Source organism: Gilliamella sp. CG16, assembly GCF_046635785.1.
In the GTDB taxonomy this organism is placed as follows: Bacteria; Pseudomonadota; Gammaproteobacteria; order Enterobacterales; family Orbaceae; genus Gilliamella; species Gilliamella apicola_I.
Genome location: NZ_JBIDFL010000001.1, coordinates 1 through 57,671 on the forward strand (window position 1 = coordinate 1; position 57,671 = coordinate 57,671).

At 35.8% G+C, this 57,671-nt stretch carries 49 protein-coding genes, 3 pseudogenes and 2 CRISPR repeat arrays (1 of these 54 running past the window's edge); of the genes and pseudogenes, 38 read left to right on the plus strand and 14 right to left on the minus strand.

The genetic code is table 11. From position 1 onward, the window contains the following. The 8 genes and pseudogenes from ACGH47_RS00005 to ACGH47_RS00040 all read left to right on the plus strand — a co-directional run. A pseudogene (locus ACGH47_RS00005) lies at nt 1-1,548 on the plus strand (hypothetical protein); the annotation flags it as partial. Further along, nucleotides 1,538-1,768 (plus strand): hypothetical protein, encoded by a 231-nt coding sequence (locus ACGH47_RS00010; RefSeq protein ID WP_220680151.1) that lies wholly within the window; start codon nt 1,538-1,540, stop codon nt 1,766-1,768. The pseudogene ACGH47_RS00005 and the gene ACGH47_RS00010, both read left to right, overlap by 11 nt. A gap of 6 nt (nt 1,769-1,774) precedes the next feature. Then, nucleotides 1,775-2,065, plus strand: a complete 291-nt coding sequence (locus ACGH47_RS00015; protein ID WP_267352119.1) for a cyclic-phosphate processing receiver domain-containing protein — start codon at nt 1,775-1,777, stop codon at nt 2,063-2,065. Nucleotides 2,066-2,358: 293 nt separating this feature from the next. Continuing rightward, nucleotides 2,359-2,700: a DUF6717 family protein gene (locus ACGH47_RS00020; protein ID WP_267380196.1), complete on the plus strand. Its 342-nt coding sequence runs from the start codon at nt 2,359-2,361 to the stop codon at nt 2,698-2,700. A gap of 487 nt (nt 2,701-3,187) precedes the next feature. Further along, nucleotides 3,188-3,469, plus strand: coding sequence for a hypothetical protein (locus tag ACGH47_RS00025; protein ID WP_411622292.1), 282 nt, complete (start codon nt 3,188-3,190; stop codon nt 3,467-3,469). Between the two features lie 10 nt (nt 3,470-3,479). After that, complete coding sequence (locus ACGH47_RS00030; RefSeq protein WP_267360336.1) at nt 3,480-3,842, plus strand: hypothetical protein; 363 nt, start codon at nt 3,480-3,482, stop codon at nt 3,840-3,842. A gap of 871 nt (nt 3,843-4,713) precedes the next feature. After that, nucleotides 4,714-4,924: pseudogene (locus ACGH47_RS00035) on the plus strand (type II toxin-antitoxin system RelE family toxin). Continuing rightward, nucleotides 4,908-5,168 (plus strand): helix-turn-helix domain-containing protein, encoded by a 261-nt coding sequence (locus ACGH47_RS00040; protein WP_267379425.1) that lies wholly within the window; start codon nt 4,908-4,910, stop codon nt 5,166-5,168. The pseudogene ACGH47_RS00035 and the gene ACGH47_RS00040 overlap by 17 nt, the downstream one beginning before the upstream one ends. 163 nt (nt 5,169-5,331) lie before the next feature. Here ACGH47_RS00040 and ACGH47_RS00045 read toward each other — a convergent pair whose 3' ends face one another. The 4 genes from ACGH47_RS00045 to murB form a co-directional block, all read right to left on the minus strand. Next, nucleotides 5,332-5,748 carry a hypothetical protein gene (locus tag ACGH47_RS00045; RefSeq protein WP_065557897.1) on the minus strand — a complete coding sequence of 139 codons (417 nt, stop codon included), beginning with the start codon at nt 5,746-5,748 and terminating at the stop codon, nt 5,332-5,334. 111 nt (nt 5,749-5,859) lie between these two features. Further along, nucleotides 5,860-6,561: direct repeats of the CRISPR family, unit length 29 nt; unit sequence CGGTTTATCCCTATGTATATAGGGAACAC. A 596-nt stretch (nt 6,562-7,157) separates the two neighbouring features. Beyond that, nucleotides 7,158-7,613: direct repeats of the CRISPR family, unit length 29 nt. Between the two features lie 416 nt (nt 7,614-8,029). Continuing rightward, on the minus strand, nt 8,030-8,983 hold the full coding sequence (gene birA / locus ACGH47_RS00050) for a bifunctional biotin--[acetyl-CoA-carboxylase] ligase/biotin operon repressor BirA (RefSeq protein ID WP_267351116.1): 954 nt from the start codon (nt 8,981-8,983) through the stop codon (nt 8,030-8,032). Then, entirely contained in the window at nt 8,958-10,100 is a 1,143-nt protein-coding gene (locus ACGH47_RS00055) for an MFS transporter (RefSeq protein ID WP_411622293.1), read from the minus strand. Before ACGH47_RS00055 ends, birA begins: the two co-directional genes overlap by 26 nt. Nucleotides 10,101-10,112: 12 nt before the next feature. After that, nucleotides 10,113-11,123 (minus strand): UDP-N-acetylmuramate dehydrogenase, encoded by a 1,011-nt coding sequence (gene murB, locus ACGH47_RS00060; protein WP_411622615.1) that lies wholly within the window; start codon nt 11,121-11,123, stop codon nt 10,113-10,115. A 596-nt stretch (nt 11,124-11,719) separates the two neighbouring features. Here murB and ACGH47_RS00065 point away from each other — a divergent pair. The 10 genes from ACGH47_RS00065 (at nt 11,720) to ACGH47_RS00110 (ending at nt 24,750) form a co-directional block, all read left to right on the plus strand. After that, nucleotides 11,720-12,949, plus strand: coding sequence for a phosphopentomutase (locus ACGH47_RS00065; RefSeq protein ID WP_267379419.1), 1,230 nt, complete (start codon nt 11,720-11,722; stop codon nt 12,947-12,949). A 41-nt stretch (nt 12,950-12,990) separates the two neighbouring features. Continuing rightward, complete coding sequence (deoD, locus tag ACGH47_RS00070) at nt 12,991-13,707, plus strand: purine-nucleoside phosphorylase (protein WP_294829058.1); 717 nt, start codon at nt 12,991-12,993, stop codon at nt 13,705-13,707. A 199-nt stretch (nt 13,708-13,906) separates the two neighbouring features. After that, nucleotides 13,907-15,172: a nucleoside permease gene (locus tag ACGH47_RS00075; RefSeq protein WP_267379415.1), complete on the plus strand. Its 1,266-nt coding sequence runs from the start codon at nt 13,907-13,909 to the stop codon at nt 15,170-15,172. Nucleotides 15,173-15,511: 339 nt separating this feature from the next. After that, nucleotides 15,512-16,699 carry an adenosine deaminase gene (add, locus tag ACGH47_RS00080; RefSeq protein ID WP_267351105.1) on the plus strand — a complete coding sequence of 396 codons (1,188 nt, stop codon included), beginning with the start codon at nt 15,512-15,514 and terminating at the stop codon, nt 16,697-16,699. Nucleotides 16,700-16,708: 9 nt separating this feature from the next. Continuing rightward, on the plus strand, nt 16,709-18,685 hold the full coding sequence (locus ACGH47_RS00085; RefSeq protein ID WP_411622295.1) for a bifunctional 2',3'-cyclic-nucleotide 2'-phosphodiesterase/3'-nucleotidase: 1,977 nt from the start codon (nt 16,709-16,711) through the stop codon (nt 18,683-18,685). 29 nt (nt 18,686-18,714) lie between these two features. After that, on the plus strand, nt 18,715-19,110 hold the full coding sequence (locus ACGH47_RS00090) for a cytidine deaminase (RefSeq protein ID WP_411622616.1): 396 nt from the start codon (nt 18,715-18,717) through the stop codon (nt 19,108-19,110). Between the two features lie 176 nt (nt 19,111-19,286). Continuing rightward, nucleotides 19,287-20,588, plus strand: a complete 1,302-nt coding sequence (locus ACGH47_RS00095; RefSeq protein WP_267351101.1) for a pyrimidine-nucleoside phosphorylase — start codon at nt 19,287-19,289, stop codon at nt 20,586-20,588. 29 nt (nt 20,589-20,617) lie between these two features. Next, on the plus strand, nt 20,618-22,303 hold the full coding sequence (gene ushA, locus ACGH47_RS00100; RefSeq protein WP_411622297.1) for a bifunctional UDP-sugar hydrolase/5'-nucleotidase UshA: 1,686 nt from the start codon (nt 20,618-20,620) through the stop codon (nt 22,301-22,303). A gap of 55 nt (nt 22,304-22,358) precedes the next feature. Then, nucleotides 22,359-23,906 carry a YjjI family glycine radical enzyme gene (locus ACGH47_RS00105; protein ID WP_411622298.1) on the plus strand — a complete coding sequence of 516 codons (1,548 nt, stop codon included), beginning with the start codon at nt 22,359-22,361 and terminating at the stop codon, nt 23,904-23,906. Continuing rightward, on the plus strand, nt 23,881-24,750 hold the full coding sequence (locus ACGH47_RS00110) for a YjjW family glycine radical enzyme activase (protein WP_411622300.1): 870 nt from the start codon (nt 23,881-23,883) through the stop codon (nt 24,748-24,750). Before ACGH47_RS00105 ends, ACGH47_RS00110 begins: the two co-directional genes overlap by 26 nt. Before the next feature lie 230 nt (nt 24,751-24,980). On the opposite strand, the gene ACGH47_RS00115 is transcribed toward ACGH47_RS00110, so the two are convergent. Together ACGH47_RS00115 and ACGH47_RS00120 are read right to left on the minus strand one after the other, a co-directional pair. After that, complete coding sequence (locus ACGH47_RS00115) at nt 24,981-26,432, minus strand: hypothetical protein (protein ID WP_411622302.1); 1,452 nt, start codon at nt 26,430-26,432, stop codon at nt 24,981-24,983. Between the two features lie 764 nt (nt 26,433-27,196). Beyond that, nucleotides 27,197-29,369: pseudogene (locus ACGH47_RS00120) on the minus strand (Tex family protein); the annotation flags it as partial. 44 nt (nt 29,370-29,413) lie between these two features. Between ACGH47_RS00120 and greB the strand changes: the two are divergent. The 3 genes from greB to ACGH47_RS00135 all read left to right on the plus strand — a co-directional run bounded on the left by greB (nt 29,414) and on the right by ACGH47_RS00135 (nt 31,712). After that, a complete protein-coding gene (greB, locus tag ACGH47_RS00125; RefSeq protein ID WP_411599202.1) occupies nt 29,414-29,896 on the plus strand; it encodes a transcription elongation factor GreB in 483 nt (160 codons plus the stop codon). A gap of 40 nt (nt 29,897-29,936) precedes the next feature. Continuing rightward, nucleotides 29,937-30,509, plus strand: a complete 573-nt coding sequence (locus tag ACGH47_RS00130) for a hypothetical protein (protein WP_220225796.1) — start codon at nt 29,937-29,939, stop codon at nt 30,507-30,509. A gap of 93 nt (nt 30,510-30,602) precedes the next feature. Then, nucleotides 30,603-31,712, plus strand: a complete 1,110-nt coding sequence (locus ACGH47_RS00135) for a YcbX family protein (RefSeq protein WP_411597131.1) — start codon at nt 30,603-30,605, stop codon at nt 31,710-31,712. Between the two features lie 373 nt (nt 31,713-32,085). Here the strand turns inward: ACGH47_RS00135 and ACGH47_RS00140 are convergent, their stop codons facing one another. Both ACGH47_RS00140 and ilvC read right to left on the minus strand, forming a co-directional pair. Then, nucleotides 32,086-32,655: a cell division protein ZapC gene (locus ACGH47_RS00140; RefSeq protein WP_267351085.1), complete on the minus strand. Its 570-nt coding sequence runs from the start codon at nt 32,653-32,655 to the stop codon at nt 32,086-32,088. A 310-nt stretch (nt 32,656-32,965) separates the two neighbouring features. After that, nucleotides 32,966-34,444: a ketol-acid reductoisomerase gene (gene ilvC / locus ACGH47_RS00145; RefSeq protein WP_411622303.1), complete on the minus strand. Its 1,479-nt coding sequence runs from the start codon at nt 34,442-34,444 to the stop codon at nt 32,966-32,968. 177 nt (nt 34,445-34,621) lie between these two features. Here ilvC and ACGH47_RS00150 point away from each other — a divergent pair, with 177 nt between their 5' ends. From ACGH47_RS00150 to ruvC, 7 genes are all read left to right on the plus strand, one after another. Continuing rightward, nucleotides 34,622-34,858, plus strand: coding sequence for a YhdT family protein (locus tag ACGH47_RS00150; protein WP_267351082.1), 237 nt, complete (start codon nt 34,622-34,624; stop codon nt 34,856-34,858). 7 nt (nt 34,859-34,865) lie between these two features. Continuing rightward, complete coding sequence (gene panF, locus ACGH47_RS00155) at nt 34,866-36,317, plus strand: sodium/pantothenate symporter (RefSeq protein WP_411622305.1); 1,452 nt, start codon at nt 34,866-34,868, stop codon at nt 36,315-36,317. Beyond that, entirely contained in the window at nt 36,292-37,158 is an 867-nt protein-coding gene (prmA, locus tag ACGH47_RS00160; protein WP_411590695.1) for a 50S ribosomal protein L11 methyltransferase, read from the plus strand. Before panF ends, prmA begins: the two co-directional genes overlap by 26 nt. A 36-nt stretch (nt 37,159-37,194) precedes the next feature. Next, the gene (gene dusB, locus ACGH47_RS00165) at nt 37,195-38,202 is read left to right on the plus strand and encodes a tRNA dihydrouridine synthase DusB (protein ID WP_267351076.1); all 1,008 of its coding nucleotides are present in this window, start codon (nt 37,195-37,197) and stop codon (nt 38,200-38,202) included. 7 nt (nt 38,203-38,209) lie between these two features. Continuing rightward, entirely contained in the window at nt 38,210-38,506 is a 297-nt protein-coding gene (fis, locus tag ACGH47_RS00170; RefSeq protein ID WP_025315996.1) for a DNA-binding transcriptional regulator Fis, read from the plus strand. Nucleotides 38,507-38,688: 182 nt separating this feature from the next. Next, entirely contained in the window at nt 38,689-39,432 is a 744-nt protein-coding gene (locus tag ACGH47_RS00175) for a YebC/PmpR family DNA-binding transcriptional regulator (protein WP_065557873.1), read from the plus strand. Further along, a complete protein-coding gene (gene ruvC / locus ACGH47_RS00180) occupies nt 39,432-39,920 on the plus strand; it encodes a crossover junction endodeoxyribonuclease RuvC (RefSeq protein ID WP_267351070.1) in 489 nt (162 codons plus the stop codon). Before ACGH47_RS00175 ends, ruvC begins: the two co-directional genes overlap by 1 nt. 288 nt (nt 39,921-40,208) lie before the next feature. On the opposite strand, the gene ACGH47_RS00185 is transcribed toward ruvC, so the two are convergent. After that, on the minus strand, nt 40,209-43,421 hold the full coding sequence (locus ACGH47_RS00185; RefSeq protein ID WP_411622306.1) for an efflux RND transporter permease subunit: 3,213 nt from the start codon (nt 43,419-43,421) through the stop codon (nt 40,209-40,211). A gap of 19 nt (nt 43,422-43,440) precedes the next feature. Next, entirely contained in the window at nt 43,441-44,637 is a 1,197-nt protein-coding gene (locus tag ACGH47_RS00190; RefSeq protein WP_267351066.1) for an efflux RND transporter periplasmic adaptor subunit, read from the minus strand. Between the two features lie 411 nt (nt 44,638-45,048). Between ACGH47_RS00190 and zipA the strand changes: the two genes are divergently transcribed. The 4 genes from zipA to ACGH47_RS00210 all read left to right on the plus strand — a co-directional run bounded on the left by zipA (nt 45,049) and on the right by ACGH47_RS00210 (nt 49,050). Next, entirely contained in the window at nt 45,049-46,008 is a 960-nt protein-coding gene (gene zipA / locus ACGH47_RS00195; RefSeq protein ID WP_267351064.1) for a cell division protein ZipA, read from the plus strand. A gap of 192 nt (nt 46,009-46,200) precedes the next feature. Beyond that, complete coding sequence (gene ligA, locus ACGH47_RS00200; protein ID WP_411622308.1) at nt 46,201-48,273, plus strand: NAD-dependent DNA ligase LigA; 2,073 nt, start codon at nt 46,201-46,203, stop codon at nt 48,271-48,273. 63 nt (nt 48,274-48,336) lie between these two features. After that, a complete protein-coding gene (gene luxS, locus ACGH47_RS00205) occupies nt 48,337-48,852 on the plus strand; it encodes an S-ribosylhomocysteine lyase (RefSeq protein ID WP_267379371.1) in 516 nt (171 codons plus the stop codon). Between the two features lie 9 nt (nt 48,853-48,861). Next, a complete protein-coding gene (locus ACGH47_RS00210; protein WP_267351059.1) occupies nt 48,862-49,050 on the plus strand; it encodes a 2-hydroxymuconate tautomerase in 189 nt (62 codons plus the stop codon). Nucleotides 49,051-49,258: 208 nt separating this feature from the next. Here the strand turns inward: ACGH47_RS00210 and ribA are convergent, their stop codons facing one another. Next, nucleotides 49,259-49,864 (minus strand): GTP cyclohydrolase II, encoded by a 606-nt coding sequence (gene ribA / locus ACGH47_RS00215; RefSeq protein ID WP_267351058.1) that lies wholly within the window; start codon nt 49,862-49,864, stop codon nt 49,259-49,261. A gap of 102 nt (nt 49,865-49,966) precedes the next feature. On the opposite strand from ribA, the gene ACGH47_RS00220 reads away from it, so the two are divergent. From ACGH47_RS00220 to ACGH47_RS00245, 6 genes are all read left to right on the plus strand, one after another. Continuing rightward, a complete protein-coding gene (locus tag ACGH47_RS00220; RefSeq protein WP_411590700.1) occupies nt 49,967-50,692 on the plus strand; it encodes a phosphatase PAP2 family protein in 726 nt (241 codons plus the stop codon). A gap of 127 nt (nt 50,693-50,819) precedes the next feature. Next, on the plus strand, nt 50,820-51,125 hold the full coding sequence (locus ACGH47_RS00225) for a LapA family protein (protein ID WP_267351055.1): 306 nt from the start codon (nt 50,820-50,822) through the stop codon (nt 51,123-51,125). 12 nt (nt 51,126-51,137) lie between these two features. Continuing rightward, complete coding sequence (lapB, locus tag ACGH47_RS00230) at nt 51,138-52,316, plus strand: lipopolysaccharide assembly protein LapB (protein WP_267351054.1); 1,179 nt, start codon at nt 51,138-51,140, stop codon at nt 52,314-52,316. A gap of 12 nt (nt 52,317-52,328) precedes the next feature. Continuing rightward, on the plus strand, nt 52,329-53,111 hold the full coding sequence (locus tag ACGH47_RS00235; RefSeq protein WP_411622310.1) for a YchF/TatD family DNA exonuclease: 783 nt from the start codon (nt 52,329-52,331) through the stop codon (nt 53,109-53,111). Then, entirely contained in the window at nt 53,104-54,213 is a 1,110-nt protein-coding gene (locus ACGH47_RS00240; protein ID WP_267351050.1) for a cupin domain-containing protein, read from the plus strand. Before ACGH47_RS00235 ends, ACGH47_RS00240 begins: the two co-directional genes overlap by 8 nt. Nucleotides 54,214-54,563: 350 nt before the next feature. Next, nucleotides 54,564-55,805, plus strand: a complete 1,242-nt coding sequence (locus ACGH47_RS00245) for an MFS transporter (RefSeq protein ID WP_411622312.1) — start codon at nt 54,564-54,566, stop codon at nt 55,803-55,805. Between the two features lie 97 nt (nt 55,806-55,902). Here ACGH47_RS00245 and ACGH47_RS00250 read toward each other — a convergent pair whose 3' ends face one another. The 3 genes from ACGH47_RS00250 to ACGH47_RS00260 form a co-directional block, all read right to left on the minus strand. Then, nucleotides 55,903-56,301 (minus strand): hypothetical protein, encoded by a 399-nt coding sequence (locus ACGH47_RS00250; RefSeq protein ID WP_411622314.1) that lies wholly within the window; start codon nt 56,299-56,301, stop codon nt 55,903-55,905. A gap of 373 nt (nt 56,302-56,674) precedes the next feature. After that, entirely contained in the window at nt 56,675-57,205 is a 531-nt protein-coding gene (locus ACGH47_RS00255) for a hypothetical protein (protein ID WP_267351045.1), read from the minus strand. A 139-nt stretch (nt 57,206-57,344) separates the two neighbouring features. Then, on the minus strand, nt 57,345-57,671 hold the end of the coding sequence (locus ACGH47_RS00260) for an SDR family oxidoreductase (RefSeq protein WP_411622316.1). Its footprint extends 561 nt past the window's final position; 327 of the gene's 888 nt are visible here — the last part of the coding sequence; the start codon falls outside the window, past its right edge; the stop codon is at nt 57,345-57,347.

The following is a 57,671-nucleotide window of genomic DNA, read 5'->3' on the forward strand; positions in this document are numbered from 1 at the left end:
GAGTTTCCCAAAACACAGTTACAAGCATCCGGTTATAACACCGTTCGTTACGATTACAGCGCAGCACAAGATGAAGCGATTGCTCATTGCGTTCAACATCCTGAACAATGTCAACAGCTTTACCCTACACTGGAAAACTTGGGGTTATATTATGGCAATAATCACTATGGTCATGATAACGCCAAAGTCACGCAAGCCTTAACAGAAGCCCTGACAACCGGTCGGGCGTTGTTAATTGAAAAACCGCTCACACTTGATTGTGGATTATTACCGCCTCAAACTAATTTTTTAAGACTACCGAGCAACAAAGCGCCACGTAAATTAACCCCGGCAGAAATACGGGAACGGGAGTTGTTTTTCTTTGATGATGATAACTGGATAGAATTCAGTGTCGAAAACTTACCGAATCACTCTTTTACGTTATTTAATAACAGTAATCAACGAATGATTTATCAGGGTCAACTTGATAGTCGTGGACATGCTTACGTCAATCTTGAGCCGGATATAAAATTAGTGGATGTCATCTTTGACCGCCAAACACAGCACCGAGCCTGGTACCAAGATGTCCCCTTACAGATATTGGGTGGTTTACGAGATGCGGGGCAAAGTACACTCGATTTATTATGGGATAGCACCTTAATTAATCCGATATCGCCGCTATTTTTTGCTCGAATCCATGCAGAAATTATCAGTGATAAACCGATTGGTCAGGCGCCCAATCCTATACAAATGCCTGAGGTATCACCACCACAGACTATCTCAGGCGGGATAACACATGGTGTCAGTCAATTTATTGTCGGGTTTATACCGGCGGTAAGGGCAACCAAATTTATAAAACCCTTGAAAAATGTAGGCTCGTGGGTAAAAGGGATGATAGCAGGTAGTGTCACAGATTTTACGGTATTTAGCCCTCATGAAGAACGCCTGTCAAACTTAGTACAAGAATTTCCCGAACTGGCTAACCCAATAAGCGAATACTTACAAGCCAAGCCAGACGATAGTTTTGCAGAAGGACGATTAAAAAACAGCTTAGAAGGAATAATAGCCGGCGGCTTAGCCGAACCCTTAACCCGTTCACTACGCTTATTAAAATACGCCCGCATCAAAATAACTGGCACTGAAGTCAGAACCAAGGTACATCATAAAATTGAAACAGTTGAAGTAGAAGGGAATTGGTATAATACTGAAAAAGCAACTGATTTTGTCGTTTCATCATTTAAGGAATTAAGTATTGAAGAAATATCAAACATAAATAAATCATATGGAGGAAGTCATACATTAACAGGTGAAATAGAGACAATACTTGCTAATATGTCATATAGAGAAAATTTTTATGACAAAATTGCTGTAGCTATAAGGGATATTGCAGGGCGACATTTATTTAATGATGGTAACAAACGCACTGCACAAACAGTTGTTGAACAATTAGTAAATAAGAATAATATGAATTTGTCACCTGTACAAATTCGAAAAGTAATAGATGATGTAGCAACCGGAAAATTAAGAGAAATTGAAGATATATCGAGGGCTTTAAAATATGAAAAATAATTTTAAATTAGAGTGTTATTGGAAAAATATTGAAGCGATAGCAAAAGATGGAGCATCCGTTATTATTAAGTTGGATGGTCAACGGAGTAAAGATAATTTCTATTCTGTTGTTTTATCAGGAGGCAAGTTAAAAGATGGTTTTTTCAGAAAAGATGGTGCGGAACTTGATTTATTGCTTGAAGAGTTAATAGCATATTATGATTCTTTATCTAATTATTGAATAATTATGAAAATATTTTTAGATGATATTCGAAAGCCTCCAAATGGATGGATTCAAGTATATTGGCCTGATGAAATGATAAATTTATTAAAAACTGGTTTTGTAGAAGAAATTAGTTTAGATCATGATTTAGGGGATGATAAAAGAGGTACTGGTTATGATGTTCTTTTGTGGATAGAGAATGCTATAGTTATGAAAAATTTTGAACCTCCAAAAATAAAAATTCATTCGGCTAATATTTCAGCTCGAAGAAGAATGGAATTAGCTGTAACGAATATTAATAAATTGCGTAGATAATTTATTAATATTCGTAGGTTTAATAATAAAATGATAAATGAAGATTATAAGTTTTCATTAAATTTATTGAAAACATATATTAGTTATCATAATAATAGTATCTATCAATTAAAATTAGATAGTATAGAGAAGTTAATTGATATTAGGAAAGAAGGTATTTCTGATGATGACTTGAAATACGACTCCAATTTTTTAATTATTGGTCACGAAAAGCTACCAATTTGGACTCCTAACTCCAAAATTCTCTTCGCGCTAATGAATATTTTACGAATGTTTCCATTAAGGGAAAATACATGAACTCAATTAATATTATAAAACCATATAAATATCTTGATATGTGGGTCTTTGATGATGAAAAGGTAGGCTTGTTACAAGAGCCTTTTGTTTCTGGCGCAGATACTTTAATTGATAAAGCCACTGAATCAATCCCAAATGCTGAAAAAGGATTTATTTTAATCTTTTCTAAAGATTACTTCCCTGATACCGATCTTTGTTTAGAATGGCGAAGATCTGATAATGCTGGTAACTGGTATTACTCGAAAGAATTTGATATGGAAGGCTGGCTTTGTCCTGCTTTGTTTAAGTATTTTCCTGAAGCCCCCAAAAACTTGTATATCAAAATTAAATCTATCTAGTTAGAAAATCTAATATTACAAATTATCATGAATGTTAATGTCACTAGTGCTTTATAAATCGGCAGAATATAAAAAACCACACAAAATTGTATGTGATTATCTAAAGGAGTAGTTGTAATGCTCACTATTAATCTACTTTGAAAGTGATCATTGACCATACTAAATTCAACCAAATTTTTAGTGCTTTAATTTAGAAGCATTATTATTAGTTGGTTTAGCCGAATCCTTAACCCGTTCACTACGCTTATTAAAATACGCCCGCATCAAAATAACCGGCACTGAAGTCAGAACGAAAGTACATTATAAAATTGAAGCGTTAGAGATTGAATTAGATGAGATTAATTGGAATAATTTTGTTGAAAAGGGAGAGAGAGGATCTTTAACCGGCAAACCAACTGAAATACCACTTTCAAGTACTTCTGAAAATATACGCTCAATTATAAGAGAAAATGAAAGTGCTCAAATTCTTTCAAAGAATGGTTATCATGTGGAACAGAATCCCATTACATCAGGAATAAAAAACCCAGATTACAAAATTAATGGTGAAATATTTGATAACTATGCTCCAAGTTCAAATAATGTTAGGAATATTTGGGCTGGCGTTGAAGATAAAGTGCTTAAGGGGCAAACAAACAATGTAGTTATTAATATATCTGATTCTAAAGTGACGATAGATGCTCTTGAAGAACAGTTTTCTAAATGGGAGATTAAAGGATTGGATAAAATAATTGTTATAGATAAATCAGGAAATATAACTAGAATTAAGTGAGATAAATATTATGGCAATAGATATAACATGCTATACAACATTAGATGCAGAGTTATTAAATAAAAAAATTAGTAAGGTTAAATCAGATTATAAAGATATTTTTGATAAATCATATATTATTTATTTGGCTTCACCAATTTTAGAACGAAAACAATTAGAGTTTATTAGTGATAATCAGAAAAGATATTCTCTAGAAAGTAAGTTATTAATTGCTGAAGAATTTGGTTTAGAAGGTGCTAGATCATATTTTATGGTATCGGTAAATGATAAATCCTTTCCGGAAATGAATACATCAGAAATAGCAGATCTTTTACGCTCAGAGCTAGGAAAAGAAAATATCATTGTATTGCTTAACAATGAGAAATTAATTTAATTTTTTCCCCGATCAATAGATTGGGGACTTTCATCTATTTTTTGATCTCTATCACAAGCTTAATCATTATTTTATTCAGCTCAAAGTTAATGATGAACGTTAGCCCTATATAAAATTAGTGGATGTCATCTTTGACCGACAAACACAGCACCGAGCCTGGTATCAAGATGTCCCCTTACAGATATTGGGTGGGTTACGAGATGCAGGGCAAAGTACACTCGATTTATTATGGGATAGCACCTTAATTAATCCGGTATCTCCGCTATTTTTTGCTCGAGTGCATGCAGAAATTATCAGTGATAAACCGATTGGTCAGGCACCTAATCCTATACAAATGCCTGAGGTATCACCACCACAGACTATCTCAGGCGGGATAACACATGGTGTCAGTCAATTTATTGTCGGGTTTATACCGGCGGTAAGGGCAACCAAATTTATAAAACCCTTGAAAAATGTAGGCTCGTGGGTAAAAGGGATGATAGCAGGCAGTGTCACAGATTTTACGGTATTTAGCCCTCATGAAGAACGCCTGTCAAACTTAGTACAAGAATTTCCCGAACTGGCTAACCCAATAAGCGAATACTTACAAGCCAAGCCAGACGATAGTTTTGCAGAAGGACGATTAAAAAACAGCTTAGAAGGAATAATAGCTGGCGGCTTAGCCGAACCCTTAACCCGTTCATTACGCTTATTAAAATACGCCCGCATCAAAATAACTGGCACTGAAGTCAGAGCGAAAGTACATCATAAAATTGAAGCGGTAGAGGTTGAATTAAAAAAATTAGATTTAAATAATACTGGAAATAATCAGATTATTAATGGATATGAACATCTTGAACTTTCTGATAGACATTTGTTAGATAGACTAAGTATTCCTAAAGCAACAGGTAACTCGCTTTTTACAGGGACAAGAGCTGAAGCATTAGCTGATATGCCTAATTGTGCTAATGTAAAGGCGCTGACTAATCATAAATATCAATACAGATTGCGAGTAGGAAATTATCGAGTTTTTTAATTTTGATGGTGTTATCCTTATTGTTTCTGTTGAAGAGGAGAAAAAGCTCGATGAACGCACGTACTAATATACAATTTATTAATAATGAACTCGGGCAACCTCAATTTGTGGTTATGCCGTATACTCAATATTTAGAGTTATCAAAATCCAAGCAGATTGACACTGAAGCAGGCGTACCAAGTGAGGTGGTAAACATGGTTTTTGATAATAACTATTCACCAGCTCAAGCATGGCGTAAATATTTGAATTTATCCCAAGTTGATGTTGCGAATAGGATTGGCATCAGCCAATCGGCGTATTCTCAATATTAAAAAATCCAAAAGTTAAGGAAATCAACGCGAATTAAAATTGCTGAGGCCCTACAAATTAAGCCTGAGCTACTAGATTTTTAAATAAAACCCTCTTAAAGGGTTTTATTTACTTTCTCCTTTTGAATAACTTTTTATACCATTTTCCTATGGTTGATTAGTCCATTTAAAACGCTGTTCTATAAATACCATATCCACCATTTAAAGAATGAGCAATCCTATATGTTAAAACTTGGTTTTTCTCAACATCCCCTTCAACCTCAACCAGACCACCACCACAAATGTTATTAGCTATCATGCTAAAAACTCTCTTCCCAATCCGAGGATAAATTGTGATTTTTTCAGATGGGTTTAAATCAGCAATTTTAACACCATCAACATAAAGAGAATCGGAACATGCGCTACTTACAAAGCCTTTATCTCTTTTTATAATAACTGTTCCTGAATCTTCTTTTTTTTCAAAAATGTTTTGGTTGTATATTCGCTTTTGAGGAACGTTTACCGCTTCATCATTAGACACCGGTGACGATGAACACCCTACCAACATAAAACCAATTATCCCAAACAATACAATTTTTTTCATACTATCTCCTTGATTTTTGGATAATGGTATGAAATTCATGCTTTTAAATCAACGTTTATTTAGTAGCCCTTCCAGTCACTGCTCATATTGAATTTGAAAGAGGATTGCTACCGGTTTATCCCTATGTGTATAGGGAACACACTCGAATAACATTTTTAATTACCTGTAATCGCGGTTTATCCCTATGTATATAGGGAACACTTTAAAACTCAGATTGTCTGGTAATCTATCGTCGGTTTATCCCTATGTATATAGGGAACACATGATTTTGACGTTTTTTTTATTTAACACAGGAGGTTTATCCCTATGTATATAGGGAACACAAATTATGAATTTGGTTATGATCTGGTTGATACGGTTTATCCCTATGTATATAGGGAACACAATAACCGAAAATAATTCGATTGATGATAATCCGGTTTATCCCTATGTATATAGGGAACACTGATGTACTCTTGTACTGCCCCTTAAAAAACGCGGTTTATCCCTATGTATATAGGGAACACTTTAGTAATAAATTGATATCCGTGCCCACTGACGGTTTATCCCTATGTATATAGGGAACACTCGTATGTTCCAGTTAGGCATTCTTTTAACAACGGTTTATCCCTATGTATATAGGGAACACACCCAGCCCAATATAGCGATCTGGCCGCTTTTCGGTTTATCCCTATGTATATAGGGAACACGATATGGTCATTGTTATGTATAAATAAACAGTACGGTTTATCCCTATGTATATAGGGAACACTTCACGTAAGCTATTGGTCATTTCATTAAAACCGGTTTATCCCTATGTATATAGGGAACACTCTAATTATAACCTATTGTTTATTAATTAAAATAGGGAGGTGTAAAATTCCACCGATTTTTTGTTGTTTTTTTAGGCGATTTAGTTTAATACACATTAGGAATGTAATTTTATAATTATCATATAGTTACTTGCGATCATGGAGTTTTTTTAGCGGAAACTCTTTTTCAATTTTTACTGCGCACCGAGCAATTCTTGAGAATAAGATAACATGTTACTTTTTCGGTAGATGATTTTAACGAACGACTTTATATTGATCTTACCTTTAGCTTCTTGTTTTATTCGGCTTTATGCCGAATGTTATAACCATTAATTCGCAGATTGACGTTATAACAATAGTTAGAAGTTTTATAACAGAAGAAATAATTAGGAGTTTGAACAAAGCGTTAATTTTTAGATCTTTGAAAATAATGGCTATCCCTATGTATTTAAGGAACACAATAATTTTAAAGATAGCCCTATTTGAAGAGAACGATTTATCCCTATGTGCATAGGGAACACGCACATCTAAGAATTTCGGCGTTTAATTCTATTCGGTTTATCCCTACGTGTATATAGGGAACACCGCCTGAGCCTCGCTTAGATTTTCTTTTAGCCACGGTTTATCCCTGTGTATACAGGGAACACGTGTTGCGCGGCGATTTGGGTTGAATAAATTTAGGTTTATCCCTGTGTATACAGGGAACACTTTTAACAGCCTCAAACCCCTAATTAGCGCCGCGGTTTATCCCTGTGTATACAGGGAACACTTTAACCCCTCCATCATTGAAATGAGTGCCTCTGGTTTATCCCTGTGTATACAGGGAACACCCCGACGCGTTGTTTACTCCAGCGCTCGACGGCGGTTTATCCCTGTGTATACAGGGAACACTCTTTTATCAATGGAACACTCAGTTATAAAACCGGTTTATCCCTGTGTATACAGGGAACACATTAATGATTCCCGTTTTTTATTCAACTCGTCCGGTTTATCCCTGTGTATACAGGGAACACCTAATTTAAAATTTGCTGACATAAATTATTCCCGGTTTATCCCTGTGTATACAGGGAACACCCTAATTATAACCTATTGTTTATTAATTAAAATAGCAAAGTTTAAAATTCTACCAACTTTTTTGTTGTTTTTTTATTCAGTTGGGTTTTAGATATTTTAAACACATTAATTTATATTAATCGGTTAGTTAATTAAATTTAACAAGGAGTTGAATGCGCCTATTCTTCTTGTAACTTATTCGTGCACCGACCCATTTCTAGTTACAAGGTCATTTCTCGCTTTTGGGAATGGATTTTAATGAATTGCAGTGAAATGTTTTGCTTTTTGGACTTTGTCACATTCTACTTGTTAACTAACAGGGTACAGCCATTAACTCACTTTGCAGAATTTTTACCAAAAAGTGGAAAGTTAATAAACATGATATTTATTGAATTTTATAAGAATTTATTGTCCCTGTGTATACAGGGAACAATTTGTTACTCATCACTTCGTAATGAGATTTCACCACCTATATATGCTTGGATTTTGCCATTTTGTTCAAGCAGTAAAGCACCTTGATCATTTATACCTTTTGCTACACCTCGAATCACATCATCACCAATGAGTAATTTAACAGGACGATGGATAAAATTATCGAGATGATTCCAATCATCAATAAAAAATGCTAATCCATTTTTTTCAAATTTTTCTAAATTTTCCCGTAATGTTTTTGCAATTTTGGCAACCAATAAATTACGATTGATGTTCCCTAAATTAGCCCATTTTTGATTGACAATATTTGGGTCGGGATTGGTCATGTTTAAATTAACCCCGATACCAATCACAACATGAGCACAATCCCCAGTTTTACCGGCTAATTCGACCAAGATACCTGCTAATTTTTGGTCATTTAGATAGAGATCATTAGGCCATTTTACTTTAATATCTTGACCCGATAATTCACGTAAAGCCTGCGTAACAACAATACCCACAACTAGACTTAGTCCCATTGCTGCTGCAATGCCTTGCTCTAATCGCCAATACATTGAAAAATAGAGATTAGTACCAAAAGGTGAAAACCATTGACGCCCTCGTCTTCCTCGTGCTTTTGACTGAAATTCGGCTATACAGCAATCTCCCGATTTTAAATCGGGTATTTTATCTAGCATGTATTGGTTAGTTGAGTCGATAATTGGTAAAATTTCAACACGACTATCAGCTTGGTAATACTGATCTATCTTGGATTTATTAAATAAGTCCATCGGTATTTTTAAACTATAGCCTTTACCTTGTATCGAGGATAATTCAATTCCCCATTCACGGAGCACTTTAATATATTTGTTTATTCCGGCACGCGTAATACCAAAATCAGACGCTAGCTCTTCGCCGGAATGAAAATTTCCGTCGGCTAGAATTTCAATTAATTTAAGGGGATTTTGATAACTGCGCATTCGCTCCTCGCTTGTAGACTAATAAAATAATAAAATAAAGTGAAATTATAGCAAAACTGATGAATAAATAAGAGTTATTGGTTATATCCATGACATAAGCAATGATCGCCGGCGCAATAAGACTTCCTAACGTATTGGTTAATAACATTGCTTGATTCATTGATACAATATCTTGTTTTCGTACACAAGAACAAGCCCATGCCATGGATATTGGATAAATCGTGTAGATGGTTGTGCCTAATAAAATAATGGCAAACACATCAAATAAGTTAAATACCAATAATAAGCAAGCAACTAACATGATTAAAGATTCAATCAGTAACACCACTCGACGGCCATATTTATCTGCACACCAATTAGCAGGAAGTTGCGCAATAACACCAGACAAAATAAGTAAAATCATCCAATTAGCGACTTGGCTATCGCTATACCCTAAATGTGAATAGTAGACAGGTAATAATGAATATAAAGAACCAATTAACATGCCCGCAATCATACAACCGATAAGCCCTATACGAGAAGGCTTATGTAAAATCATTGGAACAATATTTAAACCGCTTTTCTTTCTTTTTGGTAATTTATAGTGAGTAAGCAAAATAAATAAAATAGCCAATGCCATTAATAGTGTAATAACCAGTCCAAAATAGAGTACTTCTTGCGGAAAATATCTTAACAACGCTTGCCCTAATACTGTACCAATATAGTAAGTTGTTAAATAAACCGCTAACATTTTTCCTCGTGTACGTACTGTTCCGGTGACTAAAATGCAACTTTCAATCACAACCCATGTCACCGCACAAGCCATACCTATCATAAAACGCCATATTGCCCAACTATAAAAATCCATTGAAAAACTTAATCCAATGGTGGCAATAGCGAAAAGTAAACAACTATAGGTATAAGTATAACGAGCATTAAAATGACTAATTAACCAGTTTGCCATGATTGTACCAAGCAAGTTACCAGCAAAATAACTTGACCCTACCAGACCAATTTGCCCTAACGAAAATTGGTCTTTTTCTAACCACAGTGGTACTTGGGTATTTAATACTGATAAAGCGATCGTAACAAAGAGTAAACTTGTTAATAAAATCGGAAATGAATAAGAGTGTTTCATAGTTCAAAATGATTATAAAAAATTATCTACATCAATTTCGCCTGTTGCACCGATAAAGCGGATTTCAGGTGATAGACGTATTGAAAATTTATTTAAAACGGCGTTTCTAACATGACGTGCTAAATCAACTACATCTTGTGCCGTTGCCTTATTGATATTAACTAAAACCAATGCTTGTTGTTGATGAACAGCAGCATCACCAATCTGACAGCCTTTTAAGCCACACTGATCAATTAACCAACCAGCGGCTAATTTAACTTGATTGTTTGATTGTGGATATATTGGCATTGCCGGGTAGATTTCAAGTAGTTTGTCAGCAATAACTTTATCCACCACTGGATTTTTAAAAAAACTGCCACCATTACCAAGTAAGTTAGGATCAGGTAATTTACTGCGACGAATTTCACACACTTTATCAAAAATCATTTTAGGCGTGACAGTTTTAGCATCAAAGTTTTTTAATTCACCATAAGTGAGTACTGGCTGCCACTGTTTAGCTAATTTTATACCGACATAAATTACCGCATATCCTTGAGAATAGTGTTGTTTAAAAATGCTTTCACGGTATCCGTATTGCCCGTCAGTCACGGTGATAATATTACCGGTTGCAAGTTCAAGCAATTCAACATAGTCAGCAACTTTTTGAAATTCAACACCATAAGCACCGATATTTTGAATTGGTGCAGAGCCGATACAGCCCGGTATAAGTGCTAAATTTTCTAGACCGGCAATATTTTGTGTGATCGTTTTTGTAACGATATCATGCCAGTTTTCTCCTGCGCCTATTTTTAACAACCATTCGTTTTCCGTTTCAGTTATGGTAATACCTTTAATGCGGTTAACGATAATTGTGCCTTCAAAATCACAAGTAAAAAGGGTATTACTCCCCTCGCCTATAATCATAATCGGTTGATTAACATTATCATTCCAAACATTTTGTAGTTCCAAAACGCTCGATACCGTGATGACATGTTTAGCAAAAACTTCAAGACCAAAAGTATTCGGGATTTTTTGATTCATTATTCACTACCTTTTTTTTATAATTAACTTCATCCTAAATGGGCAAACTAACGTGTATTAATTAAATTGGTATTTATTTTGTGTTAATGTCTAAAGTTAGCTTTCAGGATTTTATATAACGTCATTCCTTAAATGGGCTATGCTAATATAATGTGAATTAGTTAACATCTTGTTAAATAATTGAGATATTAAATAGTTCATTTTAACACAACACCTTTGAGATTTGATTCATCATAATTAAATTTATCATTTAATTTCTTCAATAATAATTTTCTGCAAATTGCTTAACAAAACATTATTTAATCGCTCTATTAGCGAATATGTCATAATATTTTTTACAAAATCCGTTAATATTAATCAAATAATCAGCTAAAACGATGCTTAAATCTTTTCTGTTTTTTTTTATCATGTATTATAACTAACCTGAAAACCTTTTATTATAAAGGGCTCAAAAAATAGTTTTAATCGTTAAAAAAAATTTTTTGTTACACAATTGACTTTAATAAAGTAAGCAAATGTGTGCTAGATCACAATATTAGCAATCGTTATTTCATAACATGGTTGCCAAGCTTAGTGATATTTGAGATTTAGAGGAAATTATGAAAAGAGTTTTTATTATGATCCTCGATTCCTTTGGAATTGGTGGAGCCGAAGATGCAAAAAAATATGGAGATGAAGGATCGAATACATTAGGTCATATTGCCGAAGCCTGTGCATTAGGTCAAGCCGATAAAGGACGCCAAGGTCCATTAAAATTACCTAATTTAGCTAAGCTAGGCTTAATCGAAGCAGCCTACGAATCGACCGGTTATTATCCCCAAGGAATGCACACAGAAGGTGAAATAATCGGTTCTTATGGCTATGCTAGTGAAATTTCTTCGGGTAAAGATACACCATCAGGACATTGGGAAATAGCTGGCGTTCCTGTACTTTTTGATTGGGGCTACTTTTCCAACACCACCAATAGTTTTCCTCAAGAATTATTAGATAAAATTGTAAAGCGCGCCAACCTATCTGGTTATTTAGGTAACTGCCATTCATCAGGAACTATTATTCTAGATGAGCTAGGTGAAGAACATATGACAAGTGGCAAACCGATATTTTATACTTCAGCCGACTCAGTTTTTCAGATAGCGTGTCATGAAGAAACATTCGGCTTAGATAGATTATATGAAATCTGCGAAATCGCGCGTGATGAACTGAATAAAGGCAATTATAACATTGGGCGTGTGATTGCCAGACCATTTATCGGTAAAAAAGCGGGTGAATTTGTCCGTACTGGTAACCGCCACGATTTAGCCGTTGAACCACCTGCCCCAACCATGATAAAAAAACTGGTTGATGAAAAACAAGGCACTGTCGTATCAATCGGTAAAATAGCCGATATTTATGCACATGTTGGTATTACAAAAAAAGTTAAAGCAACCGGTATTGAAGCCCTTTTCAATGCATCAATTGAAGAGATAAAACAAGCCAAAGATAATACGATTGTATTTACTAACTTTGTTGATTTTGACTCGTCTTATGGTCATCGACGTGATGTTGCCGGTTACGCTGCTGCGCTAGAATATTTTGATTCTCGCTTACCCGAAATGTTAGATCTTATCGAACCGGGTGATCTACTGATTATCAGTGCTGATCATGGATGCGATCCAACTTGGGCTGGCACAGATCATACTCGTGAACATATTCCAGTCATCGTTTACGGTGATAGTGTTCCTGTTGGTTCCTTAGGGCATCGTAAAACCTTTGCTGATATCGGTCAAAGTGTTGCCGATTATTTTGATTTATCACCAATGGAATATGGGCAATCTTTTATCAAAAAATAGGTAACAGAAATTTATTTTTCAAAAACTTTCAGGAGAAATTAATGTCTACCCCACACATTAACGCAATTGAAAATGCTTTTGCAGAAACTGTCTTAATGCCAGGCGATCCATTACGAGCAAAATTTATTGCAGAAACCTTTTTAGAAAATGCACAAGAAGTGACCAATGTAAGAGCGATGTTAGGTTTTACTGGCTATTATAAAGGTCAAAAAGTTTCTGTTATGGGGCATGGAATGGGCATTCCATCTTGTTCTATCTATACAACAGAATTAATAAAATTTTATGGTGTAAAAAATATCATTCGTGTCGGTTCATGTGGTGCGATTAGCCCAAATGTAAACATTGGCGATGTGATTATTGGTATGGGTGCTTGCACGGATTCTAAAGTTAATCGTATTCGTTTTAAGGATCATGATTTTGCAGCTATTGCCGATTTTGATCTAACTTGCCATGCGGTAAATGCAGCTAAAAATTTAGGTGTTAATGTAAAAGTGGGTAACCTCTTTTCAGCTGATCTTTTTTATAGTGTTGAACCCGAACTGTTTGATGTAATGGAAAAATACAACATTTTAGGGGTTGAAATGGAAGCAGCAGGAATTTATGGGGTTGCCGCGGAATATGGTGCCAAAGCATTAGCTATTTGTACGGTATCTGATCATATACGTAAAGGCGAAGCCATGACAGCTGAACAGCGTCAACTTGGTTTTAAAGAAATGATCACCGTTGCGTTAGAATCGGTTTTATTAAACCAAAACTAAAATGGCAGAATGACTGCCATTTTTTTTAATCACTCAAAATTGTTAATGGCTGAACTACATCATCAAAAGTGTTCAGTCAAAAAAAATTTTTTCGGTTTCACGCAATATCGCTGTACAACAGGTTGAAGTTGCAATCAATTTATTGATTATATTTTAGGTAAGAAGTTATGAAAAAGATCGCATTGAATAAGGAATTGAAATGAATACTAAGTTACAACTAAAAGTTATATTTTTTATGCAATTTTTTATTTGGGGATGTTGGTTAATCACCTTCGGTTCTTACATGAATGATGTTTTATCCTTTTCAAGAACAGATATTGGATTAGTGTATGGTTCAATGGGGTTAGCATCGCTATTTATGCCAGGTTTATTAGGTGTAGTTGCAGATAGATGGATCCCTGCTAATCGCTTATACATGCTTTGTCATTTAATTGGTGCAATTACATTATGCATTGCTGCATTAATTACTTCACCCTCTATGATGATGATTGTCATGCTTATTCATTGTTTAGCTTTCATGCCTACCATTGCGATATCAAACTCAATAGCTTATTCATGTATCGAATCTAAAGGGCTTGATGTCATCGCTGAATTTCCCGGCATTCGAATATTTGGCACAATTGGCTTTATTGTTGCCATGTGGTTAGTTAGCTTTTTAAAATTTGATCTTAGTAACATGCAACTATACACAGCGGCAGCCGGTTCAGTCGTATTATGTCTGGTGTCGTTAACACTCCCTTTGATTCCGACATCAAAAAATGCAATCAAAGAAAAATCACTTATCAGTTCGTTAGGATTAGATGCACTTGTCTTATTTAAGCAACCAAGAATGGCAATATTCTTCCTGTTTGCGGTCTTATTAGGTGGAATTTTACAAATTACCAATACTTTTGGTGACCAATTCCTACGAGACTTTAGAAACATTCCGATCTATGAAACGAGTTTAGTTGTGAAATACCCGTCAGTCTTATTGTCGATTTCACAAATATCGGAAGTCATATTTATCTTATTTGTACCTTTCTTTATGAAAAGATTAGGCATCAAATATGTAATGTTGATTAGTATTCTAGCTTGGGTTGCGCGTTTTGGTCTTTTTGCCTATGGCGACCCATCACCAATTGGCTTTGTATTACTGTTACTTTCGATGATAGTTTATGGTTGTGCATTTGATTTCTATAATATTTCTGGCTCCATGTATGTCGAAAAATCGGTATCGCCAAGTATACGTAACAGTGCTCAAGGTCTATTTATGATAATGACTAATGGTATTGGTGCTTATTTAGGTTCGGTGATTAGCGGAATTGTCGCCGAACACTATACGCAAATCATTGATGAAAAACAGATCACAGATTGGCATACCGTATGGCTCATTTTTGCTGGCTATGCGCTGGTGCTGGCTGTCATATTTATGGTCATATTTAAAAATGACACCAATGAACAAAAAACAGCCGAGGCCGTTAATTAATTGTTATTAAGAAGTATCATTCAATCACAGAAGGATAATGATCATTGTCCTTCTGTTTGAATCAAAAACAAGCATATTGATTAAGCTAGCGTTTAAAATTATCCTTTTTAACCTTGAGATGATATGATTAATCAGGGTGATACTGTTTAAAATAAAACGATACCTATCTCACAAAATAAAAATTGGTCACACAAAAAGTATGGAAATAAGATACCTGATCAAGGTAAAATAGATAACAACGCAATTAGCAAAGCTAAAATGCCATTAATCTATCACTATTTGTGTTAAACGACCTAATAGTGGGAGCCGAGAAAGCATATTAAAAAGATAACTTATCAAATGAATAAACCATTGCTTCCTAAAGTGATATTACATGAACATGTTGAAGGTAGTATTACCCCTTTTATGGCTAAAAAGTTAGCTGATAAAAATCATATTACCTTCCCATCTTCGTTATGCTATCAATCGGGTGAATATGATGCTAACGAATATAAAAATGGGCGATATCGTTATGATGAAACTGATTTTGTTCAGTTTATTCAAACCTATGATACTGTCTCAAATTTTGTAAAAACCCCCGAAGATTATTACCTTATTACTTATGATTTTCTTTATCGAAATGCCAAACAGGGGCTAATCTATTGCGAACTCTTTCTTTCTCCTTATCACATTTGCGCAACAGAAGAACAGGGTGAAATAATCTGGGATGAAGAGCGATTTCATCAAACCTTACAGCAAATGGATGCCGCCATAACTGACGTACAAAAAGAATTTAATATTACCGTAAGATATCATGTGATTGGTGTTAGGCACTTAGGGGCGAAAACAGTACATGATACCCTATTATTTATTGAAAAAAACCCTCACCCATTTATTACCGGTTTTAATATTGCCGGTAATGAAAAAGCCGGTCACTTCGATGATTTTCAAACCTCACACCAATTAGCCCAAAAACTCAATTTAAAAAAATCTTATCATGCTGGCGAAATAGAACCCGCAGCAAGCATTATTCAAGCCCTTAAACATGGTGCAGATAGGATTGGGCATGGCATTCGAGCGATTGAAGATCAGGAATTAATCAACGAATTAGTTCGACGCAACATAACATTAGAAGTTGCGTTAACCAGTAACCGCATTTTAGTCAATGAGTTACATGGGGATATCCATCATCACCCAGTAAGACAGCTTTATGATCAGGGTGTACGAATTACCTTAAATACCGATGACGCAGGCATTTTTGGTACTGACATCGAAAAAGAATATTGTTTAGCCCAATCTATCTTTCACTTTACTCGTTTAGAATTGCTCGATATTACACTGTGTGGAATTGATGCGGCGTTTGTTGAAGATTTGCAAAAAGCACGGTTGACGGATTATGTACTATCCTGTTTCACCACCGATGATCAGCTATCATTACAAACAGCAATCAATGAAAATAATTATCACCCAGCCATTATTAAACGATTTATTCATTACCAACATTTATTATTAAAACGGATGAAAAATAGCATTACCGGAAATAAATAGGAGATCCATATGTTAAAAAATAAATTCATTTTCACCTTATTAACCCTATTGATTTCTGGCACGCTCCATGCAGCAACAGTAGATTTAAGAATTATCGAAACAACCGATCTGCATGGCAATATGATGAATTTTGACTATTTTAAAGATCAATCTGTCGATACCTTTGGATTCGCTAAAACCGCCAATTTAATTCATCAAGCTCGCAATGAAGTCAAAAACAGTGTACTGGTTGATAATGGCGATCTAATTCAAGGAAGTCCTATGGCAGATTATACTGTCAATAAAGGGCTTAAAAATGGTGAGACCCACCCTGTCTATAAAGCCATGAACACGTTAAATTATACCGTTGGTAACATAGGTAATCACGAGTTTAACTTTGGTTTAGACTTCCTGCAAAAAAGCCTTGCCGGTGCTAAATTTCCTTATATTAATGCCAATGTCTATGATGCAACGACCGGGCAGCCCTTTTTTAAACAATATATTATTGTCGACACGCCGGTTATTGATCGAGAAGGTAATCAACACACTATTAAAATTGGTTATATAGGATTTGTTCCACCTCAAATTATGCAATGGGATAAATTAAATTTGGATGGAAAAGTCGAAGTTAAAGACATCACAGAAACAGCCAAACAGTTAGTTCCACAAATGAAAAAAGAAGGGGCTAATATCATTATCGCCATTCCGCATTCGGGTGTTTCTGCTGAACCTTATAAAGCATTAGCCGAAAACTCGGTATATTATTTAAGTCAAGTAGAGGGTATTAATGCGATTATGTTTGGTCATTCACATGGCGTGTTTCCAAGCGACGATTTTAAATCATTACCGAATACTAATATTGAAACCGGCAATATAAATCATGTTCCTGCCGTTATGCCCGGACAATGGGGAAGCCATTTGGGCGTTGTTGATTTAGTCCTAAATGGTGACAATTCAAATTGGCAAGTGACTTCAGGTAAATCTCAAGCTCGCCCAATTTATGACGTGAAAACCAAAAAAGCACTGGTTGATGCCGATCAACATATTACTCACGTACTAAAAGAAGATCACCAAGGTACACGTGAATTTGTCGGAAAACCGATTGGGAAAATTGATAGTGATATCACCAGTTATTTGGCTTTAGTTCAAGATACCACGGCATTACAAATTATAAGTGATGCGCAAATAGCATATGTAAAACAATTTATTCAAGGTGACCCAGATCTTGATGGTTTACCGGTTTTATCGGCTATTGCCCCGTTCAAGGCTGGTGGTAGAAAAAACGATCCAACTGCTTTTGTTGATGTAAAAAAAGGCGATCTTACATTTAGAAATGCAGCGGATATCTACTTATACCCTAACCTGTTATCAGTCGTCCAAGTGACCGGCAAAGAGGTCAAAGAGTGGCTTGAATGTTCGGCAGGGGTATATAATCAAATTGATACGAAAGTCACGACACCGCAGTACTTAATAGATTGGGATCATTTCAGAACGTATAATTTCGATACGATTGATGGCGTAAATTACCAAATTGATATTACTCAGCCTGCTCGCTACGATGGCAATTGCCAACTAATCAATGCGCAGTCTGAACGAATTAAAAATTTAACCTATCAACAAAAACCAATTGATCCTAATCAAACCTTCTTGATAGCAACAAATAATTATCGGGCTTATACCGGTGCGTTTCCGGGAACGGGAAGCAAAAATGTTAAATTTAATTCACCCGATGATTTAAGAGTGATTTTATCGGCTTATATCACTAACACCACCCATAAAAATGGGGAGGTAAAGGTGGCAGTCGATAATAACTGGCAAATTGCCCCGATAACCAGTAATACCAAATTAGATATTCGTTTTGAATCATCGCCAACTGAAGAAGCCAAAGCAGTTATCGAAAAACATTCGTTATATCCAGCAAGCTATATTGAAAAAGATAATCTAGGATTTGGGGTTTATCGTCTGGATTTACAATCACCGATGAATGTGCAATCTAAACATCAATAGAACAAGGTATAACTAACAGGATTATCATGATGAAAATTGAAAAACTAATCGAACTGGCTAAAACCGCACGTTCTAACGCTTACGTACCTTATTCTAAATTTCAAGTTGGTGCAGTACTCATTACTGAAGATGACGAGGTCATTTTAGGTTGCAATGTTGAAAATGCATCGTACGGATTGGCTAACTGTGCCGAACGAACCGCTATTTTCAAAGCCGTTTCAGAAGGCAAACGCAAATTTAAAAAATTAGTTGTCATTGGCGATACCCACGAACCTATTTCACCCTGTGGAGCCTGTCGCCAAGTAGTAAGCGAATTTTGCGCTAAAGATATGCCCGTAATTTTGACAAATATGCAAGGAAAAATACAAGAAACAACCGTTGGTGAGCTATTACCTTGGTCATTTTCACCCAGTGATTTAGACTAGAAACATTCTTATAATAAAAAATTATCACTAAAAATGAGTAAAAATGACAATGTCATGTCGTATTAAATTATACAATTTATGCGCAAAAATGTTGACTGATTTAAACGTCGTTTAACATCAAATAAACAGACCAAGGTAATATTAACCTAATATATTGACATTAAGAGAGAAGATTAATGAGATTTGTAGATATTATTGAAAAAAAACGTGATGGTCATCCACTAACAACTGAAGAAATCCAATTTTTTATTACCAATTATACCAATGGCACAATCCCTGATTATCAAGTGAGTGCTCTATTAATGGCTATCTACTATCAAGGCATGACGTCAAAAGAGTGTGCTGATTTAACCACAGCGATGATGCATTCGGGTGATACTGTCGATCTCTCTTCAATTCAAGGTATCAAAGTTGATAAACATTCCACAGGTGGCGTTGGCGATACCACTACCCTTGTGCTTGCCCCATTAGTGGCAGCCGTTGGTGTACCGGTTGCTAAAATGTCCGGGCGAGGACTTGGTTACACAGGGGGTACCAATGACAAATTTGAGTCAATCCCTGGATTTAAAATGGAATTAGATAAGCAAGAATTTATTGATCAAGTCAATCAAAAAGGTGTGTCAGTTATTGGACAATCGGGTAATTTAACGCCTGCTGATAAAAAACTTTATTCACTTCGTGATGTTACCGGTACGGTCAATTCAATTCCACTTATTGCTAGTTCGATTATGAGCAAAAAGTTAGCTGCAGGTGCCGATGCAATTGTTTTAGATGTGAAAACCGGTGATGGCGCACTGATGCGAGAAATGGCAGATTCAGAAAAATTAGCTTATGAAATGGTCAAGATCGGCAATCAAATTGGACGAAGAACCATGGCGATAATTTCGGATATGTCACAACCGCTTGGATTTGCAATTGGTAATGCGCTAGAAGTAAAGGAAGCCATTGATACCTTAAAAGGTCAAGGTCCTTCAGATTTAACAGAATTAGTACTGACATTGGGCAGCCAAATGGTAGTGTTAGCGAATAAAGCGAAAACGCTTGATGAAGCACGAGTAAAACTTCAAGAGGCAATAAACAATGGCAAAGCGATTGAAAAATTCAAAACCTTAATTGAAGCGCAAGGTGGTGATAGCTCAGTGGTTGATCACCCTGAAAAATTAGCAAGTGCCCCTTACCAAATCGCCTTACCAGCACTTAAATCGGGTTATGTTTCTCGTATTGTTGCCGATCAAATCGGAATCGCAGCGATGCAATTAGGTGCAGGACGTGCAACGAAGGACGATATCATCGATCCTGCGGTAGGTATTGTGTTACATAAAAAAGTCGGCGATAAAGTGGAACAAGGCGAAGCTTTACTTACCATCCACGCTAGCACTGACAAACTAGATGCGATCAAACAAAAACTGTATGACAATATCACTATTAGTGATAATGCGCACGTGCCAACATTAATTTATAAGGTCATTACGGAGTAGTGATTGTCTATAAGGAATTAGGAGACACCATGTATTATTTAAATATAACTAAAAAACTATCACTAGTCCTTGCTTTGGGACTATTTTCGGCCAATTCAATAGCAGATGCTATAACGCAACAGCCAATAGCCCATTCTTGGAAAGAGAATCAACCCTATCAATTCACCATTTTACATACAAACGATCATCATGGTCGTTTTTGGCAAAATGAAATTGGTGAATATGGGCTTGCCGCTCAAAAAACGGTGGTAGATGACATCAGAAGAGAAGTTACCGCCAAAGGTGGAACATTATTACTTTTGTCAGGTGGTGATATTAATACAGGTGTGCCCGAATCTGATGTACTTCAAGCTAAACCGGATTTTATTGGCATGAACGAAATAGGCTATGATGCTATGGCTGTTGGTAATCATGAATTTGATCATCCGTTATCTATCATTCGTGAACAGCAACAATTGGCACATTTTCCTTTTTTGTCTGCTAATACTTACTTCAAAGGCACGGATAATCGTGTCTTTGATGCCTATAAAATGTTTGACTTAAATGGTATCCGAGTTGCCGTTTTTGGTCTTACCACTGATGATACCATTTATCTCGCTTCACCCATGAATACGCAAGGTGTTGAGTTTCGCCAAACATTACCTGAAGCACAAAAAGTGATTGCTCAAATTCAACAAAACGAACACCCAGATATGATTATCGCCGTGACCCATATGGGACACTACGAAAATGGTGAACACGGTTCAATGGCGCCGGGTGATGTAGAATTAGCCCGAGGCTTAAAATCGGGCGAATTAAATATGATTGTAGGCGGACATTCTCAAAATCCGGTTTGTATGGCAAGTGCAAATAAACGAGTCACTGAATATGTTCCTGGTACACCCTGCGCACCTGATCAACAAAATGGGACTTGGATAGTACAGGCTCACGAATGGGGAAAATACGTAGGTAGAGCAGATTTTGAATTTCTAAATGGAAAATTGACACTTAAAAATTATCAATTAATTCCTATTAACCTTAAAAAAGAAGTGGATAATGGCAACGACACTAAACGCCTTGAGTTTTACACCACTGAGATCCCTCAAGATCCACAACTATTGCAAATATTGCAACCTTATCAAGAACAAGGCAGAAAAAAACTGTCAATTAAAAGCGGCGAATTGGTCGGTCGACTTGAAGGCGATCGCCATATTGTCCGATATCAGCAAAGTAATTTAGGACAATTATTACTCAGTGCTTTTATTGAAAAGACAGGTGCAGACTTGGGTATCTTATCGGGTGGGATGATTCGAGATTCATTGATTGAAGGCGATATTGCTTATCGAGATATTCTTAAAGTTGAACCTTTTGGCAATAGTGTGGTTTATGTCGAGTTAACCGGACGTGAATTGATTGACTACCTTAACGTTGCATTGAGCAAAAAGCAAGGATCAGGTGGCTTTACTCATCTAAGAAATATTATCTTAACGCGCTCAGGTGAAAATATTGAAAATGTCAAAATCAATCAACAACCCATTGACTTACAAAAGAAGTATCGTCTGGTGACATTGGATTTTTTAGCGATGGGCGGAGACGGCTATCCGATAATCAACACATTACCTACTTATGTGGATACTGGTTATCGTGATGCGGATGTTGTAAAACAGTATTTTGAAACTCATTCGCCAATTAATGCTGCTGATTATGAACCAATACGCATGATTATCGAAAAATAATCATTAGGTTCACCATTTAAATTAAATAAATTTGCTTTTTAGTATCGAGGTTAATATGCACATGACAGAGTTCCAAAGCAGTTGTTATCAAATCGTCACCGATCCTAATTTATCACCCAAACAGAAAGCCAACTTATTGGCATTAGCGGCAGAAAATAATCTGCCTTATGTTGAGCTTGATAATGAAACCCGAAAAGCGTTAGACGAAAATGTTATTTGTGATATGTTTGAGGGTCATGCGCCTTATAAGCCTCGATATGTATTACCTGATTATGCTAAATTTCTTAAACAAGGCTCTGAGTGGTTAGAACTTGACCCCGCCAAAACGTTTGATGATGCCTTAAATATGCTGACTATTGCTTATCATCATGTACCATCCGTTACCGGCATGCCTGTTTATCTGGGTTGTTTAGATCAAATATTGTTACCCTATGTTGGGGATCTCACTGAAGATGAACTTTATCAACGATTAAGACATTTTTGGATAATGTTAGATCGTAATTTACCTGATGCTTTTATGCATGCCAACATTGGACCAACTGATAATATTATTTGTCGTCTGATTTTACGTGTGGACAAAGAACTCAAACAAGTTGCACCAAATTTAACCTTTATCTATGATGAAAACATCACACCTGAAGCGTTACTATCCGTTGCAATAGGCAATATTTGCGAAACGGCTAAACCTCATATCGCCAATAATCAGATGATTCAAAAAGATTTTGATGAAAAAGGCTATGGCGTTGTCAGCTGTTATAACTCCTTACCTATCGCTGGCGGTGGCAGTACCCTCTCAAGAATCAACTTAAAAGAAGTGGCAAAACGCAGCCAACATATTGATGATTTTCTGCAAAATACGCTACCCTATTACTGCCAACTACAATTAAATTTAATCAAAGCCCGTTCAGCCTTTTTGTACGAAAAGTCAAACTTCTTTCAAAATAGTTTTTTAGTAAAAGAAGGATTAATTGATGCCAACCGATTTGCACCCATGTTTGGTATTTATGCTATGGCTGAAGCGATTAATATACTACAAGAAAAATCGAACTTAGCGGGTCGCTATGGTGTCGATGAAGATGCTAATGAACTGGCTACCACCATTTCTAAACAATTAGCCGACTTTATTAATCATCATAAAATTAACCATGCTTGGCAAGGTAAAGCTATGTTACATGCTCAATCTGGCATCAGTACGGATAGAGGCACTACACCGGGCTTACGAATTCCTTATGGTCACGAGCCGGATCCTGTTACCCATATTATGGCACTGTTTAAACATCACCATTATTATACATCAGGCATTAGTGATATTTTAACGATTGATGAAACCATTAAAAATAATCCTTCCGCTTTACTGCAAATTTGTAAAGCGGCATTTCAATTTGGCTTCCGAGAGTTTACCGCCAATATTAGTGGTAATGATCTGGTACGAGTAACGGGCTACATGGTGAGATTATCAGATATCAAAAAATATAAAGAAGAAGGTTCACGGATTAATACCACATTTTTAGGTAGTGAAGCCGCACAAGATACTGTTAATAATAGCTATTTATGCCGTACACCACGGGTGATCAGTCATGAACAAGTCATGGGCAATCGTTAATAAACTTTTACCCTTTTCTTGCGTTGATGGGCCTGGAAATCGATTAGTTATATTTTTACAAGGCTGTAATTTTAAATGCTTAAATTGCCACAATCCTTATACCATTTCACTATGTCAGGATTGTGGTGACTGTGTCGCCACATGTCCACATCAGGCGTTAACGTTTAGTCATCATCAAGTTATTTGGCAGACATCAACTTGCCAGCAATGTGATACTTGCCTTCAGACTTGCCAATATCACTCAACACCAATGACTTACCGATATAGTGTTGAGGATATATTAAACATCATTCGCAAATACCTTCCCTTTTTAAATGGTATTACGCTCAGTGGCGGGGAAGCGACCATTCAATTACCTTTTATTGAAAAACTGTTTCATGCCATTAAACATGCCGATGACTTAAAACATTTAACCTGTTTTATTGATAGCAATGGTTATTTATCTCAAACGGGTTGGCAAAAAGTAGTGAATGTCATGGATGGTGCGATGATTGATCTTAAAGCTTGGGATACCCAAGTTCACAAAAAGTTAACCGGCAGAGATAATCATCGAGTCATAAAAACAATAGAATATCTTTCCAAGATCCATAAATTACATGAAGTCAGATTCTTGATCATCCCAACTCATACGGATCTTCAAAATAAGGCAGAACAAATCGCGCACTTTTTATTGGCGTTGGATCCGAGTATCAGAGTGAGAATCAATGCTTTTCACCACCATGGAGTGCAAGGAATAGCCAAAACATGGGAACCAGCATCAAAACAACATGTCGAAAATTTTGCTACTGAGTTAAAACAATTTGGGCTGAAAAATATTATTTTGCCCACTGTTTACTTATCATGATAATTAAATAGTTTTGATTAATGTGAAAATAGCCAGAATATCTGAATCGTGACGAGTTAATTAAAAGACCGATATAATGATCATTATCTTTATGATTGTCAAATTTTTACAATAAAAATGAGCAGGTTTTTCAATCTGCTCATTTAGTGGAAACCCAAAATTAAATTTAAAGATATTATCTTATTACTTTAACTGCGCTTTTTGAAAAAGCAGATAATTTTATATATTCTCTAATATTTAACACATAAGGTATATGCTATATCTGGTTCAACAATAACGTTACCTTCTACAATCCCTACACTGTAGTATCGATTATTTCCATATATATCTTTTACTGATGATTGTTCACTGGTGAAATAGAAATCATAATAGATGAAATTTTTCAAATTTGACAAACCATTTAACATATCTCGACCAATAATATCTAAAGGTGCATAGAAGTAAACTTTACCCCATTCTGGTGTTAATCCTTCACCAATTGCTCTTTTGTACCCATTATCTTTTACATAATAGTTATCATTAGTGGTTGGCGTGTAAGCTAAAGACGAGTTTGTAATCTCAGCTCGTGTTGGCAATCTATCATTATTGTTTTGACATAATCTATTTGAATTTTGCCAATTACCCGGAAGGTTATTTAAGAAATATAACCAATGTTTTATAGAAAAAGTATAATAAAACTGTGCTAGCGTTCGATTATTCGTCACTAATATGACAAATTTATCACCTTGACCAGGTACATTGTCAGTAAATTTAAATTCACTTTTAGAATCAGCATTTGAATCACGAGCAGTATTAACTAATGAATTATTTGGATTTTTGACCAAGGTGTAACTATAATCAGATATTGGATTGACAGGTACAATTCTGAAACGAGCTTCCGGAAAAGCATAAGTTGGGAAATAATTACCATTTTGATCTTTTGCTGTGGCCTTAAAGCCTTGATGAATAGTAAATTGATCGCTGTTATAAGAAGGATTAACATCTATTGTATCAGCACCATAAGGCGCATAGTTCCCACCTTCATCCCAACCATTATGAGTAATCAAAGCCAGTACACCGGGTCTGATAAAACAGATACCGTCATCAGCACTTACTTCAAATGTTTTTGATACTTCTCTTGGTTCTGAAGTATCAGGCTCACCGTACTGAGTTTTAGCAATAAATTGAATCGTCACTTTTACCGATGATTTTGCATTAGCCGTAGATGAATTACACACATCACTACCCAAAAATGCTGTAGAATCAGAAGGAATAACATTATTGTTCTGGTCTCGCCATTCAGCATTAATCGATTGAATGATAAAACTATCGCTAGTAGCTAATTTATCACCATCCACATCATTGATATCACTTTCATTTAAACTTGAAGTATCAACAGCAAATGAATACAGACTAGGTGAAGTATTGTAGGCAACAGAAATCTTACTGGCAGGCCCCGGCGAAACAATTGCCGGATCAAGACCATCAATGTTTAATTTGAATTGAATTCCGTTTAAGACTTTGGTGTCAGCAGTTTCAAGAATATCTGGTGGATTACCGTGAATATATTCCACAGTGGTTGTAGAAACAGATAATCCTGCTAAAGCAATGCGACAAAAAAGCCCAAAAATAGCAATAACGGCAATATTCAATATAAATTGCATCAAATAAAGTTTTTTGAAAACAAACATATCACTATTCATGCTAATTCCTCTACCCATAAGCTTGTCTATAAGTTGAAACAAAGTTATTGATTTGAAGTTTTAGTGAACGACAAATTTATCAAAACGTTGATAAAATTGTTACCGATTACATTTTAAATTTATAAAAAAACAGCATACACGCTAAAAACTATTCGAAAGTTGTTAATTGCATCCATGTAAAGGTCTATTTTATTGAATAAATTGGTAACAATGGACTATATCGTTCTAAAAAACAGTGCAATATTCTAGTATTGTTAACTATTCTTTTTAAGAATATTAAATTAAGGAGTGCTATATAGTAGATCAGGTTAAAACAGTTTAATTACACTAACCATTTGATTAATTACAGATAACTAATTGTGCAAGACTACAAATAACTGAATCAATTGTGTATAGTATATAATAATATGAGTAATATGGAATAACTAAATATTGATTTATCATTATTTAATGGCTTTCAGATGAATATTGGATGGAAAAATACACAAGCTAAATAAGTTAACCTAACTGATTTTATTTTTAACCATTGTATTTATTATTAGTAATTTTATTAAAATGTTATGAAATAAACATTAAACAAAAAGAAGGCGTTAGCCTCCTTTTCGTTTTATGGAACACATATTAACGCCGCTATTTTCCCTTTTTAAAAGCTGCGGCAAAAGCATTACCCATTGCACTATTGGTAATAGGCGTTGACTGTGTATTTTTAGCCGTGCTGGTTGATTTGTTAATTCTTGATTTAGCACCTTCAGAGTTTGGCGTTGTTGGATCATCAAGTCGCATCGATAAAGCAATACGTTTGCGCGCAATATCGACTTCCATCACTTTAACTTTGACAATATCACCGGCTTTAACCACGCTTCGAGGATCTTCAACAAACTTATCAGATAAGGCTGATATATGCACTAACCCATCTTGATGTACACCAATGTCAACAAATGCACCAAAGTTAGTCACATTTGTTACCGCACCTTCCATGACCATGCCCACTTTCAAATCGTCCATGGTTTCGATATTATCGGCAAATTGAGCTGTTTTAAATTCAGGCCGTGGATCGCGTCCGGGTTTATCAAGTTCTTTGATAATATCGGTCACGGTTGGCACACCAAAATGGTCATCAACATAATCAACTGCTTTGAGTGAGTTTAAATATTTCGAGTCACCTAAAATCTCTTTTAATGATTTATGATTTTTATCTAAAATGCGTTCCACAACCGGATAAGCTTCGGGGTGAACAGCAGATGCATCAAGTGGATTGTCGCCATCCATAATACGCAAAAATCCAGCGCATTGTTCATAGGCTTTAGGCCCAAGGCGTGAAACTTTTAATAACTGTTTACGATTAGAAAATTGTCCATTTTCATTACGCCAATTAACAATATTTTGTGCAATAACTTTATTCAGTCCCGCTATGCGAGCTAACAGCATCATCGAAGCCGTATTTAAATTTACGCCAACGGCATTTACGCCATCTTCCACAACAGCATCCAGTTTTTTAGCGAGCTGAGTTTGGCTAACATCATGTTGATACTGACCAACACCAATTGATTTTGGATCAATTTTTACCAGTTCGGCTAATGGATCTTGTAGTCTGCGAGCTATCGATACCGCACCACGTATTGATACATCCAAATCAGGAAATTCTTGAGCGGCTAGCTCAGATGCGGAATAGACCGATGCGCCTGCTTCACTCACAATGACTTTTTGACCTTTGACTTCAGGATATTTTTTTTGTACATCGAGATAAAAACGTTCGGTTTCACGCGATGCCGTGCCATTACCAATCGCCACTAATTCAACTTGGTATTTAATGCATAGCGCCGCAACAATCATTGCCGCTTTATCCGCTTGCCCGGTATGCGGATAAATCGTTTCAGTTGCGACTAATTTACCAGTTGCGTCAACAACAGCAATTTTTACGCCTGTTCGTAATCCTGGATCCATTCCCATGGTAACTTTCATCCCTGCCGGCGCAGCCATTAACATATCATGCAAGTTAGCGGCAAACACATTGATCGCTTCTTCCTCAGCCTGCTCACGTAAAGTGGTCATCAGTTCGGTTTCCATGTGCATTAAAATCTTAATTCGCCATGTCCAATTAATAACTGCTTTACGCCATTTATCTGCAGGTTGATCATTAAAATGAATCCCTAAATGCTCAGTAATAATTTGCTCGCAATAGCTCTCTTTTGGCGTTTCTTCAAATTGCGGATCGGCGTTAAGTGAAAGTTGTAAAAAGCCTTCATTTCGTCCTCTGAACATCGCTAAAGCACGATGAGAAGGCACTTTTGAAATCAGTTCGCTTTGCGCAAAATAATCACGAAATTTTGCTCCTTCTTCTTCTTTACCTGCAACCACTTGCGAAACTAAATGCGCATTATTCCATAGATAATGGCGCACCTTAGCCAGTAATGCCGCATCTTCGGCAAATCGTTCCATTAAGATGTATCGTGCCCCATCCAATGCAGATTTGGTATCGACGATTCCTTTTTCAGAATTGAAGAATTTTTCCGCTTCGCTATCAGGATCAAGTGATGGATTATTCCATAACGCATCGGCCAATGGTTCAAGTCCTGCTTCAATAGCAATTTGTCCCCGTGTACGGCGTTTAGGTTTATAGGGTAGATAGAGATCTTCAAGTTCAGTTTTACTAAGTGTTTGGGTAATTTTTTGACTCAGTTCTGGGGTGAGTTTTCCTTGTTCCTCAATTGACTTTAATATCGTTTGTTTACGATCTTCAAGTTCTCGCAGATAACCTAACCGACTATCTAAAGTACGTAGTTGGGTATCATCTAACCCGCCGGTCACTTCTTTACGATAACGCGCAATAAAAGGAACAGTGCTTCCTTCATCTAATAATTGAATAGCAGCTAAAACTTGTTCTGGTTTTACTGTCAATTCACCCGCTATAATATGGCTTATTTGATTATTTATCATGATATCTCTGTATATCTCGTCGATTAACGGAATGTAAACTTATTATGCAAAAAGCTAATTATATAACAAGAGAGGGCTACTTGGCACTCGATCGTGAATTGAAATATTTATGGAAAGAAGAAAGACCCCGTGTTACTCAAGCTGTATCTGATGCGGCAGCCCTTGGCGATCGGAGTGAAAATGCAGAATATATTTATGGAAAACGACGATTGCGTGAAATTGACAGACGAGTACGATTTTTAACAAAACGCCTAGAAATATTAACCATTATCGATCCTGATCCAAGGCAAGAAGGCAAAGTATTTTTTGGTGCTTGGGTTAAACTAGAAGATGAATCCGGTCACGTACAAATTTACCGCATTGTGGGAGCCGATGAATTTGATCCTAAAAAAAATTGGATTTCTATTAATAGTCCTGTTGCCAGAGCGTTAATTGGTCATAAAGTTGACGATGAAATATCAGTAATGACACCTAGTGGTAAAACTTATTTTTTTATCCTTGAAATTAGCTATACTCCAATTACATAACATTTTAACAAATTAATCATTAAGGAATTAGGGGTTTGGTATGAAAAGAAGAAAAATTTTGTTTTTTCAATGCATATTTTTTTTAATAATATTACTAATAATAATTTTTTATTATTTTTTTCAACTCAATAATAGAACATCCTCAGTACCATATACTGAATTAACCTTAAAATTTGATCAAGTCGAATTTGGCAAATTAGATGCTTTCTTTAAGAGACTTAATCAAGATGGATTCAATCAAGATGAACGACTCTATTTTGAACGATCCGGCTCGGTTCGCTTCTCTGATTGTAATTCGAATCAATATTATCAATTTAATGGATCTGGTATAAAATGGTACGGTTTTAAAAGTAATACCCGTATTTACAATAAATATTATCCTTCTTTTTCTGTTTTGATATTAACATTTGATTCTACGATTGAAGCTGAAAAATATAAGAAAATAATTGAAAAATCAGAGCTTCAATTAAATCCTGGTTACCACTGCGGAGTAAATAAAGGTCCTCATGCTATCATAACTAAAGGACATTTCGTTTATTACATTTCTTCTGCTAATATTTTCCTAGACTATGTAGTAAAATATGCTAAAGTTCTACAAGATCTGCCTATGTAGCCAATCGATTATTTATAGGCGTACTATCTACTGCCTATAAATTACGATGAATTCAGTTTACAATTAAGATCATTTTTACTCATCACTTTATTTATTATGAGCGCTGTCAGTCAACTATTTATCTATCCGATTAAATCGCTTGCAGGTATTCCCCTAAATACGTCGAATGTTGTTGAAGGGGGATTCAAATATGATCGTGTATTGATGATTAGTGAACCTGACGGAACATTTATCACCGCAAGACAATTTCCTGAGCTTTTAAAACTAAAAACAGCTATAGTTAACAACAGTATTGTTGTTTCAACGTCAAATAACGAATCAATAGCAATTCAATTTGATGAATTTATTGAAACTAATGAACCAACCGAAGTTTGGGGTAACCATTTTACGTCTCATATTGCACCAATCAGACTAAACCAATTTTTTAGTCACATTCTTCAAAAAAATGTGCAACTGCGTTGGATTGGCACTAATTTGACAAGACGAACAAAACGATATCCTCAAACACCGGTAAGCTTTGCAGATGGCTATCCTTATCTACTATTGAATGAAGCATCATTCAATTATTTACAACAAAGATGCTTGGAAAAGCTCGATATTCAGCAGTTTCGAAGCAATATCATCATTCAAGGTGCGCTTCCTTTTGCCGAAGATGGCTGGAAAACAATTAAAATTGGCGATGTCATTTTTGATATCGTTAAACCGTGTAGTCGCTGTGTACTTACCACTTTTAATATTAATACAGCAAAGCCTTTAGCTAATAATGAACCACTCAATACGCTCCGCTATTTTCGGACTGATGAGCAAGGGGAAATAGATTTTGGAATGAATATGATAGCTCGCAATGTCGGATCAATATCAATTGACGATCCTGTTGAGATACTTGAAAAGCAACCGGCCAAAAAGTATTTAAAATCTTTTCCCGAAAATAATCGGTTTAACCACGAACAGTGTAATATTACTTTTGAGAACAATACAATCAAAGGAAATCAACAACAGACTATTTTAGAACAACTGGAACAACATAATATTACTCTCCCTTATTCATGCAGAGTTGGAATTTGTGGTAAATGTGCAGTGGTATTAAAACAAGGAAAAGTGAATCCTCTTACTCAATCTGCAATAAAACGCGATCACCGTATTTTAGCTTGTAGTTGTATACCTGAGGGTGATATCAAAATTGAATTAATAAAAAAACCTTAATGATCATTGGTTATAGAATCCTGATTTATCAATAATAAATCGTTAATTATTGATTAAAATGGTTGATTGATACTTAATAAATTATTACCCCGCTATGATGACAAGTTAGCCTGCCAATCAATACGCGAATAATGTTATGTGGCTTCATTTTAAAACCGTTGATGCTAAATGCTATCCTTTAAAGTCATTTGTATTCAGTTTTAAAGCGTTCAACTGCGATACCGTAACGAAATGCCGTTTAAGTCATCGATTAAACAGGTCAATACATTGCCTGCTTCACAACCTGTTGTGAATAACAAAATCAAAATATAGCAGGTTTAAATCGAAATTAAGTCTTACTGACAAGACAATAGTCGGATTAGAATGGTATTGTTTACGAAATAGCTTCTAACTTAAGGTCTATCAACGAACTCTCATCCATGACATTTTTTTGGATTGGCGCCAGTCGATCATTCATCACTTTAATTGCTTCGGAAAAATAAAATGTTTTATTCATTGCCACAAATGTAGGTTGAGCAATAATACACAGTGAAGCATTTTCACCCGCTTCAACGACTAATAAAAAAACCCGTTGATCACCTTCTTGCATGCTGACTTCAACAATGTCCGCTAATTTAGGACGATATAGCTTAGGTTGTTGGCAAAAATACCAACTTTTTGGCATTTGAGGTTTAATAAAATTAGCCGCCACAATGGCATTAATGGATAATTCAATCTTTTGCGAGTCAGTTAATGCCAATATTTGACAACTATCATAAAATTGATAATAGGATGTTGCATCACTCACTGAAAATGGAAATTCCCTAAAAACATCAGGAATTAACATTTTACTGGAATAACATGAACGAAATAACATATCGTTTGATACTTCAAGCATCAAACTATCATATTGATTATCAAAATACCAACGCCAACAATCTGTTGGTCGAAAAGCAATTTTCATTGATATGTTATCCCTCCATAAAATTAAAAAATTACATAAAAGATAACATAATTTAGGTAAAAAATAAATAAAAAAGTAAAATAAAATTTATTTAATTATATAATTTTTAAAAATTTTAGTGATCCATTATCAAGATCAAAACGATCTAAGTTAGATCCTTTTGATCCCATTTGCGATCCTTTAAGATCACATCAAATTTAATACTAAAATTTAACTTTAACAAACCAGCCATTTTTTCTAACATTTATCCATAAAAAAAGGTGCAATTAAGCACCTTTTTACGACCAAGCCAATTTGGCTAATTGATTGATTAACTGGCAACATTGATACGTTTCATATCAGTCATATAGCTTCTTAATTTACGGCCAATAATTTCAATTGGGTGATGACGAATTTCATCATTTACATCACGTAATTGCGCATTATCAACGCTACCTTCAGGGATCGCTTTACCAAGATCGCCCGATTGTAACATTGGCATAAATTTTTCTTTTAATAATGGGATCGCTGCATTAGCGAAAAGATAATTACCATATTCAGCAGTATCAGATATCACCACATTCATTTCATATAAACGCTTACGGGCAATCGTATTGGCAATTAAAGGAAGTTCATGTAAGGATTCATAATAAGCTGATTCTGGTAAAATACCTGACTCAAGCATGGTTTCAAAAGCAAGTTCAACCCCGGCTTTTACCATAGCGACCATGACTACACCCTGATCGAAGTAGGCTTGTTCATCAATTTTACCTTGGTATTCAGCGGCTTTTTCAAAGGCTGTTTCACCGGTTTCTTTACGCCATTTTAATAAGTTAGCATCATCATTTGCCCAGTCTTTCATCATGGTTGCTGAAAATTCACCCGAAATAATATCATCCATATGTTTACGATAAAGATCAGTCATGATCACTTTTAATTCTTTAGCTAATGCATTAGCGCGTAACTTAGCCGGATTCGACAAGCGATCCATCATTAAGGTAATACCACCTTGTTTCAATGCTTCGGTAATGGTTTCCCAACCAAATTGTAATAATTTACATGCATAAGCCGGATCCACACCGTCTGCCACAAGTTTATCAAAACAAAGTAATGACCCTGTTTGCAACATACCGCAAAGGATCGTTTGTTCTCCCATAAGATCAGATTTAACTTCAGCAACAAATGAAGACTGTAAAACACCAGCACGATGTCCACCGGTAGCCGCCGCCCATGCTTTGGCGATAGCTAAACCTTCACCTTTAGGATCGTTTTCAGGGTGAACGGCGATCAGAGTCGGAACACCAAAACCTCGTTTATACTCTTCACGTACCTCTGTTCCTGGACACTTCGGCGCAACCATGACAACCGTGATATCAGGACGAATTTTTTCGCCAACTTCAACAATATTAAAACCATGAGAATAACCTAAAGCGGCTCCCTGTTTCATCAATGGTTGTACTGCTTTTACTACCGCTGAGTGTTGTTTGTCGGGTGTTAAATTAATCACTAAATTAGCTGTAGGAATTAACTCTTCATAACTGCCTACTTTAAATCCATTTTCAGTTGCTTTTTTCCATGAAGGACGCTTTTCTGCAATCGCTTCTTTACGTAAAGCATAGGCAATATCAAGTCCTGAATCCCGCATATTTAAACCTTGATTCAGACCTTGCGCACCACATCCTACTATTACAATTTTTTTGCCTTTTAAAAAATCGGCTTCTGATGCAAATTCATCACGAGCCATAAAACGGCATTGACCAAGTTGGTGTAATTTTTCACGTAAATTCAGAGTATTAAAATAGTTTGACATTAGGATCTCCATTAATTTATTTGTCATAATCGAATTGTCCAACACTATAACTGAATTTAATTATTGCGAAAATTGATATATTTAAAAAATCATATTGCATAAAATGCAATATACTTGCTAAATGTAATGCTTTCTTTTACTCTAAGCCACTATTTAATTATTGATAAATTTTTCAATATGGATACACGATATAAGCAAGCAAAAAAAGAAGCTAAGCTTTCACTGTTATTAACAATTATTTATCTTCTTGGCTGGATTGTTTGTGCTTACGGCGCTGGCGATAGGACTGGCTTTTTGGGGCTTCCATTATGGTTTGAATTATCCTGCATTATGGTACCTGTCGGGTTTATTTTATTATGCTGGATCGTTGTAAAATTTCATTTCAAAAACATCTCATTAGAACAAACTAAGTGATCAAACAATGCATTTAGATATTATATTACCGCTAGTCATCTATCTTATTTTTGTGTTTGCCTTATCTATCTATGCTTATGTTAAACGCAAAAAAGTCAATCAATTTACTGATTACTTTATTGGTAATCGAACAATGGGGGGATTTTTGCTCGCCATGACACTGGCGGCAACTTACATCAGTGCCAGTTCGTTTATAGGGGGGCCTGGTGCTGCTTATAAATATGGACTAGGCTGGGTATTGTTGTCTATGATTCAAGTCCCTACTGTTCTGCTATCTCTGGGAATTTTGGGTAAAAAATTTGCCATTTTAGCGCGCAAGTATAATGCTATCACGCTAAGTGATATGCTTTATGCTCATTATAAAAGTAAAACCATTGTCTGGTTTGCCAGTATTGCTTTAGTCGTCGCCTTTGTCGGTGCAATGACTGTTCAGTTTGTCGGTGGTGCCCGTTTATTAGAATCTTCAGTAGGCATACCTTATAAACTCGGTCTACTTATTTTCGGTATTGGTACGGTGATATATACTGCATTTGGTGGATTTCGAGCAAGTATCTTAAACGATGCTTTCCAAGGTTTAGTGATGATCATTGGCTCAATATTACTTTTAACCGCCATTATTTATGCTGGTGGTGGATTAACGGCTATTGTTGAGCGTTTAAAAGAAATCGATCCTGCATTATTAACCCCACAAGGCCCTGGCAATTTTATGGACTTTCCATTTATGGCATCATTCTGGATTTTAGTCTGTTTTGGTGTGGTTGGTTTACCGCATACAGCAGTACGTTGTATGGCATATAAAGACAGTAAAGCGGTACATCGGGGCATCATTATCGGTACGATTGTTGTTACAGTTATTATGTTAACCATGCACCTTTCTGGCGCACTTGGGCGAGCAATTATTGATGATTTAACCATTCCCGATCAAATTGTCCCAACTTTAATTATTAAAGTGATGTCGCCACTCGCAGCGGGCATCTTTTTGGCTGCGCCTCTGGCTGCGATTATGTCAACCATTAATGCGCAACTGTTACAAGTCTCTTCAGTGATTATAAAAGATCTGTTTTTAAGCATAAAACCAGAAACAAAATGCAGTGACAAAACCTTAACGCGAATATCCGTTATCATTACCTTTATTTTTGGCGCACTGCTCATTTTAGCAGCTTGGAATCCACCGGATATGATAATTTGGTTAAATTTACTTGCTTTTGGTGGGATGGAAGCGGTATTTTTATGGCCTTTGGTACTTGGCTTATATTGGAAGAAAGCTAATGCAACTGGCGCATTATGTTCAATGTTTACTGGAGCCATTAGTTATACCTTTTTAGCCGCTTATAACATTAAAATTTGTTCTTTCCATCCAATTGTTCCTTCATTAATTATTGGATTGGTTGTTTTTATCATCGCCAATATATTTGGTAACTTAAGGAAAAATTATGCCTTGGATTCAACTCAAAATTAACACAACAAGTGATCTTGCTGAACCAATAAGTGAGCTTTTGGAAGAATCGGGGGCGTTATCTGTCACATTTCAAGATACCTATGATACGCCTGTGTATGAACCCTTACCCGGTGAAACAAAACTTTGGGGTAATACAGATGTAATTGGGCTTTACGATGCTCAAACTGATTTAGATGAATTGAAAGCAATATTAAATCTTGATCAATATTCTTATAAATTCGAACAATTAGAGGATAAAGATTGGGAACGCGAGTGGATGGACAATTTTCATCCTATGCAATTTGGTCAACGCTTATGGATTTGTCCAAGTTGGCGCCCAGTCCCTGATCCTAATGCGATCAATGTTATGTTAGATCCAGGTTTAGCTTTTGGAACAGGTACCCACCCTACCACTGCGTTATGTCTTAAATGGCTTGATAGCTTAGACTTAAAAGATAAATTAGTGATTGATTACGGTTGTGGTTCGGGAATTCTCGCCATTGCTGCACTAAAACTAGGAGCAAAACGTGTCATCGGCATTGACATTGATCCTCAAGCTATTCAAGCCAGTCGAGATAATGCAGAACGTAACAATGTAAGTCATGACATTGAACTTTATTTAACTAAAGATATTCCTGATAATTTACAAGCTGATGTTTTAGTCGCCAACATTTTGGCTGGACCATTAAAAGAACTTGAACCTAATATCAATAGTCTGATTAAACCAGCGGGATTACTTGGATTATCGGGTATTTTGACTTCTCAATCTCAAAGCGTCTGTACCGCTTACCAACCCCATTTTGATCTTGATCCCGTCGCTGAGCAAGAAGAATGGTGTCGAATTACTGGCAAAAAAAAGTAAAAAAATGACATTACCCCCTTTTAAGTTCGAGAAAAAATGCGTAATATAGCCGACCTTAAATTACTAAGCATTGGTAAGGTCACATTAAGAAATAATTTAATCGCCGCACCAATGGCAGGAATTAGTGACAGACCATTTCGAAATTTATGCTACCAGTTTGGTGCTGGTCTGACTATTTCAGAGATGTTTTTAGCTAATTCAGATGTTTGGCAAACAGATAAATCTGCTTTAAGAATGGTCTCAACGCAAGATTTGGGCATTCGCGCAGTACAAATAGTGGGTGCCGATCCTGACGAAATGGCTAAAGCGGCAGAATTTAATGCCAAACATGGGGCTGAGTTAATTGACATTAACATGGGATGCCCTGCAAAAAAGGTTAATAAAAAATTGGCAGGTTCTGCTTTAATGCAGTACCCGCAATTAATTGAACAGATTTTGCAAAAAGTTGTTGGTGCCGTTGATGTGCCAGTAACATTAAAAATGCGGACTGGATGGGATAAAAATCATAGAAATTGCATTGAAATCGCACAAATTGCGCAGGATTGTGGCGTAAAGGCGATTACTATTCACGGGCGCACCCGTGAATGTCTATTTAAGGGTGTAGCTGAATATGAATCGATTAAAGCAGTGAAAAAAAAGGTATCCATTCCAGTCATTGCTAATGGTGATATTTGCACCCCTGAACAGGCAAAAGATGTTTTTCAATATACGCAAGCTGATGCTATAATGATCGGCCGAGCGGCACAAGGGCGACCTTGGATATTTGAAGAAATTGCATTCTATTTAACACATGGAAAGTTACAAAAAGAAAAGACAGTTGATGAAGTTGAACAAATCGTTTTTACGCACCTTGAAGAACTTTATCAATTTTACGGAGAATACAAAGGATTACGGATTGCCAGAAAGCATGTAAATTGGTATACCAAGAATTATGCTGATAGCGATCATTTTAGGCGCTTATTTAGTGTACTTAGCACCACCAGTGAGCAAGCTAGAACACTAAAAGCATTTTTTAGTCAAATTAGAAACAACAAAAAGAGTTAAGAATACTATGTCAGAACAACGCGTTACAGCTGCAGCACTAAAATTTACAACTGTAAACTCTCAAGACCAAATAACACAAAAACCTTTGCGAGATTCTGTCAAGCAAGCTTTAAAAAACTATTTATCACAACTTAATGGTGAAGATCCTAATGATCTATATGAATTAGTGTTAGCTGAAGTTGAACACCCATTCCTTGATATGGTTATGCAATATACACGTGGTAATCAAACTCGAGCGGCTAATATGCTCGGTATTAACCGTGGTACACTACGTAAAAAATTAAAACAATATGGAATGAGCTAATCGAACTGATATTGATAAGCTTATTTCATACAAAAAAAGCACCTGTTTATTAGGTGCTTTTTTGTTTTTATAACAATAAAAAATCACACGGATTAAAAATCAATACACATATTGATAATGAATTTTAAACAAATGTTTGTTAAAATACGCTGATTTTTAAATTATCTAATCTGGAGAATTCTATGGCAGGTCATAGTAAGTGGGCCAATACCAAACATCGTAAAGCGGCGCAAGATGCTAAACGCGGTAAAATTTTTACTAAAATTATTCGAGAACTTGTAACGGCAGCCAAACTAGGTGGTGGCGATCCAGCGTCAAATCCTCGTTTACGTGCAGCAATGGATAAAGCACTATCAAATAATATGACACGCGATACCATGAATCGTGCTATTGCGCGTGGTGTAGGTGGTGAAGATGATAGTGATATGGAAACCATCATCTATGAAGGTTATGGCCCTGCAGGTACTGCCGTCATGGTTGAATGCCTAAGTGATAACCGTAATCGTACAGTATCAGAAGTACGTCATGCTTTCACCAAAACTGGGGGTAATTTAGGTACTGACGGTTCTGTATCCTATTTGTTTACCAAAAAAGGCGTTATTTCTTATCCTACAGGTACAGATGAAGACAAAGTAATGGATGCAGCTTTAGAAGCTGGAGCTGATGATGTTGTCACTTATGATGATGGTGCAATTGATGTCTTTACCACACCAGAATCATTTGGCGAAGTAAAAGATGCACTTGATGCAGCAGGTTTAGTTGCTGAATCAGCTGAAGTATCAATGATTCCTGCGACCAAAGTTGATCTTGATATTGATTCTGCACCAAAATTATTACGTTTGATCGACATGCTTGAAGATTGTGATGATGTTCAAGAAGTATACCATAATGGTGAAGTTTCGGACGAAGTTGCTGCCGCTCTTTAATGTCTATCATTCTTGGCATAGATCCTGGTTCTCGTTTGACGGGTTACGGTGTAATTCGTCAAACAGGACGACAATTAACCTATCTTGGTAGTGGTTGTATTCGTACAGCCGTCGATGATTTACCAACTCGATTAAAACGCATTTATGCAGGCGTTAGCGAAATCATCTTACAATTCCAACCGGATATGTTCGCTATCGAACAAGTCTTTATGGCACGTAATGCCGATTCAGCATTAAAGTTAGGGCAAGCTAGAGGCTCAGCTATTGTTGCTGCGGTCAACAACGATTTACCTGTTTTTGAATATGCGGCTCGTTTAGTAAAACAAAGTGTAGTAGGCACAGGGGCAGCCGATAAAAAGCAAGTTCAACACATGGTTAAACTCTTGTTAAAATTATCCGCCAGTCCACAAGCCGATGCCGCTGACGCATTAGCTATCGCAATTACTCATGCCCATATGAGTCGACATCTAGTCAAATCTATTAAATAATCTTAATTAGACGATATTGCCCTTGCAAAATAACGCGATCAGCTAACCTAAATAGTAATTGATGCACCTAAATATCAATAGTAAACCGACAATGTTATTTAATCATTGAATCAATTTTTTTACCTTGTTATTTACTATGAGATCATATTTTGATAATGATAAGATTAAAAACTCAATAAAAAAGCACGATTTTATCGTGCTTTTTGTTGGTTATCTTATTAATAAGATTTCGATTTTTTTAACACATCCTAGCTGGTGCTAAGATATGCTTTTCAATTTTCCAAGTCACTATTTTTGGTCAGTGTTGTGCGAAAAATTACGTGGTAAAACGACCTTATTTTTATGTTTAGTAAACATTTTAGTAATAAATAAGAAGAATAATGGTACATAGAATATCGCTAAGAATGTTGCTGTTAACATACCACCAATTACCCCTGTACCTACCGCGTTTTGGCTTGCTGAACCTGCACCACTATTTAATGCTAAAGGTAACACCCCTAAAATAAAGGCGAACGATGTCATTAAAATTGGGCGTAAACGTAATCGACAAGCTTCAAGTGTTGCATCAATCAGCGATTTACCTTCTTTTTCTAAAGCATCTTTTGCAAATTCAACAATTAATATCGCATTTTTCGCAGACAGTCCCATTGTGGTTAATAGACCGACAATAAAGTAAATATCATTATCAAGTCCTCTAAACATTGTTGCAACCACCGTTCCTAAAATACCAAGTGGAATCACAAATAGTATTGAAATTGGTACACTCCAACTTTCGTACAATGCAGCTAATGCCAAGAACACAACAATAATAGAGATTATATAAAGTGTTGTTGTTTGCGATCCTGTTTGACGTTCTTGATAAGAAATATCTGTCCAGTCAAACGTAAAGCCTTTTGGTAAGTCTTTTGATAGCTGTTCCATTATTGCCATAGCTTGACCAGAACTTAAGCCCGGCGCAGCAGATCCACTAATTCCCATTGCAGCAACACCATCATAACGAACAAGTGATGGTGAACCATAGCTTTTTGAAGTAGTCGCAAATGCATCATAAGGAACCATTTGACCTTTTTGATTTTTTACATGCCAATAACTAAAATCATCAGGCAACATTCGATAAGCCGCTTCAGATTGAAGGTACACTTTTTTGACTCGGTTATTATAGACAAAGTCATCGATATAAGCAGAACCTAATGCGGTAGATAATACTGTATTGACGCTACTGACAGAAACACCAAGCGCTTGAGCTGTTTCGAAATCCACATTAATTTTATACTGAGGAACATCTAACATACTGCCCGGACGCACTTGTTGAAGTTCTGGTCTTTTCGATGCTTGTCCTAAGATTTGATAAAAAGCACCCATTAAGGCTTCATGCCCTTGTCCTGAAGTGTCTTTTAACATATAGGAGAAACCATTAGCCATCCCTAACGACGGAACCGCCGGTAAGTTAGCTATAATTACTCGACCTTCTGTAATGGTAGATGCAAAGCCCCAACCACTGCCAACTAAAGCATCCACTTTTTGATCAGGGCGTTTACGCTCATCCCAATCTTTTAACCGAACAAATCCTAGTCCCATATTTTGTCCACGACCTACCATACTAAACCCTGCAACAGTGAAGACTTCTTTAACAGAATCAGCTTTCTTTTCCATATAAAACTGAGTTGTTTTATTCAATACTGACATGGTTTGTTCTAATGTTGATCCGGGTGGTAATTCGACCATGACAATCAATACACCCTGATCTTCATTAGGTAAAAACCCTGTTGGTAAGCGGTTAAATCCAAATATTAATCCAACAATGATAACGATATAACAAACAAAGGCAATTAATGGATAACGTATTACTTTAATTACGCCTTTCTCATAAGTATGCAGTCCTTTGTTATAAAATTTATTAAACGCGCCAAAGAATAGTTTGGTTCCTTTATCACACCAGCTAAATGGTGGAATCGTGAGTAATTTTTCTCCAAACGTTGATTTTTTGTTTTTGCTTTTTGATGGTGCTTTTAAAATCTGAGCACAAAGTGCAGGCGTTAAAACGATTGCCATAATCACAGACAATGACATCGAGGTAACAATGGTAATTGAGAATTGACGATAAATTCCCCCTGCTGCACCACCATAAAATGCCATAGGTACAAATACAGCAGATAATACAACGGCAATACCAATTAAAGCAGAAGTTATCTGTTCCATGGATTTAACCGTTGCATCATACGGCGACAATCCTTCATCATGCATGATACGCTCAACGTTTTCGATAACGACGATAGCATCATCGACCAGTAACCCGATAGCTAACACCATAGCAAACATCGACAACGTATTTATGGTAAATCCACAAATATATAAGATTGCAAACGTTCCTAACAATACAACCGGAACGGTAATGGTTGGTATGAGAGTTGAGCGAAGATTTTGCAAAAATATATACATGACGATAACAACTAACACAATTGCTTCAATCAGAGTATGCACAACATTACTGATAGATAATTTAACAAATGGTGTTGTATCGTATGGGTAGGCAAATTTGATATCTTCTGGGAAGATTGCCGATAATTCTTCGATTTTCTTATCGACCAATTCAGAGGTATCTAATTGGTTTGCGCCTGTTGCCAGATAAATAGCTAAACCAGCCGATGCTTTACCGTCATAACGAGAGATAAAATTATAATCAGATGCACCAATTTCAACGTTAGCAACATCTTTTAATAAAATATTAGAACCGTCGGTATTGACCCGAACTAAAATATTTTGAAATTGTTCCGGTGTTTTTAAACGAGATTGAGCCGTTATCGTTGCATTAAGTTCCTGACCTTCAGTTGAAGGTAATGCACCCAATTGCCCTGCAGTTACTTGAGCGTTTTGAGCTTGAATTGCCGCAATAATTTCTTCAATTGACATGTTGAAATAATTGAGTTTATTTGGGTCAAGCCAAATACGCATTGCATATTCAGAGCCAAATAAAGTGGTATCACCAACACCTTGAACACGACGGATCGGATCTTGCACAGTCGAATAAATAAAGTCAGCAATATCTGCTTGAGTCTTTTGGGGGTTCGTTGAGTAAAAACCAATAACTTTTAGGAAGTTAGTATTGTTTTTAGCAACTGAAACACCATTTTTTTGAACACTTTCAGGTAAACGAGACTTAATACTTTCAACTTTATTTAACACCTGCACTTGCGCAAAATCAGGATTCGTTCCCGGCGCAAAGGTCAACGTAGTTTGAACAACACCTTGCGCACTACTGGTTGATTTCATATAGATTAAATTATCTATCCCAGTCAGATTTTGTTCGATTAACTGTGTAACGGTGTTTTCAATAGTTTGTGCATCTGCACCAGGATAAGCCGCTGAAACAGTAACAGCAGGAGGAGCAATATCGGGGTATTGTTCAACTGCTAGCAGTTTTATACATAGTGCCCCGCCTAGCATCATCATGATAGCTATTACCCATGCAAAAACGGGTCTATCAATAAAAAACTTAGCCATAATTAAATCTACCCCTGTTTTATTTCACGCTGTTTTTGATAATATTATCTAACTGTTCTTGAGTAAGAGTAGCTGGCTCACCAACAATTTGGCCTGTCATTGGTTTACCCATTTCAACTGCCGTTAAATTAAGTAAACCCGTCGTGATAACTTGTTCACCAATATCAATACCTTTCGTCACTACCCAATAACCATTGATACCAGTATAAACTTGAATATCTTGACGATATTCAATCGTATTATCTGGTTTAAGGATTTTTGCTGTATATTGGCCTTTACCATTACTCGTAATACCTTGTTGAGGAACGAGTTTTGCATTTTTAATATAGCCTAAAGTCAATTGAGGTTTGACAAACATACCGGGCAAAATTTTGCCATCTTGATTTGGAAATTCAGATCTAAGGGTAACGGTACCTGTCGTTTCATTCACCGTCATATCAGAAAATTTGATACTCCCTGCTACGTCATATTTCGAACCGTCATTAAAATAAAGTTCAACATTATTTCCTTTCGCTGGTTCAAAAATCACGTTTTGATCTTGATTATATTTATTGTAACGCGTTGCTGCTTCTGTCATATCAACATAAATAGGATCAAGTTTTTGAACTAAAGCTAACGCTGTTGCTTGACCTGCTGAAACTAATGCACCTTCAGTAACACTTGATTTACCAATATAGCCATCAATAGGGGAATAGACTTTAGTATAATCTAAATTAACTTTAGCGGTATGTTCAGCTGCTTGAGCAACAAGTACACTAGCTTCTGCCTGCTGTGCATCTGCCGCCGCTTTATCATAATCTTGCTGACTAATGGATTTGGTTTTTAATAAACCGGCATAACGTTTTAAAGTCAACTGGGCAATACTAGCATTAGCTTTAGCACTTGCTACACTTGCAACAGCACTGTCATAGTTAGCTTGATAAATAGCAGGATCGATTTGATAAAGTGATTGCCCTGCTTTTACATTTGAGCTTTCTTCAAATTCTCGTTTTAAAACGATGCCACTTACTTGAGGTCTAATTTCAGCAATTTGCGAAGCGACAACTCGACCGGGTAAACCAATCTTTAAAGTGTAATTCAATGGCTCTACTTTAAACACCGTAACTTTTGGTATCTGATTATTACCGCCTTGTGATTTGTTATCATCGCAGCTTGACAGTAAAAATAAGCTGGTCAGCGCTACCGGAATGGTGAGTAATAGCTTGTTAAATCTCATATAAAATTGACCTCAATCAACAAAATTGTTATTTTTAATAATTATAAATCTTATTTAAAAGTAACCGATGATTTTACAAAAAATATGCATAAATTGTAAGTATCTTTACAGGTTAATAGCACAGAGTTCTAAAAATTAAAATCTAACATTATTAATAAAAAAATATATACCGATAATTATGATTATTGGCAGAAATAAAGTAATATATGCTTATTGATTTTTAGTGCGAAAAAATTAGGCTTGATAAGATGACACAATCAAAGGCATTTATGTACTGACAATCAATTGAATTTTTTTTAATTTGCAAAGAAAAAGTAATTATTTTACATTGTGGTACTCCGTAATCACTTCATTCGATTCTTTTATTGAGTGATTTGAGTCTTTATTTAATTTAATTCTGAGATGGTTATTATGGATAATTTACGTATTGTTCTGATTGTTATTGCATCCTTGGTCATTATTGCATTATTGATTCATGGATTATGGATTAATAAAAAGGAACGTTCTTCTCTGTTTAATTCAGATAAAAAAAGGAATATTAACCCTATTGCTCAACAGCAAACAGACATTTATATGGATGAAATAGAAGAAGATGATGTAATACTGATTAACCCCAAAAATAAAAAAACAACAACACCGCATGTTGAAATTGTTGAGATCATTGAAAAAGAAGCACCTCCTCAACAAGAGGATTTATTTAGTCATCAACCGATAGACGAACCAGAAGAAGATACTATCCCTGAACCAGTGATTAATCTTAATCAGGATCTCTTTGAAAATGAACCATTAGAAGAAAAAGTCGAAACAGAAAGTCAACTTGAAAAAACAGAAACAATCACAATAAGTGAAGAAATTCATGAAGTTGAACCTGTTAAGCAAAACGAAGTTTTGAACACTGAATCATCAGCTGACCATCATGAATCTGAAAAAGCAAACATCGACCATGAAGAAGATAAAACAGAAATCATTGTGTTAAATGTAACTGGCATTAATGGTCGATTATTACAAGGTGATGTATTACTTGCCAGTATTATGCAATCAGGTTTTCAATTCGGTGATATGCGAATTTTTCATCGCCATGTCGATCCTGCGGGCAACGGTCCTGTTTTATTTAGTTTAGCAAATATGGTTAATCCAGGCTATTTGGATCCTGAGACCATGCACGAATTTACCACACCTGGCGTTTCAATTTTTATGATTGCACCGACACAAGGAAACAATCAGCAAAATTTTAAACTCATGTTACAAACAGCACAACGTATAGCCGATGATGTTAATGGTGTTGTCTTAGATGATTCCCAACACATGCTAACACCACAAAAAATCGATAGCTACAAAGAACGCATCAAAAAAGCGTGCAACGAAATATAACCCAAATATAATAATAATTTTATCAACACCACCAACATTAGTTGGTGGTAAATGGACGGGAAATAAAAAGATTCTGATCCGATTGTTAACGATATTCACCATGATGAACATATTGATTTAATCAAGTCATTCATACTTGATTGGTGTCTAATAACATTTAAAAATCTTACTTTAAATTAAGAGCATACTAACATGTCACTATCTAATTTACCCGAAAACCTTACCCATGATTCACAACAAAAAGTCATCACTGAAGTTCAATCTTTACGTGATAAGATAAGACATCATGAATATTGTTATTATGTCTTAGATGCGCCTGAAATTCCGGATGCGGAATATGACAAATTGATAAAACAGCTTCAAACTATTGAACAGCAGCATCCCGAATTGATTACCCCTGACTCCCCTACTCAACGGGTTGGCGGTGTTCCCCTATCTCAATTTGCCTCGATAAAACATGAAATACCAATGTTATCTTTAGATAATGTTTTTGATGAGACAAGTTTTATTGCCTTCAATAAAAGAGTAAAAGATCGCTTACACTTAAAAGAAAATGAACCGGTAGAATATTGTTGTGAATTAAAATTAGATGGATTAGCGGTAAGTTTACTTTATGAAGATGGTCAATTTGTGCAAGCTGCAACCCGAGGAGACGGCACAACAGGAGAAGACATTACCGCCAACGTCAAAACCATAAAAACCATTCCACTGGTTTTAAGAGGAGAGCAGATACCAAGACGCTTAGAAGTTCGTGGTGAAGTGTTCATGTCCCACAAAGGTTTTGCTAAACTCAATGCTGAAGCAGAAAAACGAAACGAAAAAGTCTTTGCAAATCCTCGTAATGCAGCCGCTGGCTCTCTGAGACAATTAGACCCTAAAATTACTGCTAAAAGACCTTTATCGTTTTTCTGTTATGGTTTAGGTGTTATTGAAGGTGCCAATCTGCCCAATACGCATTATGACCGTTTAATGCAACTTAAAACTTGGGGATTACCTGTTAGTGATAAAGTTCAAGTGCGAAAAGGTGCGCAAGCTGCTTTAGATTACTTTAAACAAATTGGTGAAGAGCGCATGTCATTGGATTTTGACATAGACGGTGTGGTCATCAAAGTAAACAGTATCGCTTTACAAGAAGAACTCGGCTTTGTTGCCCGTGCTCCTCGTTGGGCAACGGCGTTTAAGTTTCCCGCGCAAGAAGAAATCACCCAATTAAATAAAGTTGACTTTCAAGTCGGTAGAACAGGCGCAATTACACCTGTTGCAAGACTAGAACCGGTATCTGTTGCAGGTGTGATTGTCAGTAATGCAACTTTGCATAACAGTGATGAAATCGCCCGATTAGGTGTCCGTGAAGGTGACTATGTTTCTATACGCCGTGCAGGTGATGTGATTCCTAAAATTGTATCGGTCATATTAGATCGAAGACCAGCCGACACCAAAGCGATTATCTTTCCAACCCACTGCCCGATTTGTGGTTCGCTAATTGTTCGCGATGAAGGGCAAGCGGTATCTCGCTGTGCAGGTGGACTTATTTGTCCAGCACAACGAAAAGAAGCGCTTAAACATTTTGTATCCCGTCGAGCCATGAATGTGGAAGGAATGGGTGATAGACTAATTGAACAGTTAGTGGATAAAGATTACGTTAAAACACCCGCAGATCTTTATAGACTCACGGTACCATTACTATGTTCGTTAGATAAAGTAGGCGATAAATCGGCTAAAAATTTATTAGCAGCACTTGATACATCGAAAAACACAACTTTAAGCCGCTTTATTTTTGCGCTTGGTATACCAAATGTCGGTGAAGTGACTGCTGAAAATTTAGCTAACCAATTTGGTAATTTAACGGCAATTGAAAATGCATCACTTGAACAACTACAATTAGTTAATGATATTGGTGTGGTTATTGCTGAAAGCATCATTGATTTTTTCCAAGAACCCCATAACCGCGACGTAATAGAACAGTTAACCAGTGATGACATTGGTATTCATTGGCAAGACACCAATCCCCAAGCACAAGCAATGACAACCGATTCACCTTTTTCTGGTAAAACGATTGTTTTAACCGGGACTTTATCTGTTTTAACACGTGATGAAGCCAAAGATAAATTAAAACAACTTGGTGCCAAGGTGACGGGAAGCGTATCAAAAAATACTGATCTGGTGATTGCCGGTGAATCTGCCGGTTCAAAATTAGAAAAAGCGCAACAACTTGGCATTAAAGTCATTGATGAACAAGAGATGTTAAGTTTGCTAAATGAATAAGATTGTTTGGACTTGTCCAGTTATAAAGACTATAACTGGCAACTCAACACCAAGGAGAAATTTATGCCATTATTAGATAGTTTTAAAGTAGATCATACTAAAATGAAAGCCCCTTTTGTCCGCGTTGCAAAAACGATGGTAACCCCAAAAGGCGATAATATCACTGTGTTTGATCTTCGTTTTACTATTCCAAATAAAGCACTACTACCCGAAAAAGGGATCCATACTTTAGAACATCTATTTGCAGGGTTTATGCGCGATCATCTAAACAGTGATACTGTTGAAATTATTGATATCTCGCCAATGGGATGTCGCACAGGATTTTACATGAGCTTAATCGGTCAACCTGATGAATCGCTCGTTGTTGATGCTTGGCTCAAATCCATGCATGATGTCCTCAGTGTAACATCACAAAACCAAATACCCGAATTAAACGAATACCAATGTGGCACATACAAGATGCATTCATTGGATGAAGCCAAGGCTATTGCTGAAAATATAATTCACTCAGGTATCGGTATTTGTCATAATCAAGATATCGCATTAACCGACGCTCAACTTGCCACAATGGGTCACTAGGAGTTTTTTATGCCAAATGTTGTCATCGATTTTTTAGAAGGTCGTACTATTGAACAAAAACGAGAAATGGCGAAACGTGTAACGGAAGCGATTGTTCAAACGCTTAATTGTAAGCCTGAAGCAGTACAAATTATTATGCACGAATTATCCAAAGATCAGCTAGCAAATGGCGGTGAGCTAAGAATTGATAAGGAATAATACTTTTTTAATTCTGTTATTAATAGTGATTAATCCCGCTCTATACTCGACATCTATTGCATAACAAAATAGTACGCAAATCTAAAAAAACCTCAAAAAATCATCACTAATTTTTTGAGGTTTAAATATATCAATTATTTTTGCTTTAACTAGTGTTGACCATTTTTCATGCCACATCCTACCAATTATCAATAATGTAAAAATGTGTTTAATGATCGCAGTGATGAAGATGAAGCAAATGTCCCATTTTATTAGCTTTGGTTTCTAAATAGTGTTCGTTATTTGGATTCTCGCCTACTTCCAAAGGAACTCTTTCTGTAACTTGAATTCCAGCTTGTTCTAACACTCTTATCTTTTCAGGATTATTAGTTAGTAAACGAATTTGTGATACACCAAGCAGTGTCAGCATATCAGCACAAAGTTTAAAATCACGCTCATCAGCAGCAAATCCTAACTGCTCATTCGCTTCCACCGTATCAAGCCCTTGGTCTTGCAGGGCATAAGCTCTAATTTTATTTAATAAACCGATATTACGACCTTCTTGCCGATGATAGATTAAAATGCCTTGACCTTCTTTTGCAATTTGTTTTAAAGCTGCTTCTAATTGAAAACCACAATCACACCGTAAACTAAATAACGCATCACCCGTTAAACACTCCGAATGCACTCTGGTTAAAACAGATGTTGCCTTTGAAATGTCACCAAAAACTAATGCGACGTGATCCTTGCCAGTTGCAATTTCTTCAAAACCTACCATAGTGAAACAACCCCATGGTGTTGGTAGTTTCGCTTCTGCGACATGTTTTAATTGCATTATTATCTCCGTATTAAATGAATTACATAAACGAGAATCTATTAAAAATAAACCACATTTATGATAAAATAGACAGCACAATATGCTTAGTTGAGTTTTTAAATGGGGTTAGTTATAAAAAAAACAATAGCTGCATTGGCTATTTTTTTAGTCGTACCATTGTTTATTATAGTCATAAATTGGCATTGGCTACCAGACACATTGAACGATAAATCAGAATATTTTTTTTGGGTTACTGAAACAGCAAGTTACCCATGGGCAATAATAACATCAATATTTTATTTCATTTTATTTTGTGCTTTGCTAGTCAGCAAAACAGATAAAATGTTAAAAAAGATTGTATTAGTATGGTTGGTTCTCGTGAGTGCTGTCCTCAGCGGACAAGTGATAAAATCTATCATAAAATCACAAACAGCAGAATCAAGACCTTTCGTCTTATGGATAACAAAAGAACATAATACAACTGACCAATATTTTTATTCATTAACCAAGCCAGAAAGAGCCGCTTTTATCAAAGAATCATTAATCAATTCATCTACAATACCGAATTGGTTATCCAAACACTGGCAAAATGAAACAGGGTATTCTTTTCCCTCTGGTCATACACTATTTGCAGCAACATTTGCTTTTTTAGCCATTGTGCTACTTAACTTCAGGCGTAATTATATCTTTATATCGTTGATTGTGATATGGACGGTATTAATAGAAATAAGTCGATTATTACTAGGTATGCATACTCCTATAGATTTAATATTATCTGTCATCATTGGTTGGGGTATTGCATTAATCTGCTATTTTTATGCTAAAAAATGGCATATAGTAACGTAATCATTTACCCAGTTTTTGCGTTACTAAACGATTTAATGCCTTTAGATAAATCGGTAACAGGTTGTTTAACCGATAAATGGATAACAATAAAGAATAAAAAGTATTAAAAAGAAGAAAGGTCAACATTATGAAATTAATTTTATCGATTATATTGATTATTGCTATTTTTGCATTGTCTATTGCTTTAGGTGCAGCCAATGATCAAGTGGTGACATTTAATTATTTAGTTGCTAAATCAGAATTACGCTTATCTGTTCTGCTGGCAATTTTATTTGGCAGTGGTTTTCTGGTAGGTTGGTTTGTCACGGGTTACTTCTTTTTAAAATCGAAATTACAACACTCATCAACTAAACGCAAACTAAACAAATTACAAAAAAAGTATGATGAAGATATCGCAATAAATCAAAAAGCAACATTAACAAAAATTAATTAAGAATAGACGATTATGTTTGAACTGTTATTTCTGTTACTTCCTATCGCAGCCGCTTACGGTTGGTATATGGGTGACAGAAATGCAAAACAAAAATACTTAAACCAATCCAACCGGCTATCGCGCGAATATGTTGATGGCTTAAACTTTCTTTTATCAAATCAAAAAGATAAAGCTGTTGATTTGTTTTTAGATATGTTAAAAGAAGATGACAGCACCCTTGAGGCTCATTTAACTTTAGGAAACTTATTCCGTTCACGTGGTGAAGTTGATAGAGCCATACGCATTCATCAATCTTTAATGGAAAGTTCAGCATTGACGTTCGAACAACGCCTATTGGCAATACAGCAACTAGGGCGAGATTATATGGTTGCCGGTTTTTATGATCGTGCCGAAGAAATGTTCTTACAGTTAATTGATGAAGATGATTTTCAACAATATGCATTACAACAATTGATTATCATTTATCAATCAACCAGTGAATGGATCAATGCGATTAATGCTGCCACCAAATTAGTCAGATTAGGTAACATTAAATACAAGACAGATATTGCACAATTTTATTGCGAGTTAGCCGCTATTGCTATGTCTGCTGATGATATGGAAAAAGCTTATAACCTGTTACAAAAATCAGCTGCCGCTGATGCTAAATGTGCGCGTACCTCGCTCATGCTGGGTCGGGTATTAATGATACAAAACAAGAAAGAACAAGCCATTGAATCATTCAAACAAATTTTAACGCAAGATAAAGCCTTTATCGGTGAGGCATTACCTTTATTAAAAACATGTTATTTAGAATTAAATCAACCCGAACAGTTTAAACAATTTCTACAATTATGCGTTGATCAAGATAGTGGCAATGTTGCTGAATTAATGCTTGCCGATATAGTCGAAAAACAAAGCGGACTTGATGCTGCCCAAAACTACATGTATCGGGAATTACTCAAACACCCTAATTTAAAAGGGTTTTATCGATTGATGAATTACCACGTAGCCGATGCCGAAGAAGGTCGAGCAAAAGAAAGTCTTTCACTTTTACGTAAAATGGTTGGCGAACAGATCAAAACCGTCCCTAATTATCGCTGTATTAAATGCGGGTTTACGGTCAATTCCATTTACTGGCTATGTCCTGCTTGTCGTTCTTGGTCAACCATAAAACCTGTTCGTGATTTTGAACAACATTCAGATAATTAATAAGAGCTTTATATGTATTTAATTGATTCTCACTGCCATTTAGATAGCTTAGATTTTAGCAACAAATCGATTGATGAAGTATTGCAAGACGCAATACTTCACGATGTTAAACACTGCTTAAGTGTAGCAACCACGCTTTCAGGCTATGAATCGATGAGAGATTTTTTAAAACCCTATACTAAACAGTGCTCATTTTCATGCGGTATTCATCCTCTTAATTTAGAAGAAGAAAGCTATGACGCCGATCGCTTTGAAACATTGGCAAGCCAAGATAATGTAATTGCGCTGGGCGAAACTGGGCTTGATTATTACTATCAACAAGATAATCTTGAACAACAACAAGCAAACTTCAAGGAACATATTCGGTTAGGTCGTAAACTCAATAAACCTATCATTGTTCATACACGCAATGCACGCCAAGATACCTTAAGAATCTTAAAAGAAGAGCATGTTTATTCTGGGGTCTTACACTGTTTTACCGAAGATATCGATACGGCCAAACAATTGCTAGATATCGGTTTTTATATCTCTTTTTCGGGCATTATCACCTTCAAAAATGCTGAATCATTACGTGAAGTTGCCAGATATGTCCCCATGGATCGTATTTTAGTTGAAACCGATTCACCTTATTTAGCACCTGTTCCCTATCGAGGGAAAGAAAACCAGCCAGCTTATGTTCGTGAAGTTGCTGACTATTTGGCAGTATTGAAAGGTGTTTCTATAGACGAAATAGCACAACAAACAACGAATAACTTTTGTCAATTATTTAATTTACAAGGGGCGTTACATGAGTAATAAGTTAACCATAGATTGGGATGATTTTTTAACGAATTATTGGCAAAAAAAGCCAGTTATTTTACGTGATGCTTTTAAACACTTTGTTGATCCTATCACGCCTGAAGAACTTGCAGGTTTAGCGATGGAAGAAGAGATTGATAGCCGAATAGTTACCAACAAAAATGGGAAATGGGATGCTCAATTTGGTCCTTTTATCGACTTTAGCCATTTAGGTGAAAACCATTGGAGTTTGCTGGTACAAGCAGTTGACCACTGGCATGAACAAGCAGCCACCTTAGTTGCCCCTTTTAAATGCTTGCCTCAATGGCAATTTGAAGATCTGATGATTTCTTACGCAACAGATAAAGCAGGCGTGGGACCTCACATTGACAATTATGATGTATTTATCATACAAGGCAAGGGATGCCGACGTTGGCAAGTTGGCGACCGAAACGAACACTACAAACAATTTAGTGCTCACAAAGCGTTGCTACATGTTGAAAGTTATCAACCCATCATTGACGAAGAAATTACAGCAGGCGATATTCTGTATATACCGATAGGCTTTCCACATAATGGTGTCTCAATCGGCGAATCGCTTAGTTATTCAGTCGGTTTTAGAACCCAAACGTCTCAAGAACTATTAAGTGGCTTTGCCGATTATGTTATCGACAACCTACCCAATGGCATATTTTACCAAGATCCCAACTTAACATTACCTAAAGATTCCTATCGAATACAATCCTATGAATTAGAAAAATTACAAAACCAGATAATTGAACTGGTTAGAACGCCTAAACTCTTTAACGATTGGTTTGGTAAACACATTACTATTCCAATGCATGAATTAAATATTGTTCCTGTCGAGCCACCATATCAATTTGATGAATTTGTCTCGCTTTTAAAAACTAATAATCTGTGCCGAGTTCCGAGCATACGCATTCTAAAAGTAGGTGATTATGGCTATATTCATGGTGAAAAAATCCATTTGCCGATGCCGGTTATTGATCTTTTATGCCAAGAAGAAGAGCTTTATTATGAACAGCTAGAAGATGAATCGACTTTAAAGGTCATTTTGGATTTAGTCAATAAAGGCTATTGGTATTTTATCGAAGACTAATCAAGATTATCCGCTGGGGAACACTCAGCGGAAATTAGCTATCAATCATTTAAATTTAAAAACTAAGATTTACTTAATAAATCATCTATACCCTGTCACGATTCTTTACACAAAATAAAATTATCACTAGTAGATGCATCCTTTAATATTTTTATATATAAAGTTACTTACAAGAAATGATTATTTTCTAGCAAATAACCAATTGTAAAGGCTTTTAGCTTGGATTTTTAAAGTTTTTAAGTATATACTTTGCACCGCTTTTAAACGACCTTATTGAATTAGCCTACAACCTATTTTAAAAAGTAAAGTTTAAATAAGTAACTCACTATTCACAATCATTAGAGGTAAATATGAAAACTGCGATAGACCCAATTAAACAAGCTGCAAGTGAAACTGGATCCACCACAGCTTATCAAAAAAGAACGCTTTTTGCCTCTACAGTCGGCTATGCATTAGATGGTTTGGATATGATGATTTTAGGGGTCTGTTTTACCCTAATTCAAGCAACTTTTAATCTAACCAAAACCGATTTAGGAACATTAACTTCAGTAACATTATTAGGTGCTGTACTGGGCGGAATTCTTTTTGGAACCTTAGCAGACAAATATGGTCGTGTTAAAGTCTTTTCATGGACAATTATCATATTTTCTGTATTTACCGGGCTGTGTGCTATTTCACCAAATTATGAAAGCTTTTTAGTTTTCCGTTTTTTAAGTGGTCTTGGACTAGGTGGAGAATTTGGCATTGGCATGACGTTGGTATCAGAAACATGGCCAAAGCATAAACGTTCAAGAGCGACATCGATTGTTGCGTTAGGATTTCAGTTAGGCATTATACTGGCAACCTTAACGGTAAATTTTGTAGGAGAAGCACACGGTTGGCGTTGGGCTTTTGCTGTCGGAGTACTTCCTGCTTTGTTTGTTGCCTGGACACGTAAAGGATTGAAAGAGCCTGAAATTTGGCAATCATTAAAAGATCAAAACAAAAATAAAATTGCATTAGGTAAACTATTTAAAAATGTCAAAACATCAGCAACCACGGTTGGTTTAACCATTGCTTGTGCCGTACAAAACTTTGGTTTTTATGGCATCATGACTTGGATGCCAACCATGATCGCAACCGAACGTGGTTTATCATTCAAAAATACGCTATTTTGGACGATATCCACCACAATTGGTATGTCATTAGGTATCTTAATTTTTGGTTGGCTATGTGACAAATTTGGACGCCGTCCTTCTTATATTGTCTTTCTATTAGTTTCAGCGTTATCTATCTGGTTTTACTTTCAACAAACCGATATGATCGTTTTGATTTTATTTGGTTCAGTCATTGGCTTTTTCGTCAACGGCATGATGGGGGGTTATGGGGCATTACTGGCCGAACATTATCCGACAGACGCTCGTTCAAGTGCTGAAAACATTATCTTTAATGTTGGACGAGGCATTGCTGGCGTATCACAAGTCTTAATTGCTTATTTAGCGACAGTTTATTCAATAAGCTACGCACTAGCGCTATTATCTGCGGCTTATCTATTATCCGCTGCTGCATTTATGTTTTTAATTCCAGAAACAAAAGGAAAAACGTTAGAATAATTTCTATTATTACAGGGCTTAACCCTGTAATAATACCGCCCAACATAGCAAAAATATCATGTGGTACACAAAAGTGAATAGTTCAATGCAATGACAATTATCTTGTACAATCTGTTGATTTGACGTTTATGGATAACATTTTTTTATTATTCAAGTAATAATCATATCGAATACCATCCATGAATATTTCTTTAAAATGAGCAATACCTTTGTTATCAGAACAATAAAGCTCAAGAATCTCTGTGCGAGATGATTGTTCAAACTCTGGTGAGGTTAATTCTACTTCTTCAATATTTTTTATTTCGTATTTATATATAAACTGATCGTTGTCCTTTAAAACATCCACTAATGTAAAATTCTCATCATAAACAATAGGAAGTTGTTTTTTCATTGAATCAATAACTATACGTTGATTTTTTTCTTTATAGCTCCCACTATCACAACCAAATAGCGCCAAACTCCATACCAATAATGCAGATATTTTTTTATATTTCATGCTATTACCCATAAGTAAAATTAATATTATTTTGTTTTTTCCATTTTAAATAAAACAATTAATAAAAAAATAAAAAGTCCCTATATAATTTGAATGAGGATTTTAATTTATATGGTTAAAATTTTACAACATAAAATATATTCTTATTTTAATAGTAAGCGTCAATATCAATACACTGTGTTAATTAAACTTTAGGTAATAACCTGATCGTTATCTTCTATCATTAGAAAATCATCATTTAATTAACTAACATAAATACATCATTTTGAGTTGATAATCTTCATTTTTTAAAATGATATTTAGATTCACATCTTTCTCAATAAACAAAATAAAAAAAGGGCTATTAATAGCCCTTTTCACCTTAATCGATACTCTACAATTTACCATCACAATCACTTGGTTTGAGATTAAGTGTTAATGCGTTACTATTATTGATATAGTAATTATGTGTAGCACCTTCAGGGAAAGCAAGTCTTAATGCTTTCTTCATTAAATCTGTACTACAATAATCGGTGAGTAAATTATTTAATAATGTCTTTTGAGTATTCTCAACTTTTAAATCATCTGGCGTCACACCTTTGACATCATATTTATAATTAATCGTGTTGTTTTCTTTGGATACATCCACCAGCGAAGTATTCTGATCAATATTCATTGGTAATGTTTGTTTAATATTTTTAATCACCGCATCTTGTGCAAGATTATAGTTACCCTCTTTTAACTTATTCAATATATCGTTACTTTCTGCTTTTGCTTGTTCAAAATAATCTTGTGTTTTATCGCTGATATCTGCACCTGTTTGCTGTACTTTCTGTTTAATATCATCAACAGTCGATTTAGAATTATCACAGTTAACTAAAAAAACACCTAATAATGCAAGCGTGATTACTTTAAAAAATTTCATTTTTTTGCCTTTATTCTAAGTTAAGTTTTAACACTATTATGAACAATGCATAATAGAACGTGATTTAAGATGTCTAGCTTAAAAATTTTTTGTAATAAAAGAGCCTGAGCAGCTCTTTTATCACGATATAAACATGAGATTAGTTGGTATGCTCACCACCCGTTACACCATAAGTTTCTGCAGTGGTATAACTTGACTCTTCTGAAGCTAAATGTACATAAACCCCTGCAAGTTCAACCGGTTGCCCTGCTCTTTTAAGTGGTGTTTCTTTACCAAATTCAGGAATTGCATCGCTGAGTTGTCCGCCACAAACTTGTAACGGCGTCCAAACCGGACCGGGTGCAACACTATTAGCACGAATACCTTTACTTGCTAATTGCTTAGCTAATGCTTTTGTAAAAGCGATAATTGCCGATTTAGTTGAAGCATAATCTAATAATGTTGGGCCTGGTTGGAAGGCTTGAAC

Excerpts from the sequence above, each read along its gene's own strand:
- ACGH47_RS00235 (WP_411622310.1), top strand. The coding sequence starts at position 52,329 with ATGTATTTAATTGATTCTCACTGCCATTTAGATAGCTTAGATTTTAGC.
- ilvC (WP_411622303.1), bottom strand. The coding sequence starts at position 34,444 with ATGTCAAACTATTTTAATACTCTGAATTTACGTGAAAAATTACACCAA.
- ACGH47_RS00140 (WP_267351085.1), bottom strand. The coding sequence starts at position 32,655 with ATGAAAATTGCTTTTCGACCAACAGATTGTTGGCGTTGGTATTTTGAT.
- panF (WP_411622305.1), top strand. The coding sequence starts at position 34,866 with ATGCATTTAGATATTATATTACCGCTAGTCATCTATCTTATTTTTGTG.
- ACGH47_RS00065 (WP_267379419.1), top strand. The coding sequence starts at position 11,720 with ATGAAAAGAGTTTTTATTATGATCCTCGATTCCTTTGGAATTGGTGGA.
- ACGH47_RS00030 (WP_267360336.1), top strand. The coding sequence starts at position 3,480 with ATGGCAATAGATATAACATGCTATACAACATTAGATGCAGAGTTATTA.
- ACGH47_RS00240 (WP_267351050.1), top strand. The coding sequence starts at position 53,104 with ATGAGTAATAAGTTAACCATAGATTGGGATGATTTTTTAACGAATTAT.
- ACGH47_RS00015 (WP_267352119.1), top strand. The coding sequence starts at position 1,775 with ATGAAAATATTTTTAGATGATATTCGAAAGCCTCCAAATGGATGGATT.
- ACGH47_RS00210 (WP_267351059.1), top strand. The coding sequence starts at position 48,862 with ATGCCAAATGTTGTCATCGATTTTTTAGAAGGTCGTACTATTGAACAA.
- ACGH47_RS00105 (WP_411622298.1), top strand. The coding sequence starts at position 22,359 with ATGCACATGACAGAGTTCCAAAGCAGTTGTTATCAAATCGTCACCGAT.
- ruvC (WP_267351070.1), top strand. The coding sequence starts at position 39,432 with ATGTCTATCATTCTTGGCATAGATCCTGGTTCTCGTTTGACGGGTTAC.
- ACGH47_RS00085 (WP_411622295.1), top strand. The coding sequence starts at position 16,709 with ATGTTAAAAAATAAATTCATTTTCACCTTATTAACCCTATTGATTTCT.
- ACGH47_RS00045 (WP_065557897.1), bottom strand. The coding sequence starts at position 5,748 with ATGAAAAAAATTGTATTGTTTGGGATAATTGGTTTTATGTTGGTAGGG.
- ACGH47_RS00220 (WP_411590700.1), top strand. The coding sequence starts at position 49,967 with ATGGGGTTAGTTATAAAAAAAACAATAGCTGCATTGGCTATTTTTTTA.
- ACGH47_RS00175 (WP_065557873.1), top strand. The coding sequence starts at position 38,689 with ATGGCAGGTCATAGTAAGTGGGCCAATACCAAACATCGTAAAGCGGCG.
- ACGH47_RS00095 (WP_267351101.1), top strand. The coding sequence starts at position 19,287 with ATGAGATTTGTAGATATTATTGAAAAAAAACGTGATGGTCATCCACTA.
- dusB (WP_267351076.1), top strand. The coding sequence starts at position 37,195 with ATGCGTAATATAGCCGACCTTAAATTACTAAGCATTGGTAAGGTCACA.
- ribA (WP_267351058.1), bottom strand. The coding sequence starts at position 49,864 with ATGCAATTAAAACATGTCGCAGAAGCGAAACTACCAACACCATGGGGT.
- ACGH47_RS00010 (WP_220680151.1), top strand. The coding sequence starts at position 1,538 with ATGAAAAATAATTTTAAATTAGAGTGTTATTGGAAAAATATTGAAGCG.
- ACGH47_RS00225 (WP_267351055.1), top strand. The coding sequence starts at position 50,820 with ATGAAATTAATTTTATCGATTATATTGATTATTGCTATTTTTGCATTG.
- zipA (WP_267351064.1), top strand. The coding sequence starts at position 45,049 with ATGGATAATTTACGTATTGTTCTGATTGTTATTGCATCCTTGGTCATT.
- add (WP_267351105.1), top strand. The coding sequence starts at position 15,512 with ATGAATAAACCATTGCTTCCTAAAGTGATATTACATGAACATGTTGAA.
- ACGH47_RS00245 (WP_411622312.1), top strand. The coding sequence starts at position 54,564 with ATGAAAACTGCGATAGACCCAATTAAACAAGCTGCAAGTGAAACTGGA.
- ACGH47_RS00190 (WP_267351066.1), bottom strand. The coding sequence starts at position 44,637 with ATGAGATTTAACAAGCTATTACTCACCATTCCGGTAGCGCTGACCAGC.
- ACGH47_RS00040 (WP_267379425.1), top strand. The coding sequence starts at position 4,908 with ATGAACGCACGTACTAATATACAATTTATTAATAATGAACTCGGGCAA.
- lapB (WP_267351054.1), top strand. The coding sequence starts at position 51,138 with ATGTTTGAACTGTTATTTCTGTTACTTCCTATCGCAGCCGCTTACGGT.
- luxS (WP_267379371.1), top strand. The coding sequence starts at position 48,337 with ATGCCATTATTAGATAGTTTTAAAGTAGATCATACTAAAATGAAAGCC.
- greB (WP_411599202.1), top strand. The coding sequence starts at position 29,414 with ATGCAAAAAGCTAATTATATAACAAGAGAGGGCTACTTGGCACTCGAT.
- ushA (WP_411622297.1), top strand. The coding sequence starts at position 20,618 with ATGTATTATTTAAATATAACTAAAAAACTATCACTAGTCCTTGCTTTG.
- ACGH47_RS00075 (WP_267379415.1), top strand. The coding sequence starts at position 13,907 with ATGAATACTAAGTTACAACTAAAAGTTATATTTTTTATGCAATTTTTT.
- birA (WP_267351116.1), bottom strand. The coding sequence starts at position 8,983 with ATGCGCAGTTATCAAAATCCCCTTAAATTAATTGAAATTCTAGCCGAC.
- ACGH47_RS00250 (WP_411622314.1), bottom strand. The coding sequence starts at position 56,301 with ATGAAATATAAAAAAATATCTGCATTATTGGTATGGAGTTTGGCGCTA.
- ACGH47_RS00255 (WP_267351045.1), bottom strand. The coding sequence starts at position 57,205 with ATGAAATTTTTTAAAGTAATCACGCTTGCATTATTAGGTGTTTTTTTA.
- ACGH47_RS00115 (WP_411622302.1), bottom strand. The coding sequence starts at position 26,432 with ATGAATAGTGATATGTTTGTTTTCAAAAAACTTTATTTGATGCAATTT.
- ACGH47_RS00090 (WP_411622616.1), top strand. The coding sequence starts at position 18,715 with ATGAAAATTGAAAAACTAATCGAACTGGCTAAAACCGCACGTTCTAAC.
- fis (WP_025315996.1), top strand. The coding sequence starts at position 38,210 with ATGTCAGAACAACGCGTTACAGCTGCAGCACTAAAATTTACAACTGTA.
- ACGH47_RS00150 (WP_267351082.1), top strand. The coding sequence starts at position 34,622 with ATGGATACACGATATAAGCAAGCAAAAAAAGAAGCTAAGCTTTCACTG.
- ACGH47_RS00055 (WP_411622293.1), bottom strand. The coding sequence starts at position 10,100 with ATGAAACACTCTTATTCATTTCCGATTTTATTAACAAGTTTACTCTTT.
- ACGH47_RS00020 (WP_267380196.1), top strand. The coding sequence starts at position 2,359 with ATGAACTCAATTAATATTATAAAACCATATAAATATCTTGATATGTGG.
- ACGH47_RS00130 (WP_220225796.1), top strand. The coding sequence starts at position 29,937 with ATGAAAAGAAGAAAAATTTTGTTTTTTCAATGCATATTTTTTTTAATA.
- ACGH47_RS00110 (WP_411622300.1), top strand. The coding sequence starts at position 23,881 with ATGAACAAGTCATGGGCAATCGTTAATAAACTTTTACCCTTTTCTTGC.
- ligA (WP_411622308.1), top strand. The coding sequence starts at position 46,201 with ATGTCACTATCTAATTTACCCGAAAACCTTACCCATGATTCACAACAA.
- prmA (WP_411590695.1), top strand. The coding sequence starts at position 36,292 with ATGCCTTGGATTCAACTCAAAATTAACACAACAAGTGATCTTGCTGAA.
- ACGH47_RS00185 (WP_411622306.1), bottom strand. The coding sequence starts at position 43,421 with ATGGCTAAGTTTTTTATTGATAGACCCGTTTTTGCATGGGTAATAGCT.
- deoD (WP_294829058.1), top strand. The coding sequence starts at position 12,991 with ATGTCTACCCCACACATTAACGCAATTGAAAATGCTTTTGCAGAAACT.